The organism is Clostridium polyendosporum (assembly GCF_018332455.1).
GTDB classification, from domain to species: Bacteria; Bacillota; Clostridia; order Clostridiales; family Clostridiaceae; genus Clostridium_AY; species Clostridium_AY polyendosporum.
This window is the reverse complement of sequence record NZ_BOPZ01000010.1, coordinates 57,672-106,002: the sequence shown is the minus strand read 5'-3', so window position 1 is coordinate 106,002 and position 48,331 is coordinate 57,672. Positions and strand designations below refer to the sequence as shown.

Annotated in this window: 36 protein-coding genes (1 of these 36 running past the window's edge); 8 read left to right on the top strand and 28 right to left on the bottom strand. The window is 30.0% G+C overall.

Features of this window, described 5'->3' with window-relative positions; translation table 11 throughout:
• Positions 1-146: 146 nt before the first annotated feature.
• The gene (locus CPJCM30710_RS07720; RefSeq protein ID WP_212903592.1) at positions 147-3,395 is read right to left on the bottom strand and encodes a DEAD/DEAH box helicase; all 3,249 of its coding nucleotides are present in this window, start codon (positions 3,393-3,395) and stop codon (positions 147-149) included.
• Positions 3,396-3,746: 351 nt separating this feature from the next.
• The gene (locus tag CPJCM30710_RS07715; protein ID WP_212903591.1) at positions 3,747-4,118 is read right to left on the bottom strand and encodes a VOC family protein; all 372 of its coding nucleotides are present in this window, start codon (positions 4,116-4,118) and stop codon (positions 3,747-3,749) included.
• 148 nt (positions 4,119-4,266) lie between these two features.
• Between CPJCM30710_RS07715 and CPJCM30710_RS07710 the strand changes: the two genes are divergently transcribed.
• A complete protein-coding gene (locus CPJCM30710_RS07710) occupies positions 4,267-5,001 on the top strand; it encodes an MBL fold metallo-hydrolase (RefSeq protein ID WP_212903590.1) in 735 nt (244 codons plus the stop codon).
• 112 nt (positions 5,002-5,113) lie between these two features.
• Here CPJCM30710_RS07710 and CPJCM30710_RS07705 read toward each other — a convergent pair whose 3' ends face one another.
• The 16 genes from CPJCM30710_RS07705 to CPJCM30710_RS07630 form a co-directional block, all read right to left on the bottom strand.
• The gene (locus CPJCM30710_RS07705) at positions 5,114-5,674 is read right to left on the bottom strand and encodes a GNAT family N-acetyltransferase (protein WP_212903589.1); all 561 of its coding nucleotides are present in this window, start codon (positions 5,672-5,674) and stop codon (positions 5,114-5,116) included.
• 200 nt (positions 5,675-5,874) lie between these two features.
• Complete coding sequence (locus CPJCM30710_RS07700) at positions 5,875-6,771, bottom strand: DUF2156 domain-containing protein (RefSeq protein WP_212903588.1); 897 nt, start codon at positions 6,769-6,771, stop codon at positions 5,875-5,877.
• Positions 6,772-7,122: 351 nt separating this feature from the next.
• Positions 7,123-7,818, bottom strand: a complete 696-nt coding sequence (locus CPJCM30710_RS07695; RefSeq protein ID WP_212903587.1) for a response regulator transcription factor — start codon at positions 7,816-7,818, stop codon at positions 7,123-7,125.
• A complete protein-coding gene (locus CPJCM30710_RS07690) occupies positions 7,796-9,268 on the bottom strand; it encodes a sensor histidine kinase (protein WP_212903586.1) in 1,473 nt (490 codons plus the stop codon). Before CPJCM30710_RS07690 ends, CPJCM30710_RS07695 begins: the two co-directional genes overlap by 23 nt.
• 9 nt (positions 9,269-9,277) lie before the next feature.
• On the bottom strand, positions 9,278-10,030 hold the full coding sequence (locus CPJCM30710_RS07685; protein WP_212903585.1) for an ABC transporter permease: 753 nt from the start codon (positions 10,028-10,030) through the stop codon (positions 9,278-9,280).
• Complete coding sequence (locus CPJCM30710_RS07680; RefSeq protein WP_212903584.1) at positions 10,017-10,742, bottom strand: ABC transporter ATP-binding protein; 726 nt, start codon at positions 10,740-10,742, stop codon at positions 10,017-10,019. The genes CPJCM30710_RS07685 and CPJCM30710_RS07680 overlap by 14 nt, the downstream gene beginning before the upstream one ends.
• 158 nt (positions 10,743-10,900) lie before the next feature.
• Positions 10,901-12,148 (bottom strand): hypothetical protein, encoded by a 1,248-nt coding sequence (locus CPJCM30710_RS07675; RefSeq protein ID WP_212903583.1) that lies wholly within the window; start codon positions 12,146-12,148, stop codon positions 10,901-10,903.
• Between the two features lie 278 nt (positions 12,149-12,426).
• Positions 12,427-14,670 carry an ABC transporter permease gene (locus CPJCM30710_RS07670; RefSeq protein WP_212903582.1) on the bottom strand — a complete coding sequence of 748 codons (2,244 nt, stop codon included), beginning with the start codon at positions 14,668-14,670 and terminating at the stop codon, positions 12,427-12,429.
• Complete coding sequence (locus tag CPJCM30710_RS07665) at positions 14,670-15,368, bottom strand: ABC transporter ATP-binding protein (RefSeq protein WP_212903581.1); 699 nt, start codon at positions 15,366-15,368, stop codon at positions 14,670-14,672. The genes CPJCM30710_RS07670 and CPJCM30710_RS07665 overlap by 1 nt, the downstream gene beginning before the upstream one ends.
• A 136-nt stretch (positions 15,369-15,504) precedes the next feature.
• Positions 15,505-16,146, bottom strand: a complete 642-nt coding sequence (locus CPJCM30710_RS07660) for a TetR/AcrR family transcriptional regulator (RefSeq protein ID WP_212903580.1) — start codon at positions 16,144-16,146, stop codon at positions 15,505-15,507.
• A 287-nt stretch (positions 16,147-16,433) separates the two neighbouring features.
• Positions 16,434-18,683, bottom strand: a complete 2,250-nt coding sequence (locus CPJCM30710_RS07655) for an ABC transporter substrate binding protein (protein ID WP_246503491.1) — start codon at positions 18,681-18,683, stop codon at positions 16,434-16,436.
• A 521-nt stretch (positions 18,684-19,204) separates the two neighbouring features.
• Positions 19,205-20,887, bottom strand: coding sequence for an alpha-glucosidase (locus CPJCM30710_RS07650; protein ID WP_212903579.1), 1,683 nt, complete (start codon positions 20,885-20,887; stop codon positions 19,205-19,207).
• A 117-nt stretch (positions 20,888-21,004) separates the two neighbouring features.
• Complete coding sequence (locus tag CPJCM30710_RS07645; RefSeq protein ID WP_212903599.1) at positions 21,005-21,859, bottom strand: carbohydrate ABC transporter permease; 855 nt, start codon at positions 21,857-21,859, stop codon at positions 21,005-21,007.
• Between the two features lie 47 nt (positions 21,860-21,906).
• Positions 21,907-22,803, bottom strand: a complete 897-nt coding sequence (locus tag CPJCM30710_RS07640; RefSeq protein ID WP_212903578.1) for a carbohydrate ABC transporter permease — start codon at positions 22,801-22,803, stop codon at positions 21,907-21,909.
• A 142-nt stretch (positions 22,804-22,945) separates the two neighbouring features.
• Positions 22,946-24,430 carry an ABC transporter substrate-binding protein gene (locus CPJCM30710_RS07635; RefSeq protein WP_212903577.1) on the bottom strand — a complete coding sequence of 495 codons (1,485 nt, stop codon included), beginning with the start codon at positions 24,428-24,430 and terminating at the stop codon, positions 22,946-22,948.
• A 465-nt stretch (positions 24,431-24,895) separates the two neighbouring features.
• Positions 24,896-25,879 (bottom strand): LacI family DNA-binding transcriptional regulator, encoded by a 984-nt coding sequence (locus CPJCM30710_RS07630; RefSeq protein WP_212903576.1) that lies wholly within the window; start codon positions 25,877-25,879, stop codon positions 24,896-24,898.
• Positions 25,880-26,340: 461 nt separating this feature from the next.
• Here CPJCM30710_RS07630 and CPJCM30710_RS07625 point away from each other — a divergent pair, with 461 nt between their 5' ends.
• The 4 genes from CPJCM30710_RS07625 (at position 26,341) to CPJCM30710_RS07610 (ending at position 30,436) form a co-directional block, all read left to right on the top strand.
• Positions 26,341-26,796 (top strand): hypothetical protein, encoded by a 456-nt coding sequence (locus CPJCM30710_RS07625; protein WP_212903575.1) that lies wholly within the window; start codon positions 26,341-26,343, stop codon positions 26,794-26,796.
• Positions 26,797-27,078: 282 nt separating this feature from the next.
• Positions 27,079-28,389, top strand: a complete 1,311-nt coding sequence (locus CPJCM30710_RS07620) for a hemolysin family protein (protein WP_212903574.1) — start codon at positions 27,079-27,081, stop codon at positions 28,387-28,389.
• A 308-nt stretch (positions 28,390-28,697) separates the two neighbouring features.
• Positions 28,698-29,537, top strand: coding sequence for a DUF2935 domain-containing protein (locus tag CPJCM30710_RS07615; protein WP_212903573.1), 840 nt, complete (start codon positions 28,698-28,700; stop codon positions 29,535-29,537).
• A 170-nt stretch (positions 29,538-29,707) separates the two neighbouring features.
• Positions 29,708-30,436 (top strand): LysM peptidoglycan-binding domain-containing protein, encoded by a 729-nt coding sequence (locus CPJCM30710_RS07610; protein ID WP_246503490.1) that lies wholly within the window; start codon positions 29,708-29,710, stop codon positions 30,434-30,436.
• Between the two features lie 132 nt (positions 30,437-30,568).
• Here the strand turns inward: CPJCM30710_RS07610 and CPJCM30710_RS07605 are convergent, their stop codons facing one another.
• The 3 genes from CPJCM30710_RS07605 to CPJCM30710_RS07595 all read right to left on the bottom strand — a co-directional run bounded on the left by CPJCM30710_RS07605 (position 30,569) and on the right by CPJCM30710_RS07595 (position 34,035).
• Positions 30,569-31,252, bottom strand: coding sequence for an ABC transporter ATP-binding protein (locus tag CPJCM30710_RS07605; RefSeq protein WP_212903572.1), 684 nt, complete (start codon positions 31,250-31,252; stop codon positions 30,569-30,571).
• Positions 31,252-32,808: an ABC transporter permease gene (locus CPJCM30710_RS07600; RefSeq protein ID WP_212903571.1), complete on the bottom strand. Its 1,557-nt coding sequence runs from the start codon at positions 32,806-32,808 to the stop codon at positions 31,252-31,254. The genes CPJCM30710_RS07605 and CPJCM30710_RS07600 overlap by 1 nt, the downstream gene beginning before the upstream one ends.
• Before the next feature lie 156 nt (positions 32,809-32,964).
• Positions 32,965-34,035 (bottom strand): Fe(3+) ABC transporter substrate-binding protein, encoded by a 1,071-nt coding sequence (locus CPJCM30710_RS07595; protein WP_212903570.1) that lies wholly within the window; start codon positions 34,033-34,035, stop codon positions 32,965-32,967.
• A 354-nt stretch (positions 34,036-34,389) separates the two neighbouring features.
• Here CPJCM30710_RS07595 and CPJCM30710_RS07590 point away from each other — a divergent pair, with 354 nt between their 5' ends.
• The gene (locus tag CPJCM30710_RS07590) at positions 34,390-34,668 is read left to right on the top strand and encodes a YmaF family protein (RefSeq protein ID WP_212903569.1); all 279 of its coding nucleotides are present in this window, start codon (positions 34,390-34,392) and stop codon (positions 34,666-34,668) included.
• A gap of 486 nt (positions 34,669-35,154) precedes the next feature.
• Positions 35,155-35,982, top strand: a complete 828-nt coding sequence (locus CPJCM30710_RS07585; protein ID WP_212903568.1) for a prephenate dehydratase — start codon at positions 35,155-35,157, stop codon at positions 35,980-35,982.
• Between the two features lie 624 nt (positions 35,983-36,606).
• Here the strand turns inward: CPJCM30710_RS07585 and CPJCM30710_RS07580 are convergent.
• The 3 genes from CPJCM30710_RS07580 to CPJCM30710_RS07570 all read right to left on the bottom strand — a co-directional run bounded on the left by CPJCM30710_RS07580 (position 36,607) and on the right by CPJCM30710_RS07570 (position 40,986).
• Positions 36,607-37,785 (bottom strand): PucR family transcriptional regulator, encoded by a 1,179-nt coding sequence (locus CPJCM30710_RS07580; RefSeq protein WP_212903567.1) that lies wholly within the window; start codon positions 37,783-37,785, stop codon positions 36,607-36,609.
• 457 nt (positions 37,786-38,242) lie between these two features.
• Positions 38,243-39,649, bottom strand: a complete 1,407-nt coding sequence (locus tag CPJCM30710_RS07575) for a hypothetical protein (protein ID WP_212903566.1) — start codon at positions 39,647-39,649, stop codon at positions 38,243-38,245.
• Between the two features lie 74 nt (positions 39,650-39,723).
• Positions 39,724-40,986: an FAD-dependent oxidoreductase gene (locus CPJCM30710_RS07570; protein WP_212903565.1), complete on the bottom strand. Its 1,263-nt coding sequence runs from the start codon at positions 40,984-40,986 to the stop codon at positions 39,724-39,726.
• 536 nt (positions 40,987-41,522) lie between these two features.
• Between CPJCM30710_RS07570 and CPJCM30710_RS07565 the strand changes: the two genes are divergently transcribed.
• On the top strand, positions 41,523-41,717 hold the full coding sequence (locus tag CPJCM30710_RS07565; protein ID WP_212903564.1) for a hypothetical protein: 195 nt from the start codon (positions 41,523-41,525) through the stop codon (positions 41,715-41,717).
• A 128-nt stretch (positions 41,718-41,845) separates the two neighbouring features.
• On the opposite strand, the gene yyaC is transcribed toward CPJCM30710_RS07565, so the two are convergent.
• The 4 genes from yyaC to CPJCM30710_RS07545 form a co-directional block, all read right to left on the bottom strand.
• A complete protein-coding gene (gene yyaC / locus CPJCM30710_RS07560) occupies positions 41,846-42,403 on the bottom strand; it encodes a spore protease YyaC (protein ID WP_212903563.1) in 558 nt (185 codons plus the stop codon).
• Positions 42,404-42,740: 337 nt separating this feature from the next.
• Complete coding sequence (locus CPJCM30710_RS07555) at positions 42,741-43,049, bottom strand: nucleoside triphosphate pyrophosphohydrolase (RefSeq protein ID WP_212903562.1); 309 nt, start codon at positions 43,047-43,049, stop codon at positions 42,741-42,743.
• A gap of 1 nt (position 43,050) precedes the next feature.
• The gene (locus CPJCM30710_RS07550) at positions 43,051-43,503 is read right to left on the bottom strand and encodes a hypothetical protein (protein ID WP_212903561.1); all 453 of its coding nucleotides are present in this window, start codon (positions 43,501-43,503) and stop codon (positions 43,051-43,053) included.
• Positions 43,504-43,546: 43 nt separating this feature from the next.
• On the bottom strand, positions 43,547-48,331 hold the 3' portion of the coding sequence (locus CPJCM30710_RS07545; RefSeq protein WP_212903560.1) for an FtsK/SpoIIIE domain-containing protein. It continues 396 nt past the right edge of the window; 4,785 of the gene's 5,181 nt are visible here — the last part of the coding sequence; its start codon lies off the right edge, out of view; its stop codon occupies positions 43,547-43,549.

The window sequence follows — 48,331 nt, the reverse complement described above, 5'->3', positions numbered from 1 at the left end:
TTTTCTTTCTCGTATCATTTGAATAACTCCTATGAAATAAAATTCTATACTTTTAATTTTACTTCATAATTCAGTAAAAACAAAGACTGCTGACACTTTGTCAGCAGTCTGAAAGTGAACAGATTTAAATCTGTTCACTTTGAATATCAATGTATTTCAAATAGCCCTAAAATCTCTTCTTCAGTTAAAGACCCAAAGCTTTCACCACTAGACAACTCATCTCCCATTAACTGTGATATAAGTTTCTTCTTTTCTTCTTGAAGAGATAGAATCTTTTCCTCAATAGTGCCCTTAGCTATGATTTTTATAACTTCTACCACATTATTTTGTCCTATTCTGTGGGCTCTGTCTGTGGCTTGTTCTTCCACTGCAGGGTTCCACCAAGGATCAAAATGAACTACTATATCAGCAGATGTTAGATTTAATCCTGTTCCTCCAGCCTTTAAGCTTATTAAAAACACAGAGTTTGCCCCTTCATTAAAATCTTTAACCATATTCATTCTCTTCTCTGAAGGAATGGATCCATCCAAATAGCTAAAGGATATTCCTTCTGAGCTAATTCTCTTTCCTATATTCTTAAGAACAGATGTGAATTGAGAAAAGACCAAAATTTTATGTCCTTCTTCTATACTCTGGTTAAGAAGTTCTACCAAGGCTTCTATCTTTCCACTACCCCCTTGATAATCATTTATTAATACAGAAGGGTCTAGACATAGCTGTCTTAGTTTTGTTATGTAAGAAAGTATTTCTATTTTACTGTTTTTAAACTCATCTTCCTTTACCTTCTTTTCAACAAGCTCCACTGCATGATTAGCATAGATTCCATAAGCTTTCTTTTGCTCATCATCTAAATCTACTACTAGTCTCTTTTCTATCTTGTCAGGCAATTCCTTTATAACATCCTTTTTTCTTCTTCTAAGAATAAAAGGTTTTATAAGCCTATTGAGCTCATCTAAAACTTCCGGACCTTCATTAAGCCTTTTATGATATCTTGCACTAAATCTCTTTTCATCATATAAGTATCCTGGCATTATAAAATCAAATATAGACCACAGCTCAATAAGAGAGTTTTCTATCGGCGTACCTGATAGAGCAAATCTTGTCTTTGCTTTTATTTCCTTTACAGAAATAGCATTTTGAGAACGTGGATTTTTTATATACTGAGCTTCATCCAAAATGCAGTAATCAAACTCTATAGTTTTATAACTTTCTAAGTCTCTCTTTAATAGGTTATAAGTTGTTATAATCACATCATATTGTTCTATATTCTTAATTATCTCTTCTCTCTCTTCCTTTCCCCCATTAACAGCAGCCACCTTTACAGCGGGAGCAAATTTTTCAAATTCGCTTATCCAGTTATATATTAATGAGGTAGGGGCAACAATCAATGACTTACTTCCCTTATTAGATAATATAAAGGTAATGGTTTGAAGGGTTTTTCCAAGACCCATTTCATCCCCTAAAATCCCTCCAAATCCTAAATAGTCTAAGGCCTTAAACCAGTTATATCCTACCTTTTGATACTCTCTAAGATTCGCTTTTAACTCCGAAGGTTCTTTAACCTTACGCTTTTCTATATTTTTAAACTTATCTCTTATTTCTTTTAATTCTTTTTTTCCTTTTATATATCTAATGCTATTCTCCTCTAAATAGTTATCAAGGTAAACTCCTTTACTTTTAGATATTTCAATATGATTTCCCTCTATATCCTTAGAAGCAACCACATCTAAAAGCTTTAAAAACTTCTTAAGTTCTAACTCTTCTAAATCAAGGTACTCACCGTTATCTAATTTATAATATTTAAGATTATCTCTAAAAGCTCTTAATATATGAACAGTCTCCTCAGGTGGTATATCTCCTATTTTAAAATCCATTTCAAAATAATTATATTTACCTGCTTTAATATCTCCGCTAATCCCCTTAGTCCCCAAAGATTTTAGACTTTTAAAGTTCTCAGAGTAATATACCTCTCCTATTTGTTGAAGCTTTTCTACTTCACTTTTAAAGAATCTAAATATATAGTCATCTCCCTTTATTAGATAAAACTTACCCTTTATTTCCTCAAAACCTAAGATTCTAAGAGTTAAAATAACCTGCTGCTCCTTTTTAGAATCCCTATATATGATCTTTTCTTTATAATCCTCAAACATATTAAACTCAAAAGGTCCATACTTAACCTTCACCGTTAATGTAATATTTTTCTCTTCCTTATCAAAATAGAAATTAAACTGACACTGTTCCATTACTATCTTATCTTTTATAGACTTAGATAAAGTAACATTAGGTGATAAAATATGTAGTTCTGGAATCAATCTTCTTAATATAGTTTCCTCTTCTGAACCAGGAATAGTCACAACCTTAGCCTCGTTAAATATCTGCATATAAGAACTTATCTTATAACAAAACTCATAGTCTGGAAGGTATATTATTGTGCCATACAAGAAAACATCATTTTTAGAGCCTAAAGATACAGGCATTCCACCAGGCGATTTAAGAATATAATTACCCTTTATAGTCTTTAAATCAAAATCTATAGTTGGTTCCTCAAATAAAATCTCCGTTTCTACGGGTCTATAAAAAAATCCTTCATTTAAATAAACTCTATGCTTTCTTATAATCTCCAAAAACTCTCTAACCAGATATTTAGGAATTTTAATGTACTTTCCATCTACATTTCTATCTCCAGTTCTGTTAACGTATTTAAAGTTTCCCTCTATCTCCTTCAAAGTCTCAATAAAAGCAACAAGCCTTTTATCCTTTGTACTTAACCTTTGATTTTTTATATCAAAAGTGAAGTTTTTGCTGTATTTTATAGGAATATTATTATAATAAGCTAATAAAAACTGATTAATGTCCTTTAACATATAAAGATTACTTGAACTGATAGATTTAAGTCCTATTTTGAATTCTGCTGTAATGTTGTCATTCCATTCATTCTTATTTATGTAAACCTCTATTTTTATTTCTTCTTTATCTTTTTCATTCCCTAAAAGCATAGATAATACATTACTTTTACTTTTAAAAACCGTATCTACTTCAACATTGTCTCCCTTTAAAAGAGGATGACTAACTAATTCATCTAAAGCCTTATAAAAAGTTGCAACTAAATGCTTACAACAATAATTGTTTTTTTTAAACTCATTCTTTTCAAAATCTAAGCAACTGCAGTTGGTAGATAAAATACTTTTCTTTACTGCATCCATCTCAATTTTTGTATGATATTCATTAAACAGGTTCTCCGAAACCACATTGCCGTCTATACAGATTAAATCTTCTTCACTTGTGATATCTAAAGAAGAAATTAAATCATTATTAAGAATTCTCTGCCCTTTAGCATGGTTTCTTCCACTGGTTTCTTGATTAAATATTTGTAATAACATATCTTCTTTTAACATATTTTCTCCCTAGTATAGATAAACAACTTAATAATTGGGTTCAGCTTTTATCTTTAATTTGGACTTTATAATTTTATAATTATACCACAAAAAAACTAACAGTTCCTATTCCAAACATATTTGAAACAATAATACGTATTACAGCCATCAACCACCAACAAATGAGTTTTATTAAAGTAAGATGCACTTACTAGAACAAACTTTAACTAGATTTTACTTTATAAAATGTTAGCACATAAAGCTGGCCAGGCATGAAGCCTGCTCAGCTTTAGTCAAATTTTACTTTCTGAAATAGCATCAAATAATAAGACTGACTAAGAAAGTCAGTCTTTAAATATGTATATATAATGTCTACATTCTTGCAGGAATTATCTCTATCCAATATCCATCTGGGTCATTAATGAAATATATTCCCATTGGCTTATTTTCATAACAAATACAGCCCATATTCTTATGGAAATCATATGCAGCATCAAAATCATCAGTTTTAACTGCAAGATGGAATTCATTTTCCCCAAGGTTGTAGGCTTCAGTTCTATCTCTAAGCCAAGTCAGTTCTATTCTATGACCAGTTGTACCATCTTCCATAAATACTAGGATGAAGCTTTCATCATCATGAGTATATCTTTTAACCTCCTCAAAACCAAGAGCCTCCTTATAAAAAGCTACACTCTTATCTAAATCTAAAACATTAATATTATTATGATCAAAAGTAAATTTCATTTTGTGCCCTCCCGTAAAAATTATTTGCTAAGTATTAGTACCTATTATAAAATATATTTACCATAATTATCTTATAAAAACAAGCACTTTTAAATCTTCTAAATGTAAAACAAGGTAAAATTTAATTTATATAAAAGGTGGCACATTCATGAATAAATTTAATGTAAGAGTTAATTATCTCTATAATAGTGGATTTTGCATTGAAACTAAAAAACATCTTTTAATTTTTGACTACTACTTGGATTCAGTCAAATCGAACATTAAAAATAAAACTAGTGGAATCATTAGTGAAGAAGACTTAAAAACAAATAAACAGATAGTAGTTTTCTCATCTCACAGCCATGAAGACCATTTTAACCCTGTAATTTTTAATTGGGCCTTAATAAATTCTAATATTACATATGTATTAAGTAGTGACATTGAATCAATCAAAAACAGTGAAAATATTAAATATATGTCACCATATAACCAACTGAAGCTAAATGATTTAGTAATTAAGTCCTACGGATCTACTGACATAGGCATTTCCTTTCTTATTAATGTAGATGGTGTAAACTTATTTCATGCTGGTGATTTAAACTGGTGGCACTGGTGGGATGAAAGCCAAACTGAAAATGAAATGGCTGAAACAAACTTCAAAAACGAGATTGAAAAGATAAAAGGTGAAAAAGTAGATATAGCGTTTTTCCCTGTGGACCCAAGATTAAAAGAAGATTATTATTTAGGTGGAGAATATTTTATAAAAGAAGTAAATCCGAAAATCTTCATTCCGATGCATTTTGGTGAAAAATATGAAACAACAAAAATTTTTACAGAAAGAGTAGCTAACAGTCCGACAAAAGTTATTGAAATAACTAATAGGGGACAGGATATACTCCTATAACATATGAGACTAGATTATACTGAGCAAGCTAATTCTTCTACCAATTTTAAATAACTTCAATCCTTAATTAATTTAGAATTGAAGTTATCTATTCTTATAAAGTTCATGTTTATTATGATTTATTATTTAGCTTGCTCCACTCACTTCTTAGTATTCCATATAAATACATATCATATCTTTTTCCATCTCTATGAATAAACTCTCTATAAGTTCCTTCTCTTTTAAACCCTAATCTCTCATATAGCATTATTGCATCCTTATTGTATTCCAAAACATTTAGTTGGATTCTATGAAGATTAAGCTCTTCAAACCCAAATTCCATTGTAAGATTGAGAGCCTCCTTTGCAAATCCTTTTCCCCTATAATCTTCGTCGCCAATACCTATATAAATAATTGCAGTTCCATTATTCCATAATATATTTTCGAAACCAGTAACACCTATGAATGCCTTATCCTCTATAGTTCTTATAGCAAAAATAAAACTATCATTGGACTGCTCTGTAGAATTAATCATTTCTTTTAATTTATCCTTAGATTTAGGAAAAGCTGCTACCATATCATAAAATCTCAGAAAATAAACATCATTATACCATTTTTTAAAAGTTGATATATCTTCTTCATTAATGGATGTAAGCTTAACCTTTTCTCCTTTTAATAGATTCTTAAGCGGCATTTTATCCCCCCAAATTAAGCAAAATATTTATTATCAAATAGATATACAAGCTCGTGATTAAATTAAGAATTTTAGATAAAGTATTGCATACCGAGACTTTACCTAAAATTCATTAATGATTAAACTTATATACTAAAAAAACACTGCATGTAGAAGTTGTTTTTATGAATTAATTAAAGATTGAAATTATGTATCTTTAATTAGCAACAAAGTATAAATTTCTTTTCTAATTTTAATGGGTGATAAGACATTTTAGATTTTCTTAATCCTTCAATACCCAAGTCTTGTTCTCTATTTATTATATGTACATTATTAAAACATTTATCTATAAATGTTTTAGCAATAAAACTGTATATACCTCGTATATTCTTGTCTCCTTTTTCAATATGAATCACAGCTAGATCTTCATTCAGTTTTTCCCCTAAACTAAATGCAGATAATTTTTCATCAACATAAACAGCTATTCCATTAACCTTTAATATATTCATATTATTGACTACATTCTTTATTGCTTGAAGTTCATAATAAAGCTTACAGTCTTTTTCTTCATTTTCGTCATACCATTTTTCTGCTACTTCAATAACATCGTTAATTACTTTTTCACTATTTATTTCAACTACTTCATAATTATAGTTTTTAACAAAAAAATTATAATGATTCTTCTTTCCATGAAGCTTTTTACCTGCGAAGCTCATAAGCTTTTTTGCTTCATATAAGTAATCAAAATTATCTCTATCCTCTTTTATACAAATATCATTTATTTTATGAAATAAACCTTTAATTTCATGTATAAAGTTTTCTTCTAGATCCTTAAATAAATATTTCATATCATTCTCTTCTCTATACTTTTTTAGCACTTCAATAATTTCTCTTAGATTTTCCTTTGAATATCCCAACGGCTGCATAAAGTGATAATCACCTTGAAAATCTTTCTTTTTTATAATAAGTACATCTTTGTATATTGCATATTGAATATCACAAGCATCTTTCCACATATATAAAGTTAAAAAAGAATATTCACAACTTAAGAACTTATACGGATAGATATACTTGTCAATTATCCCCTTATCTTTTAAATCCAATTTTTTAAAATTCATATACTACTTCTCCCCAACTGTTATATTTAAAATTAAATTATAGAAGTGATTATTAACTTTTAATATACTTCTTATAATTTAAATTAATATTTCTTAATAATAGTTTCCTTATAATTTTACACTCCTTACTCAGTTTAGTAAATATATGACCTCTGTATGTTGTGTAAGTATACAACTTCGTAAACGATTGAAATTACTCATCTTTAATCATATTATTATATTACAAAAAAAGATTACTATTGCTCGTATTCAAAAATCAAATAAAAAACTGAGCAGGCATCTCCCATACTCAGCTTAATCTAAAAATTACTTTATGAATTTGATAATTGGATATGTGATGTTGTAGGAAGTTCACACTCTAAGTCTATATCCAACACCCCAAAGAGTTTCAATATATTGAGGTTCTGATGGATTTGACTCTATTTTTTCTCTTATTCTCCTAATATGTACTGTAACAGTAGCGTTATCTCCAATAGCCTCCAGACCCCAAATTCTTTCAAACAGTTCTTCCCTACCAAAAACCCTATTAGGATTTTCAACTAAGTATAGTAATAATTCAAATTCCTTTTGTGCTAAATTTACTTCAACACCATTTATAAAAACCTGTCTGTAATCTTTTCGAAGCTCCAGACCTCTTATTACTATATTATTGTTCTTTTGTTTGTCCCTAAATTTACTTTTTAATCTTTCATAATTTTGAAGATGAGTTTTTACCCTAGCCACTAACTCTCCTGGACTAAAGGGCTTTGTAATATAATCATCAGCACCAAGACTTAATCCTCTAATTTTATCAATTTCTTCTTTTTTAGCAGAAACCATTAATACTGGAATGTCTTTATATTCTTGCATACTTTTTAAAATGCTAAACCCATCAATTTTAGGAAGCATAACATCAAGAATTATTAAGTCATATTTATTTTCTTTTACTTCATTTAGCCCTTCCACTCCATCAGTAGCTATTATAACTTCAAATCCTGCAAGTTCTAAGTAATCTCTTTGAAGTTCCGCAATACTTAAATCATCTTCAACAATTAATATTTTTTTCATAACAATTGCCTCCCTCCCTTACTTTTGCAAGTGATATCATAATACTTGTTCCTTTATCTCCATGACTTACAGCCCATATTCTGCCCTTATGACCTTGTACAATTTGTTTCGCGATGGCAAGGCCTAGCCCACTGCCCTTTGTTTCATTCCTTGATGGATCTATTCTGTAAAACTTATCAAAAATTTTACTTAACTCTTCTTCATCAATTCCAGGTCCATTATCTCTAATCTCAACTATAGTACTTAAATTAGTTTCCCTAAGACTTATGACAATTTCACCTTTTTCTTTATCCATATATTTATGAGAGTTATCAATAATATTAACAATAACTCTCCTCATTCTTTCTCTATCAATCTTAATGAATCTTGAATCTTTTAAATCATTTTTTAAACTAATTAAAATGTTATTTTTAGCAAGTTCTAACTCTATTTCATCTATGCAATAATTAAAATATTGAATAATATCAGTTTTTTCGAAATTAAATGGAAGCTGATTTAGATCAAGCTTTGAGTATAAAAGCAAATCCTCAATCATAACATTAATATGTTCAGCTTTTGAATAAATGGTTTTTAAATACCACTCTATTTTTTCAGGAGTATTTGCTACACCATCTAAAACACCCTCTACATAGCCTTTTATAGAGGTTATAGGGGTCTTTAGATCATGAGAAATGCTGGATATTAACATTTTTCGATTCTCATCATACTTCATTTTCATATTTATAGAATCCTTAAGCTGTATCCTCATGACTTCAAAATCACGGCATAATTCCTTAATCTCCTTATCTCCTTCCTCAACAATTTCATAATGCAAATTCCCTCTGCTAATCTCAGAAACAGCATTTTTAAGAAGTTCTATTGGTTTTAGTATTCTTTTTGAGAAATAGTATGACATAATTCCATTAACGACTATAAATGATAGAATAAAAATAACTACAATAACTAAGATAAAGTTTTTAAATAAATTTGTTTCTTCCCCTATAGGCGCTAACAATATTATTTTCCCCTGAGTTCCATCTTTTAGATTAAACTCACATCCTTGAAGAATGTAATATATACTATTAATTTTTACAGTATCATCTAGGGATTGCTGATTTGCTTCTTCTATTGATTTTTCTATATCAATTTTATTAATATCCTTTGACGCTAATACAGCATTATGCCCTTTAGTAACTATATATTTACCATTAAAGCTTGAAAGTCTCTGAGATAAATACTCTTCAAATCTAACTTCTTCGTCAATTAGCAGATTTTCCTTTTGTATACTGCTTAAAATATTTGATAAGTTAGCTCGTATTACTGCAGCCTCTTTAAAATTGTTATAGCTTATATCTTTGTTAAAAAACCTTGAGGAAATAAAGAAAAATCCAATAGCAGTAATAGTTGTAATAATCAAAGGTATTACAACTATTACTGTGTTAGCTATAATTAAACGATTTTTTATATTCATTTCTCCACCTTAAAATTCTTTTTTATCAAATAGATAATAACTTATTGTAAATAATATTATACTATAGCTGCACATCATCATAAACTGACGTACAATTTTCCAAAATGGAAAAGTACTTATAATCCATAAGTTATACCAGCTCATCATAGATGTAAAAAATATACCTGAATAACGTGAAAAAATAATTTCAAGTCCTTTAAAAACAATGAAAAGGAGAATGGATACAAAAAACACGCCTACTCCACTTTTTATGATGTTTATCAAAAATACAATTATCATTGCAAAAACCATCATAGGCAGTAAGGTAACAAGATAACAAATTAATATTCTAAAAAACCCCTGTAAAGTGAAGGAATTTGAATCTAAAAGAAGCCCTCCTATAATTGAAAAAATCATTGAAAATAAAAGGTTTGCTAGTATAAAAATTAATATAGCAGTTAACTTTGCAGCAAAAAACTTTAATCTGGTAACGGGCCTAGTAAGTGCAATTTTCATTGTATTTTGAGAAAATTCTGCTGAGAAACTATCTATAGTAATAAGTGCAGTAAACAATGGTAAAATCGTTTTTACAAGTAAAGATAGTATAAGTATAGGGAATTCCATACTCCCTACTCCCCTCAGCCCAAAACTACTTCTCACCCCAATAACACCAAATTGTCCTATTACAATAAAAGCAAGTGATATTATTACTGCTACTAGTGCTTTCTTCTTTTTATATAATTTTTCTACTTCATTAATTAATGCTGCTTTAAATCCTCCCATTTCGTTCTACCTCGCTAATAAAATAATTTTCAAGTGATGCATAATTATTTAATATGTTTTTAGTAGTATCCACATTAAGCAACCTTCCATTATATAAAACACCAATACGGTTGCAAGTAAGCTCAACATCATGAATAAGATGGCTTGATATAAAAAAGGTTGTTTTCTCTTTTTTTGCAAGATTTTTTATAATATTTCTCATATCAATCATTCCCTCAACATCAAGACCATTCAAAGGCTCGTCCAAAATAATTACCTCAGGCTTAGATAAAATTGCTGCAGCAATTCCAAGGCGTTGTTTCATCCCCAGAGAGAACTTTCTTGGCTTTTCATCTTTATATTTTAATATACCTGTAAGTTCTAAAACTTCTTCTATCCTCTTATTATCAACATTATCATAAAATCTTGAGAATTGTTTTAGATTTTCAAAAGCTGTCAAGTATGGATAAGATTCAGCAGTTTCAATAATACACCCAACCTTTTCAATAGCCTTTTCAAAATCTTCTAAAACACTATATCCCAAAATCTTTACATCACCACTATCTGGTTTTATAAGACCAGTCATGATTTTCATGGCAGTAGTTTTCCCAGCTCCATTAGGACCTAAAAAGCCAAAAATATCTCCTCTATATATCTCAATGTTAATATCCGTTATTCCCCTACCATTTTTATATACTTTTGTAAGATTATTAATCTCAATAACTGTCTCCACAGGCCTTCCTCCTTTAATAATGGATTGAATTTTTGATGCAGGACAACTATGAAGCCTATTCTGTTTTAAATAGGTTTTGCTTCATAAAATAGTATCAAATCACAGGGGACACCTTTTAGATTATGTCCCCTTCATTAACTTAGCTATCTCTTCTATTATTAATCAAATACTCTAATGAATTCGTTATCCGTCATTAAGTTTGATCTTATACCATTATCAAAATTAAAGTATATTTTACCTGAATATAAATCAAAACTAAGGTTACCTTGTCCACCATTACCTAAAGCATCCGTATAATTAAAATTTCCATTATGGGTACTTTCATTAAATTCAGCATCAAACCTAAAGTCTTTTGCATCTTTTGCATATTCTTCATAGCCTTGTTTATACTGCTCATGATACCTTCCAGCAATATTCTTATTATCAGCATGAGCAATATCTAAAATTCTCTCACCAATCTTTTCGAACTTTCCACCTTTTTCTATAACAACATTACTCTTATAAGTTCCTACATACATTTGAAGGTTTTGCAGATTATTATAGTCCCTTTGAACAGACTTTACTACTTTCTTTCCTGAAAGGTCTTTTTTAGTAACCTTTGTTGAATCAATATCAGATATTTTTCCTAAAAGCTCAAAGGTTATATTGTGATCCTTACCGTCATCATCCTTACCTGAAAGCATCGCTGTTCCAAAAACACTTTGGATTATTCCATTCTTATCTACAACCATCTTTCCTTTAACTTCTTTAACAAATATATCTTTTGTAATTTTAGGCATCTTATTTTGATTATCTGTATTTTCATTCATCCCAAATGAATTCTTAAATTGAAAAGATGCTACAGCATTTACTAGAGCAGGAATCTGAGCTTCTCTTATAGAACCAGATAACTCTTTGCTTCCATCTGTCTTTTCAGAAACTACAACATTATCTTTAAGATTGCCTATTAAAGCATCAGCTATCTTTTCTATGTCCTCTGCATTTTTTTCTTTGAAAGGATTCGTCATAAACTTATATTCTAAGGGACTTGTATACTCAGTTACATAGTAAGTATCTTCTTTTCTGTTATTAGTAACAAGAGTATTTTTATCACGATAATAATAACGTTCTGTTTTATTGCTTCCATCAACAGTAGTTGTAACACTTTCAGAAGCATTTTTTGATATATCATACTTATTTACCGAATCTTGGGAAAATATTACATTATCATTATCCTTAAGTATAACGGACATATCAACAGTATAGCTTGAAAACTTACTAGTAAGGTTTTCTGCTGTATACTTTAAGGTATCTTTACCCTGTTCATATGCACTTTTAGAAGCAACTTCAGTCACTGCAGTGATAATAAATATTAAAGAACCTATAACAAGACTTGCAATTATTGCTGTTTTTTTTCTAATTTTCACCCTACCTCATCTCCTTTTAAAAATATTTAAATATTTTATAGATATACAACTTCATAACTGAATTGTTTAAGTATTAAAGTTATTTATCCTTAGAAAAGCTTTCCTTACTTCTATCTTAAAGTAAATATCTCTACTTTTTATAAACTAATTATAAACAAAATCTAAACTCTTCTTAGTATTTTTATAAAAAATCTCAAAAAAAAGAACAGCATATGCTGTTCTTTAATCTTTCTTAACTTAACTAATCATAATTTATAATATACAAATTTACTTTTATACTATTCCATCCCCGACTTTAAAGCTTCAGTCATAGAAATTTTATTGATCTTCTTTCTGCTTAAAACCTTAGATATCTCATAGGTAATATAAATCACTAAAAACCCAACCAAAACATAGGTATATCTTATAGTCACAGGAAAAGCAAAGTTCATACTCTTGGTTATAGAATTAAACATAGCACTTAAGGATGCTAGAAGGATCGGTACTCCTATAATATATCCAATGACAATTATAAAGGAGGAACTGTTTAATATAAGTGAATATACTTCCTTCTTTCTGTATCCAAAAACCTTCATAAGAGATATACTTTCCTTATTTTCTTCTATAATTAAGGAAGTTACAACATATATAACTATAAGTCCTATTATAAAAGACATAAAGGACATAGTGCCTACAGCATATTGCATTGGCTGAGTCATAGAATCAAAAGCCTTTTTAAAGTCATCAATGGTTGCAGCTCTTAATAACTTGTTTTCAGGAATACTAAGCTTATCCTTACTCCATAAACCCATATAGCTATTAACGGGATATTTTAGCATAGCATTAAATTTTGTAAGTGACATATAGATGTATTCCCCTACGTAAGTTTCAGCTATACTATCAACAGTTATGCTGTACTCTCTTGAATCAAGTTTATTGACAACCTGGATTGTATCTTGAGGCTTTACCTTAAGCTTATCTGCCAGAGGTTTTGTAATAATAATCTTATCAGTATTTAGCTTAGTTCCTGATTTATCTTTAAGAGAAATATATTTAGAGTCCGTGCTGATTCCATATACAGAGAAACCTGTTTTGTTATCTGACTTCAATGTAAAAGGTGATACTGAGAAAGCTTCCCCCTTTGAAGGTGTTCCCTGCTGTAAAGCGTTAAACACGTACTCGTATTGATACTTATATGCATTTTCATAAGTATCCTTCATTAAAAAGTCTATGGAACTCTTTGCTGCAAAACCATAAAGTAAAAGCATTGTTGCAAGAACAACCCCAAGTAAAAGAAATATGCTTCGTGGTATGCTTCGAAGCTGCTCTCTTACTTTAAATTTGGTTGAAAACTTAAGTGTATCAAGCTTTAGCTTTCTTTCAATAAAGCTAACTTTACCCTTTTCTTTTCCACCTCTCATTAATTCCACTGGAGAGCATTTAAGTGCCTTATTTACTACAAAGTAGCCGCAAATACTTAAAAAAATCACTGGCAGCAATATACTGATTACAATATACTTTATGCTAAAGCTTGCAGAATCTATTGGCATATTAAAATACATTACCATAAAGTTCAGCATAGGCCTTAAGGTAAAAGTCCCAAGTATAGTTCCTATTATTCCACCTGCCAGTGCAATGGATAATGGATACATGAGATAATGCTTCATAATCTCTCTTTTCCTATAACCTAATGCATAAAGAGTTCCAATAACTACAGGCTCTCTTTTTAGCATTCTCCACATAACTATCCCTGTTAGTATACAGGTGAGAAGCAGTATGGCTACGGGCATCGAAGAACTTACTTTATTGATACCATCGATCTTTGCACCCACATAGGTTACCCTTGGATTTTCACTAATATTGGTCCATTTAAAGATAACTATATTTTCACTTTTTAAGTAATCTTTAAATTGTGCTATTTTACTATCTACACTGTTTTTATCACCATTAAATTTAATAGAATAAGAGCTGCTACCCTTATTGATATTATTAAAATCATCTTTACTGATTACCGCTATTCCAAAGACATTGGGATCGTTCAATAAATCACTCTCTGATTTTATTGGATAAATATAATTTGGCAGTGACATAAATCCTGAGATTGTAAGATTCTGATTATATAATTTTATACTGTCACCAATTTTTAGCTCATTTGCTTTTGCATAGGCAGGATCAATAAGAATATCCTTACCACTCAATTCTTTTCCCTCAATAATTGCAGGTATATTAACCTTTGTATTTTCACTAAATATCCTTAGAGTTTTATCCTTAGAAACGGAATAATCAATTGACCTAGTTTCTTCTATACTCATATTGAACTTTGATTCTAAATCTTTAATATTATTCAGCTTCTTATCAGCAATAAAGCTTGCATCTTCCTGTACATAATTCTTTTCAAAGGAAGTCTTTATATTAGTCATATTACTTGAAAGTTGATTGAACATGGTATAAAGAAGACAGCTAATAATAATGAGCACTAATGAACCCAAGTATTGAGACTTGCTTTCCATCATGGTTCTCTTTATTTTTTTATTAATAACCATTACCACTCAATCCTTTCTGCTGGGATAATTGTTTTATTGATTACTTCATCTACAATTTCTCCACTTCTAACCTTATAAACCCTGTTAGCCATGCCACTTATGGCTGTATTGTGAGTTATCATAAGTATAGTTGTGCCAAACTCCTTATTAATCTGCTGTAATAGCTTTAAAATTTCTCTAGAGGTTACAAAGTCAAGCGCTCCTGTTGGCTCATCACATAAAAGCAATTTAGGATTTTTAACTACTGCTCTTGCTATAGAAACCCTCTGCTGCTCCCCTCCGCTTAATTCCCTAGGGAATCTATACTTCTTATCTAACATTCCTACTGCCTTTAAAACCTCATCTGTATCTAAAGGAGACTTGCTGATGTTAGAAACCACCTCAATATTTTCACCCACAGTAAGATTAGGTATTAGATTATAAAATTGAAATATAAAGCCTATATGCTCTCTTCTATAATCTGTAAGCTGATTATCCTTTAATCCAGTAACTTCTATGCCATCCACTGATACCTTACCTGAATCACTACGATCTATTCCCCCTATTATGTTAACTAAAGTTGATTTACCAGATCCTGAAGGTCCAAGAATTACTCCAATCTCACCTTTATCAAGATTCATTCCAACACCCTTTAGAACCTCCGTAGTAACTTCCATAGTTTTATAACTCTTTTTTAACCCCTCTACCCTTAAAAACATTTATTTCCCTCCTGTATTCCTTTTTAGCACTCAACAATTATCAATTGTTGAGTCTCCCGCATTCTTATTAGCACGTAACAATTATTAATTGTTACATCTCCTGCATCCCTTAAAAGTACATAAAGATTATTAATCTTTATGCCCCCATTCCATTTTTTATTAGTTCAATCATAGCTTTAATTTCTCTCTCGTATACTTCAAAGTCTTCATCTATAATGTCCTCGCCAGCTGTCCTTGCTTTATTCATGAGGTACTCCTTAATTTTTAATGATACTCCTGTGATAAAAAGAGAAAGTATTTTATCATCTATGTCTTTTCTAATATAGCCATTACTTTTGCCATCTTGAATCAGTTTAAGTAAATATTCATCTGAAACCTTCATCATGTAAGCCATAGATTCATCAGTCAAGCTGCTGTATTTACCTAGAAATACATCCTCAATAAAAATAACAATTTCCCTTTCATCCCTTAATTTAAGCCACATCTCCTTAGAGTTTTGATAAAAGAGATCAAAAATATTAATATCTTTATCTTTAATGTTCATATATTTATTGTATCTTTTCATAAGAAACTCCATAGACCACTGCACTGAAAATAAGAAAAGTTCCTTTTTATTCTCGAAGTACTGGTACATGCTGCCTTTTGAAACTCCAGCGTTTTTTGCTATATCACCTATATTACCTTTTTCAAAACCCTGATTTAAAAATTCACTTATTGCAGTTCTCATTATCTTCTCTTGTTTTTCTTCATTAAGATTAAAAAATGTTTCCTTTGGCATCCTATCACTCCTCGTGCCTTTGTTTATTAACATAACTTTTATACTTTTGTGTAAGTTCCAGCTATGTGACTCACGAGTCACATGACCCTATAGTCATATTATAAGACTTAATTTTTTAGCAGTCAATACAATTGTGAGTTCTCAAAAAGCTTAAGAATAGTTATCACAAGTTTGAGAATGATGCTCGTCATATAGTATTATGATAAATTTTATTGAAAAAAATGGATGTAAAACCTTTCTAGGTAAAACACCCATTTATAGTTATTAATATGTTTTTTATAATTTTCCTAACTATATATATCCGAAAACTCTATTTTGATCCTTTCTACCTTATCTTCACTTGTATAGATATTAAGTTCATTAAAGTTTTTATCCTCATGTACCAATCTTACAGGAAGTTCTATTCTAAACTCGCTTCCTTTACCCAAAGCACTTTCTAATTCTATAGTCCCATCATGTAAAACTACTAATTCCTTAACTAATGAGAGACCTATTCCACTTCCTTCTCTATTTCTAGATAAGGACTTATCTACCTGAACAAATTTTTCAAATATGGATGATTGTTTTTCAGTAGGTATCCCTAATCCAGTATCTTTGACAGATAGAACTATGCGGTTCTCCTTATCGTATATGTTAACTTCTATACTTCCGCCACTAGGGGTAAATTTTATAGAATTTGACAGCAAATTAAGGATGATTCTTTCCATGGCATCTGGATCAAATGCCATAACTTTTTCCTCTATTTCTGTATCAAAGATAATAGAAATACCTTTACTTTCAACATAATCAACAACTGATAATACAATGTTTTCTACTATACTTACTATATCATTGTTGGAAGACTGGGTAAAAAAATGTCCAGCATCAATTTTTGTTATGTCAATAAGATTACCTATGATTCTAAGAAGCCTATAGCAGTTTTGTCTCATTATACTTATGTACTTTTCTACACTTTCTTGTTCTTCATTAAATGCACTAGTTTTCAATTCTATAATTTGAAGAGCACTAAAAATTAAATTTAATGGTGTTCTAAGTTCATGAGAAATATTAGAGAAAAAATTGGTTTTTAACTTATCATAATGCATCATTTCTTGAATACGCTTTGCATTTTCTTCATTGTTCTTATGATCTGTTATATCAAGTCCAAATAAAACTAATCCTCTACGGGTTCCATCATCATTAAATAGAGGTATTCTTAATGTATCATAAACTCTATTAATACTCTCTTTTTTATCTGGTACGACTTCTTCACTTCTATACATAGTGCCTGTCTTCCATGCTTCCTCATCTTTATTCATCCAATTTGCTAACACATATTTTTCATGAATTGATAAATTAATTAATTCATCAATACTTTTATTTTGAAAATCTTTTTCACTAATGTTTAATAATTTTAAAACTGTATTATTTGCCTTAAGAAATTTATCCTCAGGACTTCTCATGTAGATTATATTAGGAGTGGAATCCATTACTGCATACAACAAACTCTCACTATCCAATAATAATCTTTCAGCAAGTTTACGTCTATATATATTAGCAATCACAAAAGCTAGTGCCAGTATAATAATAAATATAATACCAGTTATTAGATACAAAACTTGTGTTTTAGATATATTATAAAATTTAGAAGGCTGATTAACTATCTCTGCCCCCTTAGGCAAGGCGTTTAAGTCAATATGAAATTGTTTTAATTTATCATAATTAAATACATAGTTATGAGCTGAATCTTCAGTAACAGGAATATCAGATGGTTTCTCACCATCTAATACTCTTAAAGCTAATTTAGATACCTCTTTTCCTAAATTAGTACCATCAGTAATCATTCCTCCAATACTTTCTCTGTTAAGTTGTATATAGTATACAGAATACACAGGTATTTCAATATCTTTAAAGAGAAACTCTGTGCTCTTCTGAACGGGGATATCTTGTCCCCTATCATCCTTAACTGTTCCACCAAAATAAATAACAGTATCTTTAGGTAGATTATTTATTTTTTCTTTAATTTTTAGAATATTCTTCTGATCATAAAATAAAATGTTAACTTTATCTTTATATAAAGGAGCTAACGCTTTCCTTGATTCCTTATCCATATTATTATCAACTACAAATATTTGTTTAGTATTAGGATGAAGCTTCAAAGCAATATCTAAAGTGCTTTTAGTATCAGTACTCTTTACTATCCCTGTAAAAAGTGGGTGCTTACTAAGTATAGACTTATCAAAGTTTTGTACGCCACTAAATACAACAGGAGTATTTGGAAATAACTTATCTCCGTACTTTAGTAAAAAATAAAATGCATTGTCATCTAAACTAACTATTGCATCAAATTTAGTATCTGAAAAATTATATTTATACAACTCATAATATTGCGGCCAAGATCTTTCTCCTGAATCCATATATTCTATTTTTAAATTTATATTTTTTTTACTATCTACAAACTGTGCATTTATTGAAGATATAATTTCATCAGTCCATTGTTTTGATTCATATCCAGATAAAATAGTATTTTCACTTCCATAAGAATTTAAAATTAGCACATTTTTTTGATCTGTACTCTGAGCGAGAACAATTTTTGGAAATAAAAGAAAAAATCCAATAAAACAAATAAGAAAAATATATTGTCTTTTGTATTTATTATTTTTGAAAATAGTTAATCCCCCCTAAAAAACATAGTACTTTAATACTATGTTTTTAATTATGACCTCCAGCTGTTGCAGTGATACTAATATTGCAGCATTTCTCGTCCATAATACGTAAACTTAATAAAAACTTTCCTGTAGATCTATTATAAATTCACTGCTTTAACTTGTTTACTTTCCATATAACAAAGTTTTTCATTTTTATCTCTTCTTAATAATTTGTGTTATGAAATTATTAAGAAGGATATACTTAATAGAATTCTAAAAAGTATACCCTTATAAATTGGCATAGGTATAAATCTATATAATTTCATGGTTATGCACTCTTATTTTGTCAGTATTGTTATTACCCTATCAGTAAAAATATACACTACTTTCTTTCTACCATGTTTTATTGATTTTCTATACTCCCTCATCTACTACTTAACCAGAACAACCGCCTCATATGGCCTTAATGTTATCTCTTTTTTAGATTGATTATAATCAATATCCATATAATTAGATAAAACATTCTCTTTATATTCTATCGGAATATTATATTGTTTACTTGAAAGATTTGTAATAACAGTTATCTCAATGTCATTCAGTTTTCTACTATAAGCAACGATATTATCGTATTCTTTTAATGCAGGTTCTATAGCACCATAAACGATGACATCTTTATAGGAGATTGACTTACGTAACTTAATTAATTTTTTGTAATATTGATATAGAGAATTCTCATCATTGATTTGATTTTTTACATTAATTTCTCGATAATTGGGATTCACTTTAAGCCATGGTTTTCCATGCGTAAATCCACCATTTTCACAATCACTCCATTGCATTGGCGTTCTACCATTATCACGGCTTCTTCGATATACTACTTTTAGTGCTTCCTCTGGTGTGATTCCAGCACAAATGGCGCGTTCAAATTGATCCTTTGAAGAAACATCATTATACTCGTCAATCGAAGAGAAAGGACAATTTCTCATACCTATTTCTTCTCCTTGATAAATAAAAGGAGTTCCACGTAATAAGAAATACATAGTAGCTAATACCGAACCTAAGTAAAACGATAATTCTTTATTATTGCAGTCTTCATCCCTAAAATATTTATCTATGCTTCTTGGCTGATCATGATTTTCCAGATATAATGCTCCCCAGCCAACATCTTGAATGCTTAATTGACTATGAAAAATAGCTTCTTTCAAATCTTTGACAGACCAATCTGTTTGAGGATACCAATTACCATCAGGACTCAAATCTAAGTCTGAATAGCTAAAATCAAATATCATTGAGAAATGCCCATCATCTCCAATATATTCATCTAATTGCTCATATGGAACCCCTGGGGCTTCTGCAACCGTCATAGCCTCCATTCGTCCATATGTTTTTTCTTTTAATTCTTTTAAAAATACTCCGATTCCTTTTTGATTCAAACAAACAGATCCTAGACCTACTAAACCATCCTCTCCATCGGTTGGAAGACATGGATAGTTTTGATCCTTTTTTATAAAAGTAATTGCATCAAGTCGAAAACCGGCTACACCTTTATCCAGCCAATAATTAATCATTTCATAAAGTTCTTCTCTTAACTTTGGATTTTCCCAGTTTAAATCTGGCTGGGATTTATCAAAAACATGCATATAACAGTTATTATCTTCTGATCTTTCCCAAACAGAACCACCAAAAATACTTCTCCAGTTCGTCGGAAGCTTCTCACCATCTAGGTTCTTAAAAATATAATAATCTCTATAAGAACTACTCGAATCACTTATTGCTTCTTGAAACCATTTATGCTCACTGGAAGAATGATTTAATACAAGGTCTATCAAAATTTTAATATTATACTCTCTTGCATTTTCTAACAGTTCATCCATATCGTCCATAGTGCCAAACATTGGATCTATTGCATAATAATCAGCTACATCATACCCATTGTCTTTCATAGGGGATTTATAGAAAGGGCAAATCCATACTACATCTACTCCCAGATCTTTTAAATACGGAAGTTTCTTAGTAATTCCCTTTATATCCCCAATACCATCATTGTTGCTGTCATAAAAACTTTTTGGGTAAATTTGATAAACAACTGCTTCTTTCCACCATATTCTATTCATAATTTTTCTCCTTATAATTTAAGTACTTAGAAGCTTACTACATTCTAATTTTTATTTAAAACGAAACTTTAAAACACCTAAGTTATTCTTTTACTAATTATTTCTCTATAATGCTCTCTAACCTTTTTCCGCCCCATCTGTTACTCCAGCAACAATATATTTTTGCAGGAACAAAAATAGCAGAACTATTGGTATAATAACAATCAATACTGATGGGAAGAGCAATTCCCACGGATTTCCATATTGACCTGCTAAGTTTTTCGCATAGTACAATTCCAACATTAATGTCTTCTTTTGAGAATTTCCAAGTACTAGGAATGGAAGAAGATAATCATTCCAAATCCACACAGCATTTACAATAATTACGGTTACCGTTGTAGGCTTTACTAAAGGAAATATAACTTTAAAGAATACCTGAAATATGTTAGCTCCATCAATTACTGCTGCCTCTTCTAAAGAAACAGGTATACTTTTCAAAAATCCATGATATAAGAATACTGAAAGGCTTAACCCAAAGCCTCCATACATTAAAATTAAACCGCCTATGTTCTTTAAATGTAACTTTTCCATAAAGCTAATTAATGGATACATTACAGATTGGAACGGTATCAACATTGCTGCTGTAAACGCTAAGAATAAGATATTACTAAATTTTGATTTACTTCTAACCATTACCCAAGCTGTGAATAACGATATAATTACTATTAAAGTTACTGATGATACTGTAATCAGCAAAGTATATCCTACACTACGGAACAGATGAATCTGTTCCAAGGCATTTCCTAGATAAGAAAGATCCCAGCTTTTTGGTACTGAAAGAGGTGAACCAACTATTTCAGCTTGTCCTTTAAATGAATTAATAAATAAAAATATTAATGGAAAAAGTGTGTAAATAGCAGCGATAATCAAAGATGTATAAATTGTTCCATTTATAATGTTTCTTTTACTTTGCATTCTCTTTAAAGATTTCATTATGCTTCTACTTTTTTCTTTTTCATTATAAAGATTTAATGATTCCATTATGCTTCAACCTCCTTCTTTTTCATCATAGAAACTTGAACTAAAGAAACTGCAGCAATTAATATAAAGAATATAACAGCTTGCGCTTGCGCTAAACCATAATTCGGCGGATTGGTATCCTTAGTTGTTTGTAAAATCTGCAGTGCTAACATTCTCGTACCAAAATTACCATTCGTTAATGCTATATTTTGATCCAATAACCTAAAACAACCTGAAATTGTTAAAAAGAACACAACTGTAAAAGATGGCATAAGCATTGGTAAAGTAATATTTTTAAACTTTTGAAAGAAATTTGCTCCATCAATATTTGCAGCTTCATATAAATCTTTAGGTATATTATTTAATCCATTTACATAAATCATCATCATATATCCGGCCATTTGCCATGTCACCATGATTACTAATGCAAACATCGCTTTGGTGGAACTCTGTGTCATATTAGTTAATGCTTCTATAGGGAAAATACCATTCTCACCAAAGAAAATTTTCGAGTATACAATTTGAAAAATAAATTGCCAGATAAATCCTAGAGCCAATCCACTTAATAAATTTGGCATGTAAAAAATTGCTCTTAACAAGCCAGCACCTCGGCTTATGTTTGTTAACATCATAGATATAATTAAAGAAGCTATATTTACGGAAATTACTGCAATACCAGTAAACTTAAGTGTATATAAAAATGCAGTTGTAAAGTTTTCCGATTTAAATACTTTAACATAATTATCAAATCCCACTAAAGCTTGCCACCAATTTTCACCACCTGCAAAATAGGTCCCACGCCAACCAGTAAAAGAATATATAACACCTATAACAAAAGGTATCAAAATTACCATTGTAAATAATAAGACCGCTGGAATCGCAAGTATTTTAGACCATTTTTTATAGAATAGCTCCATATCACATTATCCTCTCTATAATAATCTTTTATTACCTTAGTTACTCGTTTAAGTTTATAAAATAGAAATACTTCTAACCTAAAGTACTTCTAGCCAAAGTACTTCTATTTTATAGATTTTATATTAATTAGGAAGGTTTTCTCTATTGGGACTTCATTTCTTTCCATTTCTGAATAGAAAAGTCTGCTACCTTTTTATAATCTGCTTTAGTCCAGTCTGTTTTTATGAAATATTCTTCCATTAATATTTTTCCATAAGCCTCTTGTCCCCATGAGGTTGGAGCTCCATTAAATGCATTAGACAATATATTTCCCTCTTGTTTATAACTAATTAAATCATTGCTTAATGGATTAGCTAATTTAGTATTCTCAGTGGCATTAAATGGTACAAAGGCAAATTCTTCTGTAATATATCTATTACCAGTTTCAGAGGTATTAAGCCATACTAAGAATTCTTGTGCTGCTTTTTGTTCCTCTTCACTTACTTTCTGATTAATTGCATAATAACTTGGTACAAATTCTGGTATTGACTGATTGAATTTCTCTGCAGTTAATCCCTTTACTTTAATATCTGCATCAGTAAATGGTAACTTCATTGGAAGCATTGTTAAAGAATCTGTAATATCTTTATTTACTTTTTTAATATTGCTATATACCCAGTTACCTTGTTTAATAAATAATGCTTTATTATCAGCAAAAGTTTGCACTGCCTGATCATATCCTGTAGTTGTTGAATTAATAAAGTCTGCACTACGTTTTAATGAACCCTTTGGTCCTGCAAGATAATTAGTTTCAAAATCAAGTGCTTGAATAGATTTTTCTAATGGAACTCTTAATTGTTCCAACTGCTCGTCCGTTGCATTTTGTGTTGCTGATAAGCTATTAAATACAGTATTTAATGGATAATTACTGAAATGATCTCCATATGTCCATTTTTCTGCTCCAGCTACTGAAAATACACCATTTAATTGTGATGTAAGTTTTGTTTTATCTTTTGCCAGTTGATAAGTATGACCACTTAATACTACAGAACCAGCTTTATTCTCTTTAATGTAAGCATCTACGGCAATAACCATATTTTCAAATTCTTCATAAGTAGCTTTTTTAAAGTCTACAATAAACTGTTGTGTATCAGCTAACCCAAATAAATCTGCTAGCATTTTTTTGTTAGTAATCAATCCGTATCCTTCAATGTTATATGGAATACCATAATTTTCACCATCTTTTACTTTTAATCTCATTGATTCTGGTACACTATCCGCTAATTTCTTTAATTCTGGAAGCGTTGCCTCATTCAAGTCCTTAATATAACCACTGTCTCTCCATTCCGCTAACGACCCTGAATTAACAGAAAAAATTGATGGTTTTTCATCTGAGTTCATAGCAGTTCTTAGTGTGTCTGCTGCTTCCGTTGTACCCAATGAGAAAACTTTAGCCTTAACCCCTTTTTCCTTTTCATACTCTTTGCAAAGTCGCTCTAGTGCATCAGCATTTTCACTTTTTGCATTAAAAATGTAAAAATCATAATCATGCTTTGCCGATTGTTTTGATCCGCTACATCCTGCAAAACTACCTGCAACTGTTGCTACAAGTAAAGACATTACTAATAGTTTGATTTTTTTACCCATCTCAAAAATTCCCCCCTTAAAAATCTCACTATGAAACATGTTTCTCATGTTGCAAAAAAAATATTTACTATTTTACTAAACAACGCATCTCTGGTATATAGTTCTACGGTTAAAACTTAACTTACATCAGCAAATTTCTTTCCATAATCAAAACTCCATTCTCCGTACATTTTGTATTCGAAAAAGAATTCTAATTATTTTGTATAAGTTTACATTTATTCGTAGAAGACTACGTAACCGTATTTTTACCACATGAAACATGTTCCATGTATAAATTGTAGTATAATTTGTATAAATTGTCAATAAAAAAGCTATATAATTGTCATCTTTCTTACGTAAAACAAGTTCTGTGTAACAAATTGAGGTATTATTTGTATAAACTGTAACCATAAAAAAAGAAAAACCGTGCTTTCACATAAAAACCACAGTTTTTGAAATCTCTATTAACACAATATATTCAAATTTCTAGGACAGAGTGGTGTCTCCCTCTCTTAAAAATACATCAATCTCACTATAAGGTTCTACCAATTTTGATTCTTCTATCAATCCTATTATGTTTTCTACTGCCCTATTTGCAATTAAATTCACCTGTTGTACCACTGTAGTAATACTTAAAATATTGCTGTTAGTTGTATAAGTTCCGTCATATGCCACCACACAAAATTCTTTTGGGATCTGTTTACCAAGTTGTATGGCTGCTTTTAAAAAAGCTGCGGCTGCCATATCTGCTCCAAAAACCCCATCTATTTCTGGATTTTCTATTAATATTTCTTTTGCCAGGTTTAAATATCCCTCAAAATCAAAATCATTCCAATCTATTTCAATAGATTTTGATGATACACTACGTTCATGCAGCATTTTTTCTAATGCTATATGACACTGATAAGATAATACTTCTCTTGTTTGTTTACCACAGATATGAACCACATTCTTACATCCACTGTCGATAAATTTTCTTGCAGCTAACTCTCCTCCTAATTTGTGATTAGATGTAACAACCGGAATCTTTGAGCTAACAACATAATCTAGCATAATAAGCGGCTTATTAAAATCGTTATATTCTTTTAAGTCGAGATTGTTCACACCTAATATTACTCCATCTACAATATTAGATTTCAATGTTTCCATATAATCTCTTTCTCTGTTAACATCATCACCTGTGCTACATAACATAAGTTTATAGCCTTTTTGATATAATTCTTTTTCAATATCACTCGCTAATGTAGAAAAAAAAGGATGTAAGATATTAGGAACCAACATAGCAATGATTCCAACTTTTTGACGAAACATACTACGTGCTAATTCATTCGGTATATAGTTTAATTCTTCCATTGCTTGTTCAATCTTACGCCTCGTTTCAGGTGCTACATATCCACTATTATTCAGTACCCTAGACACAGTACAGGCTGCTACATTTGCCTTTTTTGCTACATCTCTTATACTAGCCATCTTATCATTCCTTTCATATGAAACATATTTCCTTTTTACTATTATACTATGACAAATATAGTAATAAAAAGAAAATCTTAAAAGGGTTCTTTAATAATTATATTTTCTTGTTTTTCTTCATTAATATTAAACATTGTTTCCTTTGGCATCTTATCGCTCTTCTTACCTTTCACTTTATTAACATAACTTTTATACTTTTGTGTAGATTTTAGCTATATGACTTACGAGTGACATGACTCTATAGTCATACCATAAGACTGAAGTTTTTAACAGCCAATACAATTCTAGGTATTGATGGAGCTTAGGAATAGCTTCAAAGGATTGAGCATGAACCATTTAAATTAATTCATATAAAACTGAATAACTGAACTATAAAAGTAAGATCTTTTTTCTAAATTTTTGTAACCTTATTACTCCTCTATAATATAATAATTATGTATTTAATGTTTCTGGAGGGAACTATGTTCTATCAAGACAATGACTATAATAAAGACTACTGTAGACATGATGACTGCGACGACAAAACATCATCAAAAAAACATCATAAAGGAAAATTTGCCCATCACATGAAGCATCATTGTCCAATGGCGCATCACTGTCCAATGAAGCATGATTGCCCAATGATGTACGGTTATGAAATGATGCATACTTATCCAAAAGTAAAAGGCTATGAATTTAAGGATCAATGTAAAGGTAGGGACGAAGATGAAAATTATTATGAAGATATAGGAGAGACTGGGCTTGATACTCGTCAATACCCCTATGGCCGTCCTCCATACTTCCACCGTCCTCCATTCTTCCACCGACCTCCATTTTTCTCCCCATTCTTCTTCCCATTCTTCCACCCATTTTTCTTCTTTCCTTTCTTCCACAGGGGGGATGATGAGACTAATAATGAAGAAGGAAGTACCTATTAAGCTTGTGAAGTTGTGTATGTAAATTGAATCAGATTTCACATCTTGAAATTATAGTAAAAAGAACTCTACAGCATTTTTGTAGAGTTCTTTTTGCACAATAATGATTGCTATAAAAATGCTCCAGTACAATATCTTATAAAGTTAGCATGCCAGATATTAACGTTGAAAAGTGTATATAAATACTATAAAATAGAGTATAAAATAACATATTAAAATTTGAAAGATTATTATAAATATGATATTCTATAATTTATAAATTTATTTATTTTAGGAGGTATCTTAATGAATCCTGACCCCGATGGTAGTATTACGTCACAGTTAATACTAATAGTTATTCTTACACTTATTAATGCTTTTTTTGCCTCAGCAGAAATGGCAATAGTATCTCTAAACAAAAACAAAATAAAATATCTTGCAGAACAAGGTAATAAGAAGGCCAAGCTTTTAGAAAAACTAATGAATGAACCAAGTAGATTTTTAGCTACTATACAGGTTGGTATAACATTGGCAGGTTTTTTTGCCAGTGCTTCTGCAGCCACAGGATTAGCAGATGACTTTTCACAATTTTTAAAAGCTCTTAATGTTCCGTATAGTAATGAAATAGCTTTAGTTTCTATAACCATAGCTCTTTCATACATTACATTGGTATTTGGAGAGTTATATCCAAAGAGATTAGCACTGCAAAAGTCTGAAGCTATAGCAATGTTTACTATTCAACCAGTTATGTTTGTGTCTAAAATTGCATTACCTTTCGTTAAATTACTTTCTGGTTCCACCAATTTATTAGTTAAAATTTCAGGAGTAGATACAAAAAACCTTGAAGAAAAGATATCTAAAGAAGAAATCAAATCCCTTATAGAAGTAGGACAAGAGCATGGAGTTATAAAAGAAACAGAAAAAGAAATGATTGAAAGCATCTTTGAATTTGATAATACAAAAGCAAAAGGGGTAATGACTCCTAGAACAGAGGTCTGTTTAATTGAGATAAATACTCCAACTAATGATATCTTGAATGAGCTAATTGAAGAAAGTTTTTCAAGAATTCCTGTTTATGAAGAAGATATTGATAATATTATAGGGATACTTTATATGAAAGATTTCTTCTTTGCAGCAAGTAAGCATGGCTTTGAAAATGTTAATATTAGAGACATACTTAGAAAGCCATACTTTGTACCTGAGACAAAAAATATAGATGATTTATTTAAGGAATTGCAATCATCTAATAACCATATGGCAATATTGATTGATGAATATGGCGGTTTTTCTGGAATTGTTACCATTGAAGACTTGATAGAAGAAGTTGTGGGTAACATATTTGATGAGCACGATGAAATAGAATCAGATATTAAGCAAGTAGATACTAATACCTATCTTGTAAATGGGTTATTGTCTATTGATGATATAAATGATTATCTTCACTTAAATATACAATCTGAACACTCTGAAACTATAGGAGGATTCTTGGTAAATATCATTGGTAGAATTCCTAAAGGTGCAGAGGAAAAGGTTATTGAATATGGAAATGTAGTATTTAAGATTGAAGAAGCAACTAAGAAAAGAATAGAAAAAATAAAGATATACGTACAAAGTTAAAAAGAAGGCTATGCATGATGTTATGCATAGCCTTCTTTTTTAAAATAATATCTACAAAATGGAACTTCTGCATACTTACCTTCTATTAGCAGTTTAATAAAATACCTTTTAGGATCATCCCAATGAAATTGCTCTACTAACTGATTATAATGTTTTAAATACAGATTACTTTAAAGAACTTTTTAGAATTTACTAAATGTCCTCAAATTATAAAACTTTTACAAATTCGACCGTAACATCACATATTCGACATAACCATCATATTCTAAAGCAGGGGTAAAATATTAAAACTAAAAGGAGATTTTTATATGTCTGGCAAAAAGATATTGGACGATAGTCCTATATGCAAAGGATGTATATGTGAATTTAATAGACTTGAAGAAGCACGTTTTTGGTCAAGAATTATGAAAGAACATGCTCTTTTTATTAAACTTGGATTACCTGCTGATGAGCCAAAATTAATAGCAGAAGCCCAGGCTTTCTTTGATTTGTTTGAGGTATTAGAAAATAGACTAAATCATGTATCGAGAATTAATCCAGAACTTTTAGAAGATTTAATTAAGGCTGTTAGAGCTATAATTGCATTTAAAAAATTTTTACTTCGAAAAATAATTGAATGTAAGGCACAACCTGGAAGCAATTATCCTCTTCTTTTAGACCATATTAGAAGAGAGGCTATGCACTTCTTGAGATTATTACGCTCACCTGTACCAGAAGATTCATTAGATTTACTTCTACAAGAAGAAGTATTTTGGCTTCGTATAATGAAAGAGCATATAGAATTTATTATACACTTACTTGATCCATCTGAAAGGGAATTAATAGAGGACGCAGTACAGTTTAAAAAGACCTTTTCACGTTTACTTGAAACAGCTAGAGATTTAGAGTCTATGGCTGAATCAGAACCAAAAAATTTCAATACTGTAATACGATTTACAGAGGATGTAATTGATAACACTATTAAACTTCGCGACTTTAAAGCAGCTGCCTTTGAATTAGCAACCTTATGTGAGCTATTAAGTATTGTATCAACACCATTACTACTTGATCATGTGAGAAGAGAGGCTGACAAGTTCCTTGATGAAATGGATGTACTCTTACCTGAAGTTAAAAAATGTCACTCTACTTTAAATAAGTGTCATGTTTAGAGAAAATATACAATTACTATAAAAAGGCTACTTTGCAAGTAGTCTTTTTATAGTATATCATATATAATCTCTGCAAAATAAATATAACATCCCCTTTAGAAAATGCATGGAACTTTATTGTTCACATAACCATACTATAAGATATAGTGATTATCAAAGTGGTGATAGATTTGTATCAATGTCCAATGGGAGCATTTTTTTATACTATACAACCATATGATACATCATGGTTAGACCAAAGGTACCCTTCTACTATTTACCCAATTACCTCAGCAAATGCAGAATCAAATCCCAATTATATATGTCCTGAATATGGATATTATCCTGAAAGGTATTACCCTGCTCCAACTAGAATCAATAAAACAGAAGTATATTTAACCAATACCATACGTATGCTCTGGGAACAACACGGTGCCTGGACAAGGATGGCCATAACAAGTTTAGCGTTAGATTTACCAGATGTAGATCTTGTTATTGAGCGACTTCTTCGAAATCCAGTAGATTTTGAGAATGCATTAAGGCCTTTCTACGGAGATAAAATTGCTTCAAAATTTAGTGATTTACTAAAAAGTCATCTTGTTATAGCCGCAGAACTTGTCAAAGCATCCAAGGTCGGCGATAACAAAGTAGCGTCAGATACTGAAAAGAAATGGTACGATAATGCTAATGAGATTGCTGTTTTCCTTGGTAGAATAAATCCATATTGGTCTCAAGAAGATTGGAGAATAATGCTACATAAGCATTTGGCACTAGTTAAAGCTGAAGCAGTTGCTATGCTTACCAAAAATTATGCAGCTGGTATCGCAGTATATGATGAAATTGAGAATCAAGCGTTAGAAATGGCTGATGTGATGGCTGAGGGTATCATTAAACAGTTTCCTGAGATATTTAAAGAATAACAGAATAGTTTTCACTGCCTTGAAAGATAACTCTGAGCAAGCATCTAGCCTATTAAATTTGAGTTAGATAACAAATAAGAACTCTACAGCATTTTTGTAGAGTTCTTTTAATATATATCTTAGAAGAATTCCTTATAGGTTAAAAATTTCTTTAGGTGTTCCTGATTCAACAATTACTCCTTCTTTTAAAATTACCACCTTATCAGCTATACTCTTTACATCTTCTCTATCATGAGTTACAAAAATAGATGTTATACCAGTTTGATTCAGTATTGCTTTCAATTCTTCTCTGATTTTGCTCTTTAAATGAGCATCTAAATTACTAAAGGGTTCATCTAAAAGTAAAACGGAAGGTTTAGGAGCCAAAGCTCTTGCGATAGCAACCCTTTGCTGCTGTCCTCCACTTAGTTCATGTGGGTATCTTTTACTAAAATCCTGTAAGTTGACAAGTTCTAGCATTTCCTGAACTCTGTTCTCTTTTTCTTTCTTAGTAAGATTCTTAAGTCCAAACTTAATATTTTCATCTACTGTCATATGAGGGAAAAGAGCGTAGTCTTGAAATACCATACCTATACCTCGCTTTTCAGGCACGATAAAAGTATTACTGTCAAACATAATTTTATTATCTATAGTAATACTTCCACTTACAGGGGTCTCAAGTCCTGCTATTAACCTTAGCACTGTACTCTTTCCGCCTCCACTCTCTCCCAAAATAGAAAGTATTTCTCCCTTTTGCATACTAAGACTAATATCCTTTAGAGTCTCTATTTTTGAATTTCTATATTTAAAAGTTAAATTACTGATTTCTATAAACATCATTTCTTCTCCTTATCTCCTATTCTATATAATAAATAGACTGAAATAATACTGACAAGTATTATAATAAGTGCTGGGATTGATGCCTCATGTATCATTTCATCACTAGCATATTCATATGTCTTTGTAGCTAGAGTATTAAAATTAAAAGGTCTCAAAATCAAGGTCAGTGGCAGCTCTTTTACTATATCAACAAAAACTAATGCAAATCCACTAATCAATGCTGGTTTCATCATAGGTAAATCTACCTTGAAAAATGTTTTAGTTACACTATTCCCCAATGTCCTTGAGGCTTCAAAAAACCTCATTCCAATCTTATCAAATCCGGATTCTATTGATTGATACCCTATAGCCAAAAACCTTATAGTGTAAGCAAAGATTAACATGAATATACTTGTGCTTAAAACAAGAGTCTTTGAGCTTGGGTCAATAGCCTTATAAAGCCATAGCATCTTACGATCTATACTTATAAAGAAAAGAATTACTCCAATTGCAATAACTGCACCAGGAATAGAATAGCCAAGAATAGATATTTTAGAAAAAACCTTAGCAGTCCACTTATTATTCATTCTGCAGTAATTTGCAATAACTACAGACATACCTATTATAAGTACTGATGCTGCAACCGCAAGCCATATAGAATTAAACATAAGACCTATAAACTTAACATTAAGTATTTTTTTATAAGTTAGAATACTCCAATGACTTAACTGCATCAAAGGTATAATAAAGCCCATACTTAGAATAGTAAAACAGTAGAAAAATGCTCCTACAGCTTTTATACCCTTTAATTCTATTCTAACAATTGATCTCACTTTTGCTGTAGTGTAGCTATATTTCTTTCTTCCTCGCAACCACTTCTCAACAATTAATATGATAAACACTGCAGACATTAATATGGAAGCAAGCTTTACTGCTGTACCTGTATCTCCCATGGAAAACCAAGTCTTAAATATAGCTGTACTAAAAGTTTGGACTCCAAAGTAAGATACGACTCCATAATCGTTAAGCACCTCAAGGAGAACCAGTGACGTTCCTCCAACAATAGCTCCACGGGATACAGGCAGGATTACATGTATAAAAATATCAATGGATCCTCTTCCAAGCAGCCTTGCATTCTCAATAAGTGCAGCAGATTGCTTTTCAAGAAATGATCTAGTTATCATATATACATATGGAAATAAAAAGATTGTAAATATGAATACTGCACCTTTTATTGACATTATGTCGAAATATTTAGCATCTATATTAATTTTCATAGCATTTCTAAAGAATTTCTGTACTACACCAGTATAATTAAATATGCCATTATATGTATATGCCGCTATATATGGAGGTATTGTGAGCGGTAGAATAAGTGCCCACTTAAAAAATTTCCTAAATGGAAATTCATACGCAGCAATTAACCACGCTAGTGTTGTTCCAATTATCATTGTAAAAAGACCAGTGGTAAATACTATCTTTATAGTATTTATAATATAATCCTTCAAAAGAAAAGTCTTAATATGGTACCAGTTCTCATTAGGCTTATCTAATAGATGAAATAATATATACATGCATGGTAAGACTACCAAAAGCACAAATAGAAAACTAAAAAACCCCCACGAATTGAACTTATGCTTTATACTTTGAAACTCCTTCACTTTTTTCACACCCTTTTGTTTAATTAGTATTAATTCCAAAAAGGCAGTCCACTAAGACTGCCTTTAGAATTATTTCCAACCTACTTTATTCATTATTTCTACTGCCTTCTTATTGTTCTCTCCAAGCTCAGTTAAGTTTATATCTTGAGTTTTAAATTCGCCCCAAGATTTTAGAAGATCTGCAGGCTCAACATCTTTATTTACAGGATACTCAAAATTAGCTTCTGCAAATAACTTTTGTGCTTCTGTACCTGATAAGAATTCTATCAACTTAATTGCATTTTCTTTATTCTTAGCAATCTTTGTAACTCCAACACCACTTATATTTATATGTGTTCCATTAGTTGATTGATTTGGGAAGAACACTCCAATATTCTTTGCAACCTTTACTTCCTCAGCATCTGAAGAGTTAAGCATTTTACCCACATAATATGTATTCATTATCGCAACATCGCCTACACCTGATACAATAGCCTTAGCTTGATCTCTGTCATTTCCCTTTGGCTCTCTTGCAAGGTTTGCTACAAGACCCTTTGCCCATTCTTCAGCTTTTTCTTCACCGTTTATGGCTATAAAGGAAGCAAGTAATGACTGATTATACACACTACTTGAAGATCTAACTACTACTTTGCCCTTCCACTTTGGGCTAGTTAAGTCTTCATAAGTTGATAACTGTTCAGGGTTTACTCTGTCTTTAGCATAAACAATAACTCTTGCTCTTGCTGTTAACGCTACCCATTCACCATCTTTGTCTATTAAATTTTCCGGAACATTTTTTGATATAGTATCTGATAATGATGACTGCAGTAGTCCCTTCTCTTTGGCTTTATGTAATCTTCCTACATCTGATGTAATAAACATATCTGCCTCACTATCATTACCTTCCCTTGTAAGTCTTTCAAGTAATTCATCTGCAGTTCCCTCAACTACATTAACCTTAATACCTGTCTTCTTTGTAAAGTCTGCGTAAAGTTGCTTGTCAGTATCATAATTTCTCTCAGAGTATACATTAACCACCTGCTCCTTTTTAGGATCCTCCTTAGGAGTATCAGTAGCAGACGGCTTACCTGCACATCCTGCTAACATCATTGTTGTTAATACTGTTGATGCTAATATTGTAATTAAAGATCTTTTTTTCATTTTGTCGCCCCCTTATTGATATTTAAATTCATTTTCTAATGAATACTATTCTCAATTACATAATATAATATACTTATACCAAAGTCAACAAATAAGATTAAAGTTTTCTTTTAAATTGTTTAAATTCATAAAAAGTTAATATTTATCATTCATACATTTAGTACTTGTTCAATACTAAGCATGGGACTTGCAGTCGGTTTTGAAAGAATTACTATATATGGTCTATCCCAAGCAATTATACCTATTCTTTATGGTGGTATATGTTCTGTAGATAACAATTATAGATACCTAATGTAACATTAATAAAAATCTATTCATAACATATAAAGTAAATCCAGAAAAAGGAGTTTAGATATGTATCACAGTCATTATTACGCAGGATTATCCTCTATTGATGATGGTCATAGACATGAATATAATGGGCGAACTACTCCAGCACCAAGCGGAATACCTCATACACATTATATAATAGGATATACATCTTATGACGATGGTCACACTCACTACTATATGATTCAAACCTCCGTAGATTATCCAGTTCCTGGAGGACATATTCATAACATTTCTGGAGTAACTCAAATAACTGAACAACATTATCACGCACTACAAACCAGGACAACTTCAGCTTATTAACAACAAAATATGAAAATGCCGTTTCCTCTAAGAATAGTTATAAATTCATTGATTTCTTCTAATAAAATAGGTGCCTGGACAAGAATGACTATAACAAGCTTAGTGCTAGGCTTACCAGATGTGGATCTTGTTACTAAGCGACTTCTTCGAAACCCCGAAGATTTTTTATAAATCCCACTCAGTCTACTGTGATTTAATCATATTTCACTTTGTGAAATGACAGCAAATAAGAATTCTACAAGAGCACTGTAGAATTCTTTTTGCATAGAAATTATTTCTATAGGGTTAATTGGTTAGACATTAATTTTCCAAACAATTTCTACTGTAAAATCTTTAAATAAATATATTATTTCAGCTAAAGGAAACCTCAACTATATGTAGAATTATATTCTAAAAGTCACACGTAATTGTTAAATCCGTACTAATACCCAAAATTTCATGTGAGGGTGATTAAGTTTATATTTAGATAATAATAGGAGGAATTTTATGAATAAGGTAGCTACACTTGGGCCAACAGGTACTTTCACTGAACTTGCTGCTAAGAAGTATATTCAAAATGTTAATATGGATGCAAAGATAGTTTTTTATCCAAGCATAACAAAGGTTTTTAATTCAATTGGTAGAGAATGTGAATTAGGCATTATACCGATTGAAAATCTACTCGATGGATATGTGCAACCTACACTTGATTTACTTTCACATACAGATTTACATATAATATACGAGCTTGTTATCCCAATTCAATTTGCATTTGTGGGGAATGATTTAAATATGTCAGACATCAAAAAAATATATGCCCAATTTAAAACTCAAGGACAGTGTTGCAGATTTTTAGAGCAATTTACTAATGCAAAAATAATAACTACCGAAAGTAATGGAGAATCTCTTGAACAGGTAAGAAAAGGTACTTTAGGTGAGTCAGCCATAATTCCCAGACATATGTTAGATGTTGGAGAAAAATTTACTTATAATATTGAAAATGTAACTGATTCAGTGGATAATGAGACAAGATTTATTATTCTTTCAAAAGATGCTGTAAGCTATGATATGAATAAGGACTATAAAACTTCAATAGTTATCGTGAATACTTTAAATGAACCAGGAGTTTTATCTAAAATCTTAAATGAATTTTCTAAAAGAGATATTAATTTAACTTCGATAATATCACGTCCAACCAAAAGCGCACTTGGAAAATACCATTTTTTCATTGATATTGATGGATATTATCCTGAAGAAACAAATATTAAACAAGCAATTGATGAAATAAGTAAAAGAAATGTAGTTAAAATTCTTGGTTCTTATTCGTTAATTTAAATTATATTATGATTCTTCATTTTTGCTTCATGTACAACTTTAAATTACAAATCTTAAAATATTCTTTGTATTTTCATCTAGAGAAAAAGTTATATTCATTTATATACATTATTTGCATTAATGTTATAATTAAGTAGTATAATATAAACTGTACTTTATGAAAGATAGGGGAGGAAATATATGCATATATTCTATATATTTATATCTGCAATAATATCGTATTTCGTTTTTACTATTTTATTTAAAAGATTAAATACAAGTGATTTAAAATTATTTGTTCCCCTTCAAAAATTTGTAAATAAATCTAAGAGAAAAAAAACATGGAAAAACATAGCTTATATTTTTCTTATTCTTGTTTATTGTTCTCTGTTAGATTCCTTTAATATAACACCAATTGTTTCTGGAATAATAATATCATTCTTCACCTGTTTACATGAAATTACTTTCAGTAACAGTATAACTACTAAATAATATTAAAATATTAAAAATTAATGGAGGAATGCATCTTCCGTTAATTTATATTTAACTAAAAAAAAGAACAGCGCCTGCTGTTCTTTAATATACTACTGTTATTGATAGTATATTTTAAAGTTTACTTTTACAAACTGAAATTAAAAACAAAATTTATGTTATAAAATAATCATAAATAAAAATAGCTATAGAAAAACTCATTCTTGAATTATAATTCTTAAAATTAACTCCGCATAGCTCGCCTATTTTATTTAATCTATTCTTAAGAGTATGTCTATGTATGAAAAGCTTATTTGCAGTATCTGTTATATTGCATTCATTTGCTAAATAGATTTTTAGCGTTTCTAGGTAGGAGCTTTTATGAAGCATATCATAATCTATAATCGGTTTTAGTGTTTCATAAGCAAATTTAGTAGAATAATTACTATAGTGTACTATTTCAAATAATTTAAAAAGATTTATATCATTATATGAACAAATTCCCTTTTTCACACCAATCTTTTTCAAAATTTGCTGACTTGCTATGGCATCATTGAAAGCAGCAAGTAAGTTGTCAATACTTTGTAATATACTTGAACCAATCAAAAAATTTATTTGAAATTGTTCTGATATAGTATTTAATATTTTTGAAATATCATAAGTTACATCCTGAAATAAAACATCTTCTTTTAGTGATACAATAAATAATATTTGTTCTCCAGAAAACTCTATTTCTACTTCATTACTCCTACTAATAAAATATGCCTTTATTTTATCAATGCTCTCAAGTATTATACTACTAGCTCTTAGGTTATTAATATACGATGCCGATGCTAAAAACAGATATACGTTAGAGTTAGAATCAGATTTAGATTGTACCATTTTATTAATACTATTATTTGTGTTATGTACAATATGATTGAGCTTATTCCTAAGATTAATAAAATCAGAATCATTATGGAGATTTAATTGAAGATTTATGTTTTCTAATAAAACATGCATAATATGTGAGAAAGTAAGGTTTGGTGGAAGCTCAATTACAGGAAAATCATATTTATTTGCAGCATCTTTAATATACTGTGGAATTTCATCAATATAGTATCCAGTTTGTATAGCAATACCACAAAGTCCTCTGTTTTTAAGCCTTAAAATTATATCTTTATATTGATCTTCATTGTCAATTTTATATCCTGTTGTAATTAGCAGTTCACCTTTCTGTAATGAATCCAATGCATCAAGTATTTCCATTAAATTAACCCATAAAATTTCGTTATTAATTCCCTTCTCTCCAGCTACTATTTTCGCACCTGCAAGTAAATTATATTCAATGATATTTCTAATGAGAAAAGCCAAAATAAAACCTCCTTTTGTGACTACTATACAAAACTATAGAATTCAATATCTATTATGAATTAAATTAGGTCGAATTTAATTCTATGCCTCATTAATATTTCTTTTTACCAATTCCATTACAGCAAAAGTAGCTATATCATCTACGAATTCTCCAGGTCCAAAGCTAGCATAATAACAAGTTCCTTGCAAGCTCGTGTGTTATCCTTGAACTACTACATACTACACAACTTAAAAAAATCTTAAAATTCGCATTATTAAATTGCTATAATAAGTACCCTTTGTGAAAAAGAAATAACCGGAAGTTATTATTTCCAGTTATCTCTTTTATATTAAAATAATTAAATTAATTACAACTAAAACAGCATTTTACCTATTATAATTTAATAATATAATGCATTACTGATGTTACAGCCAAAGCAATAATCTGTTTGCTTTTACAATTATATTATAGTAATAGCTATAGTATAATTGTTCCTACAATAATAATTGCTACAAAACCTGAAAGCACAGGAATTAAATCATGTTTACACAATTCTTCAGGTGCTATACCACATACTCCTGGTATAGGTAAAACTCCCCATGGAATTATAGTTCCACCACCAACAAATATAGCTGTCATTTGTCCTATAGTTGCCAATGCAGCTGGATTAACATCTATACTAGGAGCAAAAGCTTGAGCAAGTGATCCTACTAGAGGTAATGCTGAGAAACCTGATCCGTCCAAAGCACATAGTGCACCTGCCGCAGCTACTATAACAATTATCGGGAATTTCCCCATCGGAACTGCATGCGATAAAGCAATACCTATATCATTAAGAAAGCCTGTTGCATTAGGTCCTAATATTGCTTTAGCAGTCCCTTCACCACCAAGGAAGAAGAAGGCAGCTATAACTATTACTGGAGCAAATACTTCAATACCAAACATAAGCCCATGCCCAAAGAAATCACCAATTTTTTGCATTGACTTAGTTAAATTATATGGTTTTGATTTTCGTGGAATAAGTGCTATTATACACATTATTATTGTTGCAGTTCCACCTACTAGCGCAGATGCATCTGAACCTACTATCTTGTACTTAATCATAATAATGATATCAATTATAAATACTAATGGAACTAATACAGCAATAATCTTTGAAGCAACTGAACATTCATCCTCACCTACAGGAATATCTTTAGTCACTGCTACTTCTGACTTTACATATTCCTTGTTCTTTGAATTCTTTTTAGCATATTGTTTAAATAATGGTACAGAAGCAACTCCTATAGTTACAAAACTCATAACTAGCCATAAAGGTATAGATTCCTTCATCATTGTATATGTACTGACACCAGCAGCTTTAGCTGTAATTGCAGGAGCACCTTGAATAAAGAAATCGGAAGACAGAGCAATCCCATGACCAAATAAATTCATAGCACTAGCAGCCCATACAGCTGATAGTCCGGCTTCTAATGCAGCAGGCAATAGCAAAGTACCAATAAGAGCAACACCTGGTGCAGGCCAAATAAACCAACCAATAAATAACATTACAAATCCAAGAATAAAGAAAGCGGATATTGGTCCTCTAATTACTTTCTTTAGAGGTCTTATCATTGCTTTATCAGCACCTATATCACTTAATGCTTTTGACATAGCCATAACAAGTGCAATTACCATTATAATTCCTAAAAATTCCGTAGTTGCCGTTATAAAAGAGTTATACATAATTTGTATTGCTTTTACTGCATTTCCGGAATACATAAAAGCTATTATAAGTATCCCCAAAATACAAGGAAGATAAAGGTTTTTTCTAAGTGCCAATGTTGCAAGAATTATAACTGTGATTATGATGTAAACATAATGAATGAGACTTAACATTACCATAAATAATACCTCCATTTAAATTGATTTAGTTTTGATAAATTTGTTATATAGGGAATAATACAAATTTATATAATTTAAGCAAAAATATTTTTTAATCCTAATTCGCTTACTTTGTTTTCAATTTCATGAATGTTTATGGTATATAATCCTAAGCTCTTAATCCTATCAAAAAGCACTGAACCTGAGAATGTATATTTCTTAGCTAGACCTTCTTCGATCTCCATCTGCTCTTTTACATAGGCAATAGCTTCTCCTATAGCTAATTGTCTTGGTATTTCTAATAAGCTTTCTCCTTCACAGAATTTCACACTATTATAACCTGCTAAAGTTCCAGTTACTACTGCTTCAGTATGTCCAACTAAAAGACCAGCCTTTTCACCAGCACAGAACAAATTATTTAGACCTTCTACTTTAAGTGCGTTGTCCCTTGGAGCCATAGCGAAAAATCTCATGGAGTTTCCTTTTCCGCCAGCATATGGATCCTCATATCTTGCATTTTCGAAACCAGGTATACGCCTTAGTTTTTCAATACTATAAAATGGTGTCATTAATTTTCCATGTCCTGTATCCAAAAGAATTATATTATTCTTAAATTCTTTAAGAGCGTACTGTTGACAAGCTTTTATATCTAAATGATCCTCTATAAGATCTTCAGGTAAAGGTATAACAGCTACACCTTTAGTATTTAATTCATTTACTATTTCAGGTGATAAAGACTCCTTATATAATTTACAAGAACCACTCATTGCACCAATTGATTCATCAGACTTTTTACCTACATACTCTTTTATACCAGCTAATCCTGTTAAACTTATTCTTCCTCCAAAGCTTGGACATCTTAATATGCACATAGCACAACCATTTCCATACTTAGTACAATTATTCATAGGACCTGCGGTTCCAGTAGCATCAATAAATACATCACCTTTATAAATATTACCTTGTCCATCTTCAACACTAAGTATAGAAGCATTTTCCATATCTATTTTTGCTATTCTTGCCTCGAACACTACATTTACACCAATTTCATTAAGATACTGTAATACAGCACCTGGAGTTTTTCCAACATCATATAAGCTTGCATGACTATGACCAGGAAAATCTATATTCTTATGTCTTGAATTATCATCAGTAATTTTAAATAATTCTCCTCCTCCCATAGCAATTAATTCTTCTGTTGCAGTATAACGACCGTTATTTCTCATTATGCCGCCTACTAACCCAGTCCCTAAAAGCATATCTGTTCTCTCAAGTAATGTAACTTCTGCTCCTTTTTTCTTAGCACTAATGGCAGCTGCACAACCTGACCAGCCTCCACCGATAATAACTACTTTCATCATTAATTCCTCCTTATAAATTTTGAATATTGCAAATTATTAATTCATGTCCTTGTGCACAAAAATAGAACGTACTAATCAATAAAAAAATGATTGTAAACAAAAAAGGAATCTTTTTATGCGTACTTTAGAATAAGCACATGCACAAAAGACTCCTCTGTCATCTGAATTATTTTGTTATTATTTCACAAAAATCATTATAGCATAACACTATCAAACATCATAGTAATATATGATATTTTTTTCTTTGCGTTTCCTTTACATATACAAAATGTATATAAATATCGAATAAATACATACATATCGTTGATTGTTTAAAATATTAAAAAAAATTATAATAAATATCAAACAAACCATTATCATTTTAACAATAAAAACACAAAAAAGCTATATTATTATCACGTTAATAATGAATTATCTAACAAATAACTAATTATGTGAATTTTCATTGGAAAAATTTTAATAAAATAAATAAAAAAATTATTTGATATTAAGGTTTAGAAAACTAAAATATTTTAGATTGGAGAGGTTGCTGAATGAGTTATAAAGTTTTGATTACTAAAGAAATAAATAATGCAGGAGAAGAGTTCCTTAAAGAAAATGGATATGAGATAAAAATGCTATCAGATATATTAAAAGAAACTATAATAGTCGACAATGATGTCCTTGTTAATGCTCTCATTAAAGAAAATAAAGATGAATTTGATTGTATATCTGTTTTATCTGTTTAATATCTTTAATAATTAATAGGATGTCTTTGCATCCTGCAATTTATATACATGATGTTTTAATCTATAAAAATCCTCATGGCTTGCAAATTGTATATTCCAAGCCCAGTACCCTTCCTTTTCTATCGATACTACTTAAAAACTTCTTTTAATCCTTTTGCTATAATATGAGCCATAGTACTAATAAAATTTAAATCAGCATAATATTCTACAACATCTACTCCATATTCCGCCATTATACATTTAATACATTTATCACCCACTTTAGCATAACATTTGCCAATTCCTCTACCAGCCTCTATATAAGTATCTTTTAAAATTATCTTCCCTATGTCTTCTTTACAACCAAGACAAGCATCTATAGCTATTATAGTGCTATTTAAATGTTTATTTTTAATTTCTCTTATTCGTTCGGTCAGATTTTTTGCATGTATAGGATCAACTAAACTTCCATATACGGGAATTCTAAAATCCTTGTCTTCTTTAAGTAATGAACCTACAAATGGCCCAAGTGCATCAATTGTATCCGTTCTATTAGTTCCAATACATATTATAACAATATCATTTTTAACATCATCTTTAAAATATTCTACTATTTTTGTATATGTATCTTGAGCTCTATAATTTTGCTCTAATTCCATGATATTATTTTTTTTAATGAAAAACTTATATAAATCTTTAATAAACACACTAAGATTCTCCCCTATTGTTATTAAACTATATATCAATTATAAATTACTTTTTATTGTTGAAATTTCAAATCAAACTATTAATTTAAAAATAATTCATTAGAAAATAACTAACCACCCATACTTCATTAAAGCCTTCTAAGTTTATTTTATCATATCTATAAGCTTTAGGTCTTTTTACCTTTTTCATTTTCTTCCACTAAGTATTATTATTCCCAAAAGCCTAACAAAACATAAGTTCGTAAAAATTGAAAAAAAGCTTTGAAGAATTCCTTATAAATTAATAATTCTTCAAAGCCATGTACAAATAACGTTAAAAGTGTATGTAATTGAAAGTCTATTTAACCCACTGAAGCACTATCCCTTCCTTAAAGCCGCCTCTTTCAGCCCTTCTCTTCTCTCTCATTGCTATTAACTCCTCTTCACTGTATCCTAAAGAATCTGCTAATCCAAATAGAACTTCCATAACATCTGCAAGCTCAAGAAGATTCTTATCTTCCACATACTCATTAACTTCCTCTAAAAGCTTCTTTTCTAAAAGTTGTTTTTTTTCTTCTGAAGAAGCTATTCTTACCTCAAATTCCTTACCTGATTCTTTAATAATTTGAGGTATTTTATCCCTAACTAACTTATTATAAGTTATCATATTATTCATCCTTTCCCTTGTTATCAAATCTATTCTTATAGTACTGCATTGTTCTTAAATCTATGGCATCCTTAAAGTTTTCAATAAATATTTTATTGCTTTTATAAACTTCAAGCCCTTTATTTAAACAAAAGTTATTTCCTTCAGTATAAAAGAAATCACCATGAGTCTTTTGCAGAAACTTTATTGGATTTTCTTTTGCTTTTTTTACATACTTACTTTTATCCCATTCCTTAAAGCTTAAAGTGCTTTTATCTTCAATCATATCTATAGCATTAGAGCCTTTAGAGTAGAAATCTCTCATAGAAACGTATATATCTTCATCATTAATATTAATCTTAAGCTCTCCACGATTATAAAAAGACAACAGTATAGACATTTTATAAGTTTTGCTCATACTTGTTATCTCTACCATGTTAATAAATGATCCTCCAAAGGAATCTTTAATAGACATAGTTTCCACTTAAAAAAGCAGCAGATAAATCCACTGCTTTTATCTATTTATTATTTAAATAATACATTAACTTCTCTAGTTCTTCATTAGTTACATATGGAGACTTTATTCTCGTTAACTTTGGAGAATCTGCAGTTTTTACAAGCATATCTCCTTTACCAAGTAGTGTTTCTGCTCCACCTTCATCTAAAACTACTTTAGAAGCAATAGCATCCGCTACCTTTAATCCTATCCTAGCATTTAGATTGTTTCTGATAGTAGTAGTTATTATCTCAGCCTTAGGTGATTGAGTACATACAATTAAATGAACTCCTGCTGCTCTAGCTTCTTGTGACAATCTAACAATAGTACTTTCTATTATTTTTACATATTCCTTATCGGCCTGCATCATAGAAGCATATTCATCAAATACCATAAGCACTCTTTTCATCTTCTTGTCAGGGTTTTTAGAATTATATTCATTAATATTCTTTACCCCTTCTAATTCAAATATCTTATATCGTTCTTCCATAGTAGCTAATAAGTCTATTAATAACTCAATTGCCTTATCAACTTCTGTAGCAACAAGTTTTGTGAACGGACTATTTTTAAACGCAGTCAATTCTACTCTCTTTGGATCAACAAGAACCATTTCAACTTCCTCTGGAGTATAAATGCTCATTATTGAAACTAGGATACTTGATAAAAGAACACTCTTACCACTACCGGTCTGACCTGCGATTAGTAAGTGTGGAGAGTTAGAATCACTTAAGTCTAATAAATATGGTTGTCCAAGTACATCAGAGCCTATTAATACATAGAAGTGTTCCTTGTAATCCTTAAGCTTGTCTGCGTATTGATTTATCTTGTCATACATAGTTTTCAAACCAACAGTTTGCCTTTTTCCTCTTGCTGTATCCATCTTTATTAAACCATCTTCAATGAAGATATACGGCGGTTCATTTAACTTTAATTTAAGCTGAATATTATCTTGATTTTTAGTAATGTCTTTAACATTATTCATAAAATCTAAATCAAAACAATATCTTACAATATCTGGTCCAATAATAGAATCTTTAGGGATAATCTTAACCTTTTTAGCTTGAAGAATTAATTTAAGTGTCTCAAACTTTTGTTTAATATCATTTATTTCATCTTCAAACTTTTCATTTTCATATTCCCTAAATAGGTTAACAATGTTTAGCAGAATAATATTGCTATTCTCAGCTACATTAATTACCTCTCCCCTATCATCACCAGGACTATCATAATTATTTCTGTCATTATCATCTAAATAATTATCACCACCATCAACTATTACTTTATTATCTGTCTTATCATCATTGTTACCCGCTATTTCTTCTTCATCTGGCTTTTCATCCTCAATTTGATCTTCATCTACATGGTAACCTTTAAGTAATAATTCTCTTATTACTTTATGACTGATATGTTTTTCATTAATTGACTTATCATCTCCTGATATAACTTGAATTATTTTATCATCTACTTTATCTAACCAGTATAAATAAAGATCTTTAGAAAATGCAATATTAAAATTACCTTCACAGATTTCAGACAAATCGAATGAAGAGTCATCACCTAAAGTATAACTTATTCCATCTTCATTATTATAAGATAATATTCTATAAAGCTGATTTAACCAGAACCTTCTTTGAACTGTATTGTTCTCAGGATTCCATACATTTGATAAATGTTCATATCCTGATTGCACTTGTAACCTTGCTTTTTCTATGTGGTCATAATTATAATTTGCTAACTTACATTCAATTAACTTAACATATATCTTATATTTTTCTTCATGATCATTTTTAAATAATTCTAAAACCAATAAATCAGGTCTATAATTATGTGCATCCAATACTTTAATATCCGTTAAATCCTCAAATAAATGACTATACGCATCTAGATTTATTATTTTTCTTATAATAAACTTATCTTTATTAACTGAATCAATTTGTTCAAGTTGATATGTCATCAAATAGGCTAAATAATTATTTACAGCTTCATCATCTGGATTTAGTGCCTTAAGAATTTGCGAACCATCTAAATATTTAGTCATTTCTAAGCATGAATTAGCACCATAACTTATTTGCTCTTGTGTCCAACTAGAGAATTTACTGTATAATCTTTTTCTCATCAACAGATTTAAATCGTTAATAATACTATCTCTAGAAGAAATTGTTGAATTTAGTTCTCCAAAATAACCTTCTCCTGTTGAAAATCCAATAATCTTATTCTTTTGGTTATTAAGTATTTGAATATCTATATTTTCATCTAATACAATAACCCAATTTGATTTTTCATGTAATTTATCAAGGAGTATATAGTCAGAATCATTTATGCCTACCTTTTTTATAATTCTATAATCAGCTTCGCTTGAATTTGGTTCCCTTAAATATACCATGAATTGTGCTTGTAAGTATTCACATGAAAATTGAGTTTGAGTTATGTTTAGCTTTCTATACATTTCTTCATAGCTTTTAACGGGTAGATATACAGTAGGAAATCTATTCTCAGTATTTTCAATCTTCACTGTTTTTACAAACTCAGGAATAACTTCTTTTACCTTCATGATATCATTAAAGAAAACAATATCTGATTTCTCAACATTTCTATCAAAGTAGCTATCTAATGTAGAAATATTATAATCATCGTATTTTAATAATTTTATAGAGCTTTCTAAAGTTATATTATCATCTTCAGTAAAATTACTTTCTATCCAATTACTAAAATATTTTGAACCTATAGCTCTAAAATCATCTGTATAGATAATAAGATTAATTTTGATTCTATACTCTAATTCTTTTTTCAGCCTTTTTAAGATATCATTTAATCCTGAGATAATATCACTATAATTATTGGGCTTAATAAAAGATATTGTGAATCCGTCAACTTTTGAAGGATAAGTATTTAGATACTCTTTTATTGTATATGAAATATAATTTGAAATTGGTGATGAGGCTAGGGATATTTTTTCATCCTCTTCATAATCAATCTCACCATAATTAGCTACATTTCCTAATAAAGCATTTTGTTCATCAACATAACCATAAATATTAAAGAAACCAAAGTTATTTCTACTTGTTACAAATATATTGTTCTCACTTAACAATATACTAGTTGAAAATACTATTGTAGACAACTGATTAAATCTATCAAAAGCCTTCTTTATTCTAACTTCGGGGATGTCTCCACCAATCATAATTTCATCAAACAATTCTTTGAATGCATTTGATAAGTATCTATATCTTTCAACCACTTTTTCTAGCATTACCGGATGATAAAGAGGAATAATAGCTCCTTTAATTGTTTTTCCTCTAAATTCTTTTTGATTATTCAACAAAAAGCATTTTGATAGGATATTTATATCCTTATTTTCACGTTTATTTTTCTTCAATAATTTCGTACAATATATTATAAATTCTTGATAGGAATTTAATAAATTAGCTACTGCTAAGTCTTTAAAGGTTGCACCAAATAATCCTTGTTCTCTAACTACCATTATAAAATTAGTGAAACTTTTGGCTAATTTAGTTGCTGGAATATAGATGTCACCATTTTTATCTATCTCATCAAGAGCATTTATATATTCACATCGTACACTGTTAAGGAAGTAATAAAATTCTTCTTCATTTTTAGAGTTAATTAATAAATCTATCTTCTTTGAGAATCCTATAGGTAAAAACTCATATAGCTCTTTAATAAGTGAGTTAAACTTATTATCATTGAAGATATTAAATACGTGAATCCAGCTATCCTGTTCCGATATTATCCACTCATACTTTCCTTCTTCTACTTTTTCACCAATTACTAATTCATAGATTAAGCTAAATTTCGATTTACTTTCACTTTCCTTTGCACTTGTTAATATACCTGCATCTACTAAATTCTTAGTGTTTTCGATAACAAAAGGATATTTATCAACACCATTTCTATCTTGAAATACGATATTCAGTTTTATTTCTTCACCATTCTCATTTACTATTCCTTGTCTCGTTATAAGCTCTTCAATATTCTGTAAGAAGTATATAAAATTATACCACTTAGTTACTAAGGCAGAGTGCTTGTCTTTATTTTCATCTTCACTGCCTTCCTTTGTCCTAGCTAAGGTAATTTTATCTATCCTAATTTTTATTTGACTTAATTCACCCTTTGCATCTTCTTCTAAGTCCTCTACTTCTAAAAGAATTGGAAGTGAAATTGCTTCAAAAGGATCTCCTGTAACTTTAGTAGGCTTTTCCTTTTTTTTCTTTCTTCTACCCTTAGGAATTTTTAATAACTTATTTATTAAATTAAAGCTTACACTAAATAAGTTACCTTTTATTTCTTCAATATTTATACCTTTTAAATAATTGATAATATCCTCTTTGAATTTTGAGTAGTCTATATTATATGCTCCTAGCTCTTCACTTTCTAGTTGCGATATTTGAAGGGGACTAGAAAAAAATTCATCGATTCTTTTTTTTAATTGAGTTATTTTCGACTCTTTTTGATAAGTATCTAAGCCTATTCTTCTACTGAACTTATATCCCTTTTCTATCAAATCTATATTTCCATTTTCAATTTGTTTCTTTGGTATTGATATTAGTCCATTGTAGATATTAGGAATACTCCACCATTCGTATAAATTTGATAATAATTTATTTATTAATTCAAAGTCAGAAAGATTTTGATGCTCATCAAAAAAACTACTCACCTTTAACAAGTCTTTTTCTGTATATTTAAAAATATTAGTAAAAATATTATTGATTTTCTTTTGAGATTCTTCATTATATAGATTCTTATCTTTTGAAAGCTTACAATAACTTTCACCAACATAATTTTCTAT

Bases quoted from the DNA above. Each gene is read 5' to 3' on its own strand.
- CPJCM30710_RS07605 (WP_212903572.1), bottom strand. From the start codon at position 31,252: ATGTTTATAGAAATCAGTAATTTAACTTTTAAATATAGAAATTCAAAA.
- CPJCM30710_RS07640 (WP_212903578.1), bottom strand. From the start codon at position 22,803: ATGGAGCTATTCTATAAAAAATGGTCTAAAATACTTGCGATTCCAGCG.
- CPJCM30710_RS07670 (WP_212903582.1), bottom strand. From the start codon at position 14,670: ATGGTTATTAATAAAAAAATAAAGAGAACCATGATGGAAAGCAAGTCT.
- CPJCM30710_RS07630 (WP_212903576.1), bottom strand. From the start codon at position 25,879: ATGGCTAGTATAAGAGATGTAGCAAAAAAGGCAAATGTAGCAGCCTGT.
- CPJCM30710_RS07690 (WP_212903586.1), bottom strand. From the start codon at position 9,268: ATGAATATAAAAAATCGTTTAATTATAGCTAACACAGTAATAGTTGTA.
- CPJCM30710_RS07720 (WP_212903592.1), bottom strand. From the start codon at position 3,395: ATGTTAAAAGAAGATATGTTATTACAAATATTTAATCAAGAAACCAGT.
- CPJCM30710_RS07625 (WP_212903575.1), top strand. From the start codon at position 26,341: ATGTTCTATCAAGACAATGACTATAATAAAGACTACTGTAGACATGAT.
- CPJCM30710_RS07570 (WP_212903565.1), bottom strand. From the start codon at position 40,986: ATGAAAGTAGTTATTATCGGTGGAGGCTGGTCAGGTTGTGCAGCTGCC.
- CPJCM30710_RS07635 (WP_212903577.1), bottom strand. From the start codon at position 24,430: ATGGGTAAAAAAATCAAACTATTAGTAATGTCTTTACTTGTAGCAACA.
- CPJCM30710_RS07600 (WP_212903571.1), bottom strand. From the start codon at position 32,808: ATGTATATATTATTTCATCTATTAGATAAGCCTAATGAGAACTGGTAC.
- CPJCM30710_RS07695 (WP_212903587.1), bottom strand. From the start codon at position 7,818: ATGAAAAAAATATTAATTGTTGAAGATGATTTAAGTATTGCGGAACTT.
- CPJCM30710_RS07650 (WP_212903579.1), bottom strand. From the start codon at position 20,887: ATGAATAGAATATGGTGGAAAGAAGCAGTTGTTTATCAAATTTACCCA.
- CPJCM30710_RS07660 (WP_212903580.1), bottom strand. From the start codon at position 16,146: ATGCCAAAGGAAACATTTTTTAATCTTAATGAAGAAAAACAAGAGAAG.
- CPJCM30710_RS07645 (WP_212903599.1), bottom strand. From the start codon at position 21,859: ATGAAATCTTTAAAGAGAATGCAAAGTAAAAGAAACATTATAAATGGA.
- CPJCM30710_RS07615 (WP_212903573.1), top strand. From the start codon at position 28,698: ATGTCTGGCAAAAAGATATTGGACGATAGTCCTATATGCAAAGGATGT.
- CPJCM30710_RS07590 (WP_212903569.1), top strand. From the start codon at position 34,390: ATGTATCACAGTCATTATTACGCAGGATTATCCTCTATTGATGATGGT.
- CPJCM30710_RS07685 (WP_212903585.1), bottom strand. From the start codon at position 10,030: ATGGGAGGATTTAAAGCAGCATTAATTAATGAAGTAGAAAAATTATAT.
- CPJCM30710_RS07585 (WP_212903568.1), top strand. From the start codon at position 35,155: ATGAATAAGGTAGCTACACTTGGGCCAACAGGTACTTTCACTGAACTT.
- CPJCM30710_RS07700 (WP_212903588.1), bottom strand. From the start codon at position 6,771: ATGAATTTTAAAAAATTGGATTTAAAAGATAAGGGGATAATTGACAAG.
- CPJCM30710_RS07715 (WP_212903591.1), bottom strand. From the start codon at position 4,118: ATGAAATTTACTTTTGATCATAATAATATTAATGTTTTAGATTTAGAT.
- CPJCM30710_RS07710 (WP_212903590.1), top strand. From the start codon at position 4,267: ATGAATAAATTTAATGTAAGAGTTAATTATCTCTATAATAGTGGATTT.
- CPJCM30710_RS07565 (WP_212903564.1), top strand. From the start codon at position 41,523: ATGAGTTATAAAGTTTTGATTACTAAAGAAATAAATAATGCAGGAGAA.
- CPJCM30710_RS07555 (WP_212903562.1), bottom strand. From the start codon at position 43,049: ATGATAACTTATAATAAGTTAGTTAGGGATAAAATACCTCAAATTATT.
- CPJCM30710_RS07665 (WP_212903581.1), bottom strand. From the start codon at position 15,368: ATGTTTTTAAGGGTAGAGGGGTTAAAAAAGAGTTATAAAACTATGGAA.
- CPJCM30710_RS07550 (WP_212903561.1), bottom strand. From the start codon at position 43,503: ATGTCTATTAAAGATTCCTTTGGAGGATCATTTATTAACATGGTAGAG.
- CPJCM30710_RS07575 (WP_212903566.1), bottom strand. From the start codon at position 39,649: ATGGTAATGTTAAGTCTCATTCATTATGTTTACATCATAATCACAGTT.
- CPJCM30710_RS07620 (WP_212903574.1), top strand. From the start codon at position 27,079: ATGAATCCTGACCCCGATGGTAGTATTACGTCACAGTTAATACTAATA.
- CPJCM30710_RS07705 (WP_212903589.1), bottom strand. From the start codon at position 5,674: ATGCCGCTTAAGAATCTATTAAAAGGAGAAAAGGTTAAGCTTACATCC.
- CPJCM30710_RS07595 (WP_212903570.1), bottom strand. From the start codon at position 34,035: ATGAAAAAAAGATCTTTAATTACAATATTAGCATCAACAGTATTAACA.